At 44.5% G+C, this 57,671-nt stretch carries 50 protein-coding genes (2 of these 50 cut by a window edge); 12 read left to right on the forward strand and 38 right to left on the reverse strand.

What is annotated here, in order from left to right; genetic code table 11:
- From HW560_RS23115 to HW560_RS23130, 4 genes are all read right to left on the reverse strand, one after another.
- Positions 1 to 446, reverse strand: partial view of a helix-turn-helix domain-containing protein gene (locus HW560_RS23115; RefSeq protein WP_090897944.1) — the start only. It extends 463 nt beyond the left edge of the window; only the first 446 of its 909 coding nucleotides appear in the window; its start codon is at positions 444 to 446; its stop codon lies beyond the left edge, outside the window.
- A 16-nt stretch (positions 447 to 462) separates the two neighbouring features.
- Complete coding sequence (locus HW560_RS23120; RefSeq protein ID WP_179264858.1) at positions 463 to 1,464, reverse strand: LacI family DNA-binding transcriptional regulator; 1,002 nt, start codon at positions 1,462 to 1,464, stop codon at positions 463 to 465.
- A 135-nt stretch (positions 1,465 to 1,599) separates the two neighbouring features.
- Positions 1,600 to 2,571: a Gfo/Idh/MocA family protein gene (locus HW560_RS23125; RefSeq protein WP_179264859.1), complete on the reverse strand. Its 972-nt coding sequence runs from the start codon at positions 2,569 to 2,571 to the stop codon at positions 1,600 to 1,602.
- A gap of 1 nt (position 2,572) precedes the next feature.
- Positions 2,573 to 3,592, reverse strand: coding sequence for a Gfo/Idh/MocA family oxidoreductase (locus HW560_RS23130; RefSeq protein WP_179264860.1), 1,020 nt, complete (start codon positions 3,590 to 3,592; stop codon positions 2,573 to 2,575).
- 180 nt (positions 3,593 to 3,772) lie between these two features.
- On the opposite strand from HW560_RS23130, the gene HW560_RS23135 reads away from it, so the two are divergent.
- The gene (locus HW560_RS23135) at positions 3,773 to 4,624 is read left to right on the forward strand and encodes a MurR/RpiR family transcriptional regulator (RefSeq protein ID WP_090897933.1); all 852 of its coding nucleotides are present in this window, start codon (positions 3,773 to 3,775) and stop codon (positions 4,622 to 4,624) included.
- 157 nt (positions 4,625 to 4,781) lie between these two features.
- On the opposite strand, the gene HW560_RS23140 is transcribed toward HW560_RS23135, so the two are convergent.
- The 4 genes from HW560_RS23140 to HW560_RS23155 all read right to left on the reverse strand — a co-directional run bounded on the left by HW560_RS23140 (position 4,782) and on the right by HW560_RS23155 (position 11,663).
- On the reverse strand, positions 4,782 to 5,510 hold the full coding sequence (locus HW560_RS23140; RefSeq protein WP_090897930.1) for an amino acid ABC transporter ATP-binding protein: 729 nt from the start codon (positions 5,508 to 5,510) through the stop codon (positions 4,782 to 4,784).
- Positions 5,503 to 6,948 (reverse strand): amino acid ABC transporter substrate-binding protein/permease, encoded by a 1,446-nt coding sequence (locus HW560_RS23145; RefSeq protein ID WP_090897927.1) that lies wholly within the window; start codon positions 6,946 to 6,948, stop codon positions 5,503 to 5,505. The genes HW560_RS23140 and HW560_RS23145 overlap by 8 nt, the downstream gene beginning before the upstream one ends.
- A gap of 348 nt (positions 6,949 to 7,296) precedes the next feature.
- Positions 7,297 to 9,438: a M1 family metallopeptidase gene (locus HW560_RS23150; RefSeq protein WP_090897925.1), complete on the reverse strand. Its 2,142-nt coding sequence runs from the start codon at positions 9,436 to 9,438 to the stop codon at positions 7,297 to 7,299.
- Positions 9,439 to 9,719: 281 nt separating this feature from the next.
- Complete coding sequence (locus HW560_RS23155) at positions 9,720 to 11,663, reverse strand: glycoside hydrolase family 127 protein (RefSeq protein WP_179264861.1); 1,944 nt, start codon at positions 11,661 to 11,663, stop codon at positions 9,720 to 9,722.
- Between the two features lie 126 nt (positions 11,664 to 11,789).
- On the opposite strand from HW560_RS23155, the gene HW560_RS23160 reads away from it, so the two are divergent.
- The gene (locus tag HW560_RS23160; protein ID WP_256222054.1) at positions 11,790 to 12,653 is read left to right on the forward strand and encodes a helix-turn-helix domain-containing protein; all 864 of its coding nucleotides are present in this window, start codon (positions 11,790 to 11,792) and stop codon (positions 12,651 to 12,653) included.
- A 24-nt stretch (positions 12,654 to 12,677) separates the two neighbouring features.
- Here the strand turns inward: HW560_RS23160 and HW560_RS23165 are convergent, their stop codons facing one another.
- Positions 12,678 to 14,063, reverse strand: a complete 1,386-nt coding sequence (locus HW560_RS23165) for an MFS transporter (protein ID WP_090897922.1) — start codon at positions 14,061 to 14,063, stop codon at positions 12,678 to 12,680.
- A gap of 111 nt (positions 14,064 to 14,174) precedes the next feature.
- Between HW560_RS23165 and HW560_RS23170 the strand changes: the two genes are divergently transcribed.
- Positions 14,175 to 15,065 (forward strand): LysR family transcriptional regulator, encoded by an 891-nt coding sequence (locus tag HW560_RS23170; RefSeq protein WP_179264862.1) that lies wholly within the window; start codon positions 14,175 to 14,177, stop codon positions 15,063 to 15,065.
- Between the two features lie 70 nt (positions 15,066 to 15,135).
- Here the strand turns inward: HW560_RS23170 and HW560_RS23175 are convergent, their stop codons facing one another.
- From HW560_RS23175 to HW560_RS23190, 4 genes are all read right to left on the reverse strand, one after another.
- Entirely contained in the window at positions 15,136 to 15,507 is a 372-nt protein-coding gene (locus HW560_RS23175; RefSeq protein WP_063565000.1) for an iron chaperone, read from the reverse strand.
- A 123-nt stretch (positions 15,508 to 15,630) separates the two neighbouring features.
- Positions 15,631 to 16,659, reverse strand: a complete 1,029-nt coding sequence (locus tag HW560_RS23180) for an ABC transporter substrate-binding protein (RefSeq protein ID WP_179264863.1) — start codon at positions 16,657 to 16,659, stop codon at positions 15,631 to 15,633.
- A 185-nt stretch (positions 16,660 to 16,844) separates the two neighbouring features.
- The gene (locus HW560_RS23185) at positions 16,845 to 17,438 is read right to left on the reverse strand and encodes a YdeI/OmpD-associated family protein (protein WP_179264864.1); all 594 of its coding nucleotides are present in this window, start codon (positions 17,436 to 17,438) and stop codon (positions 16,845 to 16,847) included.
- A 245-nt stretch (positions 17,439 to 17,683) separates the two neighbouring features.
- Positions 17,684 to 18,310 (reverse strand): hypothetical protein, encoded by a 627-nt coding sequence (locus tag HW560_RS23190; protein ID WP_179264865.1) that lies wholly within the window; start codon positions 18,308 to 18,310, stop codon positions 17,684 to 17,686.
- 236 nt (positions 18,311 to 18,546) lie between these two features.
- Between HW560_RS23190 and HW560_RS23195 the strand changes: the two genes are divergently transcribed.
- Together HW560_RS23195 and HW560_RS23200 are read left to right on the forward strand one after the other, a co-directional pair.
- On the forward strand, positions 18,547 to 18,921 hold the full coding sequence (locus HW560_RS23195; RefSeq protein WP_090897911.1) for a BlaI/MecI/CopY family transcriptional regulator: 375 nt from the start codon (positions 18,547 to 18,549) through the stop codon (positions 18,919 to 18,921).
- A gap of 9 nt (positions 18,922 to 18,930) precedes the next feature.
- Positions 18,931 to 20,358 (forward strand): M56 family metallopeptidase, encoded by a 1,428-nt coding sequence (locus HW560_RS23200; protein WP_179264866.1) that lies wholly within the window; start codon positions 18,931 to 18,933, stop codon positions 20,356 to 20,358.
- A gap of 262 nt (positions 20,359 to 20,620) precedes the next feature.
- Here HW560_RS23200 and HW560_RS23205 read toward each other — a convergent pair whose 3' ends face one another.
- From HW560_RS23205 to HW560_RS23220, 4 genes are all read right to left on the reverse strand, one after another.
- The gene (locus tag HW560_RS23205; RefSeq protein ID WP_257031415.1) at positions 20,621 to 22,669 is read right to left on the reverse strand and encodes a glycoside hydrolase family 16 protein; all 2,049 of its coding nucleotides are present in this window, start codon (positions 22,667 to 22,669) and stop codon (positions 20,621 to 20,623) included.
- 157 nt (positions 22,670 to 22,826) lie between these two features.
- Positions 22,827 to 24,398, reverse strand: coding sequence for a response regulator (locus HW560_RS23210; RefSeq protein WP_179264867.1), 1,572 nt, complete (start codon positions 24,396 to 24,398; stop codon positions 22,827 to 22,829).
- A 2-nt stretch (positions 24,399 to 24,400) separates the two neighbouring features.
- The gene (locus HW560_RS23215; RefSeq protein WP_179264868.1) at positions 24,401 to 26,236 is read right to left on the reverse strand and encodes a sensor histidine kinase; all 1,836 of its coding nucleotides are present in this window, start codon (positions 26,234 to 26,236) and stop codon (positions 24,401 to 24,403) included.
- A gap of 75 nt (positions 26,237 to 26,311) precedes the next feature.
- On the reverse strand, positions 26,312 to 27,973 hold the full coding sequence (locus HW560_RS23220; RefSeq protein WP_179264869.1) for an extracellular solute-binding protein: 1,662 nt from the start codon (positions 27,971 to 27,973) through the stop codon (positions 26,312 to 26,314).
- A 199-nt stretch (positions 27,974 to 28,172) separates the two neighbouring features.
- Here HW560_RS23220 and HW560_RS23225 point away from each other — a divergent pair, with 199 nt between their 5' ends.
- Positions 28,173 to 28,430 (forward strand): GlsB/YeaQ/YmgE family stress response membrane protein, encoded by a 258-nt coding sequence (locus HW560_RS23225; protein WP_090897897.1) that lies wholly within the window; start codon positions 28,173 to 28,175, stop codon positions 28,428 to 28,430.
- Positions 28,431 to 28,581: 151 nt separating this feature from the next.
- On the opposite strand, the gene HW560_RS23230 is transcribed toward HW560_RS23225, so the two are convergent.
- The 5 genes from HW560_RS23230 to HW560_RS23250 form a co-directional block, all read right to left on the reverse strand.
- Positions 28,582 to 31,233 carry an ABC transporter permease gene (locus tag HW560_RS23230; protein WP_090897894.1) on the reverse strand — a complete coding sequence of 884 codons (2,652 nt, stop codon included), beginning with the start codon at positions 31,231 to 31,233 and terminating at the stop codon, positions 28,582 to 28,584.
- A complete protein-coding gene (locus HW560_RS23235) occupies positions 31,226 to 31,915 on the reverse strand; it encodes an ABC transporter ATP-binding protein (RefSeq protein WP_090897891.1) in 690 nt (229 codons plus the stop codon). The genes HW560_RS23230 and HW560_RS23235 overlap by 8 nt, the downstream gene beginning before the upstream one ends.
- A gap of 98 nt (positions 31,916 to 32,013) precedes the next feature.
- The gene (locus HW560_RS23240; RefSeq protein ID WP_179264870.1) at positions 32,014 to 33,273 is read right to left on the reverse strand and encodes a HAMP domain-containing sensor histidine kinase; all 1,260 of its coding nucleotides are present in this window, start codon (positions 33,271 to 33,273) and stop codon (positions 32,014 to 32,016) included.
- Complete coding sequence (locus HW560_RS23245; protein ID WP_090897885.1) at positions 33,273 to 33,974, reverse strand: response regulator transcription factor; 702 nt, start codon at positions 33,972 to 33,974, stop codon at positions 33,273 to 33,275. The genes HW560_RS23240 and HW560_RS23245 overlap by 1 nt, the downstream gene beginning before the upstream one ends.
- A 460-nt stretch (positions 33,975 to 34,434) precedes the next feature.
- Entirely contained in the window at positions 34,435 to 35,073 is a 639-nt protein-coding gene (locus tag HW560_RS23250) for a class I SAM-dependent methyltransferase (RefSeq protein ID WP_179264871.1), read from the reverse strand.
- Between the two features lie 113 nt (positions 35,074 to 35,186).
- On the opposite strand from HW560_RS23250, the gene HW560_RS23255 reads away from it, so the two are divergent.
- Positions 35,187 to 36,389: an MFS transporter gene (locus HW560_RS23255; protein ID WP_110000101.1), complete on the forward strand. Its 1,203-nt coding sequence runs from the start codon at positions 35,187 to 35,189 to the stop codon at positions 36,387 to 36,389.
- Positions 36,382 to 37,023, forward strand: coding sequence for a TetR/AcrR family transcriptional regulator (locus HW560_RS23260; protein WP_179264872.1), 642 nt, complete (start codon positions 36,382 to 36,384; stop codon positions 37,021 to 37,023). Before HW560_RS23255 ends, HW560_RS23260 begins: the two co-directional genes overlap by 8 nt.
- Positions 37,024 to 37,221: 198 nt before the next feature.
- On the opposite strand, the gene HW560_RS23265 is transcribed toward HW560_RS23260, so the two are convergent.
- The 10 genes from HW560_RS23265 to fba all read right to left on the reverse strand — a co-directional run bounded on the left by HW560_RS23265 (position 37,222) and on the right by fba (position 48,000).
- Complete coding sequence (locus HW560_RS23265; RefSeq protein WP_090897873.1) at positions 37,222 to 37,851, reverse strand: hypothetical protein; 630 nt, start codon at positions 37,849 to 37,851, stop codon at positions 37,222 to 37,224.
- Between the two features lie 339 nt (positions 37,852 to 38,190).
- Positions 38,191 to 39,738 carry a right-handed parallel beta-helix repeat-containing protein gene (locus HW560_RS23270; protein WP_179264873.1) on the reverse strand — a complete coding sequence of 516 codons (1,548 nt, stop codon included), beginning with the start codon at positions 39,736 to 39,738 and terminating at the stop codon, positions 38,191 to 38,193.
- 50 nt (positions 39,739 to 39,788) lie between these two features.
- On the reverse strand, positions 39,789 to 40,745 hold the full coding sequence (locus HW560_RS23275; RefSeq protein WP_090897867.1) for a carbohydrate kinase family protein: 957 nt from the start codon (positions 40,743 to 40,745) through the stop codon (positions 39,789 to 39,791).
- Positions 40,742 to 42,043 carry an alpha-galactosidase gene (gene melA / locus HW560_RS23280; protein ID WP_090897864.1) on the reverse strand — a complete coding sequence of 434 codons (1,302 nt, stop codon included), beginning with the start codon at positions 42,041 to 42,043 and terminating at the stop codon, positions 40,742 to 40,744. Before melA ends, HW560_RS23275 begins: the two co-directional genes overlap by 4 nt.
- An 18-nt stretch (positions 42,044 to 42,061) precedes the next feature.
- Positions 42,062 to 42,886: a carbohydrate ABC transporter permease gene (locus HW560_RS23285; RefSeq protein WP_179264874.1), complete on the reverse strand. Its 825-nt coding sequence runs from the start codon at positions 42,884 to 42,886 to the stop codon at positions 42,062 to 42,064.
- A gap of 22 nt (positions 42,887 to 42,908) precedes the next feature.
- The gene (locus HW560_RS23290; RefSeq protein ID WP_179264875.1) at positions 42,909 to 43,844 is read right to left on the reverse strand and encodes a carbohydrate ABC transporter permease; all 936 of its coding nucleotides are present in this window, start codon (positions 43,842 to 43,844) and stop codon (positions 42,909 to 42,911) included.
- Positions 43,845 to 43,859: 15 nt separating this feature from the next.
- On the reverse strand, positions 43,860 to 45,152 hold the full coding sequence (locus HW560_RS23295) for an ABC transporter substrate-binding protein (protein ID WP_179264876.1): 1,293 nt from the start codon (positions 45,150 to 45,152) through the stop codon (positions 43,860 to 43,862).
- Positions 45,153 to 45,222: 70 nt separating this feature from the next.
- Complete coding sequence (locus HW560_RS23300) at positions 45,223 to 46,023, reverse strand: DeoR/GlpR family DNA-binding transcription regulator (RefSeq protein ID WP_110000093.1); 801 nt, start codon at positions 46,021 to 46,023, stop codon at positions 45,223 to 45,225.
- Positions 46,024 to 46,207: 184 nt separating this feature from the next.
- Positions 46,208 to 47,170, reverse strand: a complete 963-nt coding sequence (locus HW560_RS23305; protein ID WP_179264877.1) for a 1-phosphofructokinase family hexose kinase — start codon at positions 47,168 to 47,170, stop codon at positions 46,208 to 46,210.
- A complete protein-coding gene (gene fba / locus HW560_RS23310; RefSeq protein ID WP_179264878.1) occupies positions 47,134 to 48,000 on the reverse strand; it encodes a class II fructose-1,6-bisphosphate aldolase in 867 nt (288 codons plus the stop codon). The genes HW560_RS23305 and fba overlap by 37 nt, the downstream gene beginning before the upstream one ends.
- A 280-nt stretch (positions 48,001 to 48,280) precedes the next feature.
- On the opposite strand from fba, the gene HW560_RS23315 reads away from it, so the two are divergent.
- Positions 48,281 to 49,324, forward strand: coding sequence for an SIS domain-containing protein (locus tag HW560_RS23315; RefSeq protein ID WP_179264879.1), 1,044 nt, complete (start codon positions 48,281 to 48,283; stop codon positions 49,322 to 49,324).
- Between the two features lie 224 nt (positions 49,325 to 49,548).
- Positions 49,549 to 50,400, forward strand: a complete 852-nt coding sequence (locus HW560_RS23320; RefSeq protein ID WP_179264880.1) for an aldo/keto reductase — start codon at positions 49,549 to 49,551, stop codon at positions 50,398 to 50,400.
- Positions 50,401 to 50,469: 69 nt separating this feature from the next.
- Here the strand turns inward: HW560_RS23320 and HW560_RS23325 are convergent, their stop codons facing one another.
- Together HW560_RS23325 and HW560_RS23330 are read right to left on the reverse strand one after the other, a co-directional pair.
- Entirely contained in the window at positions 50,470 to 50,925 is a 456-nt protein-coding gene (locus tag HW560_RS23325; RefSeq protein ID WP_306459212.1) for a hypothetical protein, read from the reverse strand.
- Positions 50,926 to 51,189: 264 nt separating this feature from the next.
- Positions 51,190 to 52,104 (reverse strand): arginase family protein, encoded by a 915-nt coding sequence (locus tag HW560_RS23330; protein WP_179264881.1) that lies wholly within the window; start codon positions 52,102 to 52,104, stop codon positions 51,190 to 51,192.
- Between the two features lie 105 nt (positions 52,105 to 52,209).
- Between HW560_RS23330 and HW560_RS23335 the strand changes: the two genes are divergently transcribed.
- Together HW560_RS23335 and HW560_RS23340 are read left to right on the forward strand one after the other, a co-directional pair.
- A complete protein-coding gene (locus tag HW560_RS23335) occupies positions 52,210 to 52,572 on the forward strand; it encodes a winged helix-turn-helix transcriptional regulator (RefSeq protein WP_090897839.1) in 363 nt (120 codons plus the stop codon).
- Positions 52,565 to 52,948 (forward strand): winged helix-turn-helix transcriptional regulator, encoded by a 384-nt coding sequence (locus HW560_RS23340; protein ID WP_090897836.1) that lies wholly within the window; start codon positions 52,565 to 52,567, stop codon positions 52,946 to 52,948. The genes HW560_RS23335 and HW560_RS23340 overlap by 8 nt, the downstream gene beginning before the upstream one ends.
- A gap of 81 nt (positions 52,949 to 53,029) precedes the next feature.
- Here HW560_RS23340 and HW560_RS23345 read toward each other — a convergent pair whose 3' ends face one another.
- The 4 genes from HW560_RS23345 to HW560_RS23360 form a co-directional block, all read right to left on the reverse strand.
- Complete coding sequence (locus HW560_RS23345; protein ID WP_090897833.1) at positions 53,030 to 54,460, reverse strand: hypothetical protein; 1,431 nt, start codon at positions 54,458 to 54,460, stop codon at positions 53,030 to 53,032.
- Between the two features lie 345 nt (positions 54,461 to 54,805).
- Positions 54,806 to 55,648, reverse strand: a complete 843-nt coding sequence (locus HW560_RS23350; RefSeq protein WP_090897831.1) for a formylglycine-generating enzyme family protein — start codon at positions 55,646 to 55,648, stop codon at positions 54,806 to 54,808.
- Positions 55,649 to 55,851: 203 nt separating this feature from the next.
- Positions 55,852 to 56,484, reverse strand: a complete 633-nt coding sequence (locus HW560_RS23355; protein ID WP_090897828.1) for a glycoside hydrolase family 11 protein — start codon at positions 56,482 to 56,484, stop codon at positions 55,852 to 55,854.
- Between the two features lie 284 nt (positions 56,485 to 56,768).
- A protein-coding gene (locus tag HW560_RS23360) for a hypothetical protein (RefSeq protein ID WP_090897825.1) crosses the window boundary here: on the reverse strand, positions 56,769 to 57,671 show its 3' portion. The gene runs 15 nt beyond the window's last position; 903 of the gene's 918 nt are visible here — the last part of the coding sequence; the start codon falls outside the window, past its right edge; it ends in the stop codon at positions 56,769 to 56,771.

Raw genomic sequence — 57,671 nt, forward strand, 5'->3', positions numbered from 1 at the left:
AATGATGCTATATATGAGCGGGTGAGTTCATTGACCGGTATAATTGACACCGGCACGATTTCATTCACGGTATCCGTCGGTTTGAATCCAGAAAACTGAACAAACTCCGCAAGCATATTTTCGTTAAGGAAAAACATCATATAGTCCAGCATGAACTCAGATCCAGGTTCACCCGACTTTATGTAATCAATACGAATCGATTGGTGAAGAAACACCATTTCATTACTTCGCACAGTGTACTCCTGATCCTTGAAGCGAACCGTGTATACGCCCGATATAACGAACAACAACATGTGATCTTTCAGAAAATAGGAGCCTGTTGTCCCCTGTGTATGCAAACAAAATTGAATGACGGATAACCCATTCTGCTTTAAACTTCCTTGTTTGTCTGGAGCACGTTCCAGTCCTTGTGGTGCTTTGATGATCTTTCCGTTTCTCATGGACATGAACAGTCCCGCCTTTTTAGCTTTTAATAATAGAATAACAGGAAACGGAGTCACGCTCGACACACTGTATATTGATCTTATAAGTAGACTCAACAGTCTCTCCTTTTAACATCTGAATGAGTACATGTCCAGCAAAGGAGCCTGCATCTGTTTTGGGTTGGCGAAAAGTCGTAAGAGGTGGATTTAAGTATTCAGTTACATGTATGTTATCAAATCCAATAATAGATAGATCTTCGGGTATGGAAACCTGGTGTTCTTTGAATGCCTCTAAACCTCCAATGGCCATTTCATCATTCGCAAAAAAGACTGCCGTTGGAAGCTCTCCCTCCATTAGCAACTTGGCTGCGTCGTAGCCACCTGTTTTCAGAAATTGGCCGCCAAGTCTCCAATTCTCATTCTCTTCCACCCCAGCTTCATGCATAGCTCTCAGATAACCCTGATATCGCATCAGATTACAATCCGAACTTAAAGGTCCACTAATATAGGCGATTGCGCGGTGACCTTTATCCAGAAGGAAACGGGTTGCCATATAACCACCCTGCTCATCATCCATCAGAACATTTACAATATGCTTACTATGAAGTTCCCGGTCCATCACAACAATTGGAAACCCCGTTTCGGCAGCCTGCAACAACAACTCATCTTCAATATTTTCAGCGATTACAATCACACCGTCCAGCCTTCTCTCTCGGATAAAGCGTGCGGCTGTCGATCGCTCCCCGCCTAAAGAACTGCATACGATGAGGTCATATCCCTGACTTATGGCGCTGGATTCAATTCCACTCACCAAGTCGGAAAAATAGGGGACAGACATATCATGAACGATAACTCCGATCGTTTGTGTGTGTTTTCGCTTTAATTCGGATGCGGCTCCGTGCTTGATGTAATTAAGCTCACTTGCTACTGCAAGTACTTTCTGTCTTGTATGCTCACTTACATGTTTTTTGCCGTTGAGTACATAGGATACAGTTGAACTCGCGACACCCGCTAACTTTGCTACATCTTTAATCGTTATCATTAAATACTCCCCAAGAAGACTGTTATTGGTTCACTGACATATGAATTTTTTATATCTTTCACCGCATTTTAACACAGTCATCTTGGGAAATGCACAAAAAGATACAATACAATCATTCTGGAATTTCAGAATATATTATCGATCAGGTCCAAATACAAGATTGGCGGATTGTTTGGCTTGTTCAATAACCTCCATCACCTTCTCGCTATGCTCTAACATAGCTGTGACTTTCTCCAGATCATGTTCACGAATCATACGCTCGAATTCAACAAACTCGTCATACATACGATGAGGATGATCCTTAATATCTATTCGAATCGGCGTTTCCTTATGAAGCGCAAGATCAAAGGATTCACATTTGTTGGCCGAACTGGTCATGTGGATATATCCTTTATTGCCCTGGATGTTCGTGCTGTCTTTAGAGCCTATGCAAACACACTTGAACTCACGGTAGTCCAAAAGCAACATGCCTGAAGTGTCAATCCCGCGTTCCATGTTGGCCCAGTATTCCACCTTCTTCGGGCTTCCGAAAAGCCCTACGACCAGATGAATATTATACAAATTAATATCCATCAAGGCTCCACCAGACATTTCCGGATTAAATGCCGGCAACACTTCTCCAGCCTGAAAAGCCGCATAGCGGGATGAATATTGGGAATAGTTACACTCCACAATTTTGATGTCACCCAGTTTGCGCAGATTCTCCTTCATGGACAAATAATTCTTCAAATATTGGTTTGTGATGGCTTCAACCAACACCAGCTGTTTTTGCCGTGCAATCTCTTTAAGTTCAAGAAATTCTTGAAAATTGGAAGTGAACGGCTTCTCACAGATCACATGTTTGCCGCCCAATAACGCTTCTTTGGCATATGCATAATGAAGATGATTTGGTAGTCCGATATAGATCGTATCCACTTCATCATTTGCAATCATATCGCTGTACTCCGAATATATTTGTGCAATTCCATACTGCTCTTGCAGAGTCAGCATTTTATCCAGATGACCAGGTCTGGAACAAATGGCCTCCAACGTAATCGCAGGAATTTCATGAATAAAGCTCAATAGATCCTTTACAATCATTCCAGCTCCGACAATTCCCAGTTTCATATTAGTTACACTCCTCCATACCTTTTTCTAATATTTCCATAACCGCGATCGTTTCTTGGTCTTGAATCACTTTTTCTTTGCCATGGTTGATGGCTTCATAGATATCGTCGTACACTCTTGCATAATCGCCTTGTTCAGAAGTTACTTTTTCTTCATGATAGATTCCTTCGTCATCCAGATACGTCAGTACGCCATAGTGCTGAGGCAAATCCTTACCAAAATCGGGATGTCCTTTGGGAAGGTAAAATAACTTCAGATGTTCCTCTTGACGATCCTCCGTTTGTTTTACGAATACCCCCTTTTTGCCGTATACTACAAAACTCGGGCGTGGCTTTAAGCGGAAAAAGCTGGATTTGACTGATACTTTCAGCGAAGCGTAATAAAAGTCCAGATCGAAATAATCATTCATTCTGCCAGGCCCCAGCAATTGACGAACATCGTAATGTATTTTGTCCGGTTGCCCGAAATAGGATAATACCTGATCAATGGTGTGAACACCGTGCCCGTATAAATAACTTTTGTATTTGGAAAAATGGGTGGTAGCATTCGGGATCTCCGGTCGATAATAATCGTAATGCATTTCCACTTCCAGCAAATCGCCAAGCTTTCCTGATTCAATCACTTTCTTGGTCGTCAGAAAATCCGAATCATATCGTCGGTTCTGATAACATTGAATCAAGAGATTTTTTTCTTTGGCGTACTGGAAAATGGATTCGGCTTCTTCTTTGGTCAGCATAAAAGGTTTCTCCACAAGTACATGTTTTCCATGAACGAGTGCCATCTTTGCATACTCATAATGGGATTCGGTATGTGTACAGACCACGACCAACTGAATGTCATCGTCATTCATTAAAGCTGCAAGATCATCTGTATACAGAACACCAGGCGCTTTCTCCCACTCCGTTTTCTCTGGATGACGGGCGTATATCGTTTTTACTTTCAAATGATCCCGATTCAATGAAAAAGGAAGATGATAACGATTTGTACTTTTGCCATTGCCAATGTAACCGATGGTCAACATATGAATTCCCCCTCAGGCTCTTTTTCATTTATTATAGAAGAAGAAAATCCGCCGGAGGGGCTTTGAAGAAATTACGGTACATTTGACCAATATTTTGTATTTCTCATGCCCTCTTTTTAAACAAAATGTTTACTGAACGCTCTACATCAACATTATTTCAATGATTCCGGGGTGAACCTGTTGAAAATATTGACCCAACTAACAGACATGAACCACTTTACACCAAATGAAAAAAGCATCGCTTCTTATATTCTGACTCATAAGGAATTAATGCTTCACTTGAATATTCAAGAGCTTGCCAAAGCTACATACACGTCACATTCTGCCATCAACCGCTTGACTCATAAGCTTGGACTTTCGGGGTTTAAGGAGTTCAGCATAAAGCTTGCTCGAGAGTTTCAGCAGGATGCTCAGAACATCTCCAATATCGATCCCAATTATCCGTTCGCTCTTGGTGAATCTTCACTCCAGGTGGCAAAAGATATAGCTGAACTAATGAAAGAAACGATTGAGAAAAACTTTGCTTTTATGGATGAAGCCTCTCTAACAGAAGCAGCCCATTTGCTGGATCAGGCAAAACGAATCTTCATCTATGCGTTGGGGGATTCTCAAATCCGCGCGAAGAGTTTTCAGAATAAATTGATTAAAATCAATAAATACGTCGTGATTACAACAGAGCTATCTGAATGGGCTTACCATACCATCAATCTTACGGCGCAGGATTGCGCCATTTTTCTGACCTATCATGAAAAATCGCCCATTTTCCTAAAGGCAGCTCAACATTTCTCGCGTGAAAAAATCCCATTTATTACGATTACCGCGAATCATCAAAGTGAGTTGGCCAAGATGAGTACGATCTGTATCCAGGTGCCGAATGACGAAACAAAACATGCAAAGATCGGTACGTTTTCATCACAAATTGCCTTTGATTACGTGTTAAACGTGATTTATTCCTGTATTTTTCAAATCGACTACGCCAAAAACATGCAAATGACTACATATTCGTTGAAGAATTTCCAGTTGGATGAGTAATATGAGAGGGGGCCCTATTCTTGCGTCTTCCCTGCTAACAGAGGTTGCTGCCGCTGTCAAAGTGATGGAGAGACATCAGACCGGGTGTAAAAGCAGGAAATTACAACATACCAAAAAACCTTCAAGAACGAATTCTTGAAGGTTTTTTGGTATGGTTTTAGAGTACTTTCTCGAGGAAGCTGATCGTCCGTTCATTTTTTGGATTTCCGAATATTTCATCAGGAGTGCCCTGCTCTACAACATATCCACCGTCCATGAAGACAACCCGATCCGCAACTTCACGGGCAAAGCCCATTTCATGGGTCACGATAATCATCGTCATACCTTCGCTCGCAAGATCCTTCATTACACCAAGGACTTCGCCTACCATTTCGGGGTCAAGTGCCGAAGTTGGTTCATCGAATAACATAACGTCCGGATTCATGGCAAGCGCACGAGCGATCGCTACGCGTTGTTTTTGTCCGCCCGAAAGTTGGTTGGGATAGCTGTCTGCTTTATCCGACAAACCAACCCGATCCAGTAAACGGAGTGCCGTATCGCGTGCTTCCTGTTCTTTTAAAATCCCAAGTTCTCTGGGGGCAAACATAATATTTTTGAGCACGCTAAAATGAGGAAACAGGTTAAAGTGCTGAAATACCATACCTATGTTCTCGCGAGCTTTGTTAATGTTCGTTTTGGGATCATTTAAATCCCGATCATCTACGATAACCCGTCCAGCTGTGATCTCATCTAACTGGTTAATGCAGCGTAAAAACGTACTTTTACCTGAACCTGAAGGTCCAATGACACAGACAACTTCACCTTCGTTGACCGATATATCGATGCCCTTCAACACATGATTCGTGCCAAAACTTTTCTTTAATCCTTCTACTTTAATTTTACCCACGACGAACCCTCACCTCCAGGTAGTCAGCAATTTTAGTCAATGTGATGATAACAATCAGGTACATAATCGCAACAGTCAACCAAATGTCGAAAGAGGCGAATGTTCTTGCGATGACAATCTTACCGGATTGCGTCAACTCCACCAGACCAATGACGGACAAGATCGACGTATCTTTCAATGTAATAACCATCTGATTAATAAATGAAGGAATCATAACCCGTATGGCCTGAGGGATTACAATCTTTATCATCGCTTTGCGATAAGGAAGTCCCAATGAACGGGCTGCTTCCATCTGTCCACGATCAATCGATTGAATACCCCCACGAATAATTTCCGTCACGTACGCCCCTGCATTCAGACTCAACGTCAGAATGGCGGCCAGGAACAGTGGCATGGTGAAGCCCATCGCCTGAGGAATTCCGAAATAAATAAAGAATGCCAGGACAATCAACGGTATCCCGCGGAAAATATCCACAAATACAGTAGCAACAATTCGAAGGAACTTATTCTGACCCACTTTCATAAAAGCAAAAATCAAGCCGATGATAAAGGCGAAAAACAGCGAAATAATCGTATACAAGAGTGTTTTCCCCATACCTTTGAACAGCACAGGTAGAGATTTTTGAACTAATTCCCAACGACCCTGGTTTGCGACAGTGGCATTCTCGCCAACATATTCCTCGGTAATGCGCTTAAATTCACCGTTAGCCTTGATATTCACTAATCCTTCATTAAACATCTTTAGGAGTTCTTGATTCTGTCCCTTGCTTACCGCAAATCCATAGGAAGCGCCGTCTTCTCTATCGGTAACGGTTTTCAAACCGTTATTCTGTTTTATCCCAAATCTTAGGACAGGTTCATCTTCAAAACATGCAACCGAGTTTCCAGTTTTCACATCATCATACATTTGCGAAGAATCATCGAATGGAACAATGGTAAAGCCGTATTTTGAGGCGATGGATTCAGCAAAGCTGTACCCTTCTGTGCCCGTTTTCACAGCGACCTTTTTACCGCGGAGATCTTCGTAGCTTTTTACGGTATCATTATTTACGCTAACACCCATTACGACGCCTGATTGATAATAAGGTTCTGAGAAATCAAACTTTTGTTTTCGTTCATCTGTAATACTCATCCCGGCAATGACGCCATCCACCTGATTGGACTCAAGAGCTTGCACAGCCGCATTAAATCCCAGCGCTTTGATTTGATAATTGAAGTTCTGATCTTTGGCGATCGCATCCAGCAAATCCATGTCGATGCCTACATAATCCCCATTTTCATCTTGATATTCAAACGGTGCAAATGTGATGTCTGTGCCGATCACATAGGTTTTACCTGAATTGGAGTTTGCATTGGCATCCCCCGACCATCCGGATAACCCCGCCACTAGGAGCAGAATTATTGATAGTACATAAAATGAGACCTTGGTTGTTTTCATATGTCCTCCTCATCTCGGTGTTCTCCGAATTCTGATCATTTTCTTGTCATTGATGTTACTGTCGTACAGTTTTAGGTGTCTTTGCACATTATATTGTTATTATTTGCAGTATATTAACAATCAATGCTTTCCCTAACATTCTTCACTTTCCTCCGCAACGTTTTATTTGACAATCCACTTAAAGATCCACGTTATATTTACCCTTCAGGACAGGTTTTAAAAACCTAAATTGAACTTAAATAAAAAAGCCGCCATATAGGCGACTCTGTAACAGACAATATGATGATCATCCAATGACAATTGCAAAAGGAAATTTTAATCTTTCTTTATAAGAATGAACACTTCGAGTTATTCCTCAACAAATAATTTTGAAAGTGGATTTTCCACTTTTTTATCCAATGTTACCTTGCCCGTCTTGTTCAACATATAGTACTGATAATAAGCGCTGCTGAATCCAGTGGATTCCTGCATCTTCATCATAAAGGGTTCAAGACTCCCACTGCTCAGATGATCTTCATTCCAGAAATAGTGCAGCATCAAACGATTTTGATTATAAGGGTGTTTGATCACATAGGCTCCAGCAACTGACGGTTGGTTCATAGTCGTTTTCCATTGAAAACCGATATGGTTAGCACGGTCCATAATGCTGGATTTTAAAGCTTGTACAAAACCATTTGATTTAGCACTACCAAGTACTATTAGGTTGCTGGTAGCCAATTCTTTTTTCATTTTTTGCTTCAAATCCTGCCGGTCCCGGATCACGTCATACTTCACTCCGCTTAAATCCAGAAGAGTTGTTAGTTGGTTTACCATGGCTTCCTGTTGTTTGTTCGCTGACTTGCTCACCTGATCACTGACCACAATGGCTAATGGCTCACCTTGAAGGGCTTTATCCATCACACGGCTCATCGTTTCAAAAGGTACATTCGGAACCTGAGTTAATGCTGATTCATATAGCGATTGAAACTGATCATGCAGATATGCCGTTTTTTCCTCATTCGACAGTTGATATTCGGGCTTCAGCACAAAATTGGGATCATATAAGGCTTTATTCATATCATTTCGCGTCTCTTTCCCCAGTACATCTTCTATCGTTTGCAGAAGTCCGTCAATCGTAGCATTTTGATACACATAGCGTTTAAAATACTCTTTCATAAAGGCATCGAATTTTTCTTCCCCGACGGAACGGTACAATTGGTATATTGCTTGGCGGCCTTTATCGTAATAAACTGGGCTTGCCCAATCTCCCACCTCGTCATTGGTTGAAGCAATGGCCTTATCCACAGTGGAATCGTCAAATTGGATAGACTTAAAGCCATTCATCGTGTCCCCCTGCTTCTCAGAGAAATACACTTTAGAGAAATCTGCAAAGCCTTCGTCCAGGAAAGACTCTGTCTCCGAATTATTCCCGATTAACGCATGAAACCACTGGTGGGCGATTTCATGCACAAATACGGTGTCTTGTTCTGGAGCAGAATTTATTCCGATTTGCCCCATTTGGATAAGTCTTGAATACTCGATAGCTACACCTTCTACATACGATTCAACAATCCGGAATTCAGGATAAGGATATTTACCGTATTTATCACTAAAAAAATCAATGGCTTTGAATGCTTGATCAATATATCCATCAACGATTTTTTTCTTACCTGGCTGGTTGTCAAAATAATAATACTCTACGGTGAGGCCATTCCGGGTTACGCTGTCCACTTTGAAGTTCGGGCTGGCAAAGAAAGCAAACTCCCTCGTATTCTCGGCTACGGTGGATACCACTTTGCGTCCAGTCTCTGCATCATCCCGTGTGGTTATCGTACCAGGCATCACTACCTGATATTGATCGGGAACATTGAACTGAACTTCATAATCCGCGGAAGTATAATAATCCGTTTCGAATGTTTTACTATAAGGTTTGGTATCCCATTCATGCTTGGCCTCATCATAGACTGACATTACAGGGAACCCATGAGCCCCATTGATAATATCTTTGTAATACGATAACCGCTGAGAGCCATAGGGAATCTTCAGATTAAAGTGGACTTGAACCGACACGGATTCACCAGGCTGAAGGGGTTGCTCCAATTTCACCGACATAGCTTGGTCTTTATTACTGAAATCAAGGGCTTGCCCACCGGTCGTCACCTTCTCAATATCAATTCCTCCAAGAAAGTCTTCCGGTTTCTTATCAGGGTTATTTTTGCTAATCTCTTCATTGGAATGTTTAAACATGGTCGTCTGTGTCGATTCCGAAAGGTTGGCATCAGCATAAGTATGAAAAACCAGTTGCTTCAATGTATCTTTGCTTGTATTGCGGTAAGTAATGGATTCACTCCCCTCGATCATCATCTTCTTCTCATCCAGCCGGGCTTGAATTCGATATTGGATAGGCGCTTGAGCCTTAATATCTTTATTGGCTTGTGAAATAGCTGATACAGGAGCTGCATTAGCGGCAGCACTACCCGTACTTATGATCGGGCATGCGGTCAGAATCATAGCGAGTGCGCTGATAGCTGTTATTCTGATTCGATTTGATGTGTATGAACGTGAATGATAGATATAAATCTCTCCCTCGAATGATTTTTGAAGCTCAGAGGCAAGTATAGAAGATCAACCTTACATTGGTTTAATGCGTATCTTAAATTTCGTTTAAAAAAAGAAGCTGTTTGTATTAAACGAGCATGACCATAAAGCAAAAAGTCGCCATTTAGGCGACTTTTAGTAATTGTGTCTCTTTACCGATTTTCAATGAAAGGTGTCACAAACGAATTATAGAATCAGGTACGAAGCCAAACATTCATTTCTCCGGCTTGTCGATTGCCCCATAAATAATAAGGGATTGCTGTGAGTTGTACTGGTTTGACGTTTTTGTTTAACGGCTGGTAAGGTTGATTATCCAACCACACGGATTCATCCACAAGTAGCCCATCAACTTCTACAGTAATGCAGCCACCAAGCAGTTCAGGCGTTTCGTGTTCTCTCAACTCTGGCTCCTCTGCGAATGAGAGTGAAGACAGTGAAGATCCATTATCCACTTGCTCCAGGCAATAAACGAGTGGGCCGCGTTGGATGGCAGCTTTCCCAGCATCTGGCCGGATCAGAGGATGAGCAGCGATCAATTGGGTCTCTAGTGGCAATATCCACTCTACTGTATCACCATCGGACCAAGCACGTTCCATTTTTGCATAACCATTATGCTTACGATAATGTTGAGGTTCTCCGTTGATCTTTAATATTGGATCCTGACTTTGAAACCACTGAGGAATGCGGACTGCAATCTCAAATGGAGCAGCTTTAGCATCATTACCAGCCAAAGAAATCGAGAACTCCACCTTTCCATACCAGGGTAATTCAGATCGTTGATGTACTGTTACTTGCAGACCGTCTCCTGTCACCCATTGAAGCTCGCTACCGATAAACAAGTGCACATACACCGTTTTTCCGTCATTAGATATGTCATAAATATAATCATGAAGTGAACTCAATAAACGTGCCACATTAGGCGGACAGCATGAACAACCAAACCATTTCTGCCGTACGGGCTTCACATGATGTTTGTCTGGATTTTTTTCACTTGCGTCCGGGTATACCTCTAGTGGATTTACATAGAAGAAATGTTGTCCATCTTTGGACATGCTGCCAAGTACATTATTGTATAGTGCTCTTTCCATGACGTCAGCATAGTCACTTTTGGCTTCCAATTGCAGCATCCGACGTGCCCAGAAAATTAGTCCAATGGAAGCACAGGTCTCTGCATAAACCGTATCGTTAGGCAGATCATAGTCAAACGTAAATGCTTCCCCCAGATGTGTTGCACCTATGCCGCCGGTAATATACATTTGCTTGCGCGTTGTATTGATCCAGAGCCGCTCACAGGCTTCTCGCAAACTTGAATCATTCGTGAGGCGTGCCAAATCGGCCATGGCGGTGTACATATAGACTGCACGAACAGAGTGACCCACAGCGACCGTTTGTTCTCTCACTGGCAGATGAGACTGATATACCTCAAGATTGGGAGTCCCCTGTGACCAAATATTTTTCCTTCCCCGGCGTTCCCACTCTTCCACGAAATAACTTGGCTTGTTACCGCGCTCATTAATGAAATAACTGCTCAGATTCAAATAACGTTGTTCTCCTGTAACGTTGTATAGTTTAACCAGAGCTAATTCAATTTCCTGGTGCCCACAATACGCCTGAATTTTACCTTGCTCGGTTCCAAACAAGCTATCAATGAGATCAGCGAACCGACATGCGATGTCGAGAAAAATGCGTTTCCCTGTCGCATGATAATATGCAACTGCTGCCTCTATCATATGTCCAGCACAATATAGCTCGTGAGCTTCATACAGATTGGTCCATTGTCTTCCAGGCTCTTTAATGGTGAAGTAGGTATTTACATATCCATTTTCATGTTGAGCTTGACCAATCAGATCAATCACTTCATCAGCGATGCTCTCCAGCTTGGGATCAGGATGGTTACCGATCGAATAAGCAACCGCTTCCAACCATTTGTAGAGATCACTATCCTGAAATACCCATCCCCCGAATTCACCTTTCTCCAAGCCAGCTGCAATTCGGAAATTACGGATGGCATAGCTCGGCTCCGCGCCTTCGATTCGGTCATTTAGCGCTTCCCATTGATAAGGAATGACAGTCTGACGGACTAATTCGGAGTATTCTTTCCAGAAGGTGTCTTGAATGGCTACTTTGGCTTTTCGCATTATGGAATTCCTCCTATAAAATTGACTCTTGTGGTTTTCAATTATAAGCTGTGATTACATGGGAAAATAGAATTGAATTGAACTTTTTTCTATAAAATTTAACACTAATAGGGAGGGTTATCTGTTTTGAATGGAGATGGAATCATAGAGCTTAACGTCCCCCAACTCCCCTATTATCTAGGAGCAGGACGTTCTGAATATGAAATCGGAGATCAACATCCGAACCGGAAAAAGCTTGGTATCTACGATGTACTGATTGTGGTCAAGGGAGAATTATATATTGGAGAGAATGATCAGCAATGGACTTTGGTAAAAGGAGACTCACTAATCCTGCTGCCAGAAGGAGAACACTATTCGGTCAGGCCGTGTTCACAGAAAACGGTATTTTACTGGCTGCATTTCGAGCATGTTGAAAGATATGAAAGCTTGCTGACCTCTTCTGATTATGAACCGGAGTTGCAAGATTCCTCCAGACCGTTTGGCAATCCTTATACGTTAAGGCTTCCTAAACATTCGAAATTAGCCAATCCACAAGCGGCTTTCAATCTTCTGGAGCAATTATTGACACTAGAAATGGATAGCTCCTTTTGGCAGGAGCAGCGCTTGCTAGGTGAATTGCTTTCCATACTGGAAGAAGGCAGCTTGCGGGTTATGGATTCCGTGCAGACACGATTAGCAGAACAAGCAGCAATATATATTCAACAGAATTATAAGACAAAGGTCACGAATGAAACGTTGGCAGCAGCTCTCCATTTTCATCCCAACTATGTTATCCGCTGCATGAAGATGAAGTATGGTAAAACACCAATTGAATATTTAAATGAACTTCGTTTAGAACGTGCAAAGCGATTACTGGTTACTACAGACTGGTTGATTGATCGCATTGCAGAAGAAGTGGGCTTTCGTTATGCTCCATACTTCTCATCCTGTTTCAAACGGTATATCGGGTTGTCTCCGCTTCAATTTCGAAAGCAATATATGACTACGTAATGATATGAATTATGAGATTCGGCACTATAACGTCTGCGTTGCGGATGATTTCTGGCGTCGTAAGGTCATGATGATTAAAGATGCAGCTAATACTGTCAGGATGATTCCAAGCGTTTGAAATCCTATAAAACTGAATGTGTCTCCCATGACAATTCCAATCAACAACGATGACAAAATGGTCCCCAGATATCTCGATGTATTAAAAATACCTGATGCGACACCGATCATATCTTTGGGTGTGCTTTTAAACAAAGCCGCCTGCATACCAACACTGTTGAGCCCATTACTTATACCAAATACAGCTAAGGGCAAAATGACATTCACCACTGGTGAGTCTTTATCCAATGCCACAATCAAGATGGACCCGCACGTCATTAACACCGCTGAAACGATCAAAGCTGGCCGCGTACCTGATTTGTCAATCCAGCGTCCGGCGAGAGGAGAACTGATGAGTGAACATAAACCAAGGGTTAGCATCAATAGTCCTGTATGAACTTCGTTCAGATGGCGTACCTGCTGTAAATAAGATGGCACACCAAAAAACAGAGCGTAAAACAGAGTGTTAACCAGCATAAATTGTACATTCACCCAGGTCATTTCGGGATATTTGGCAAATACCCTCAGCGGAATAAAGGGGGACGCTGTTTTCAATTCATGTCGGATAAAACTTGCTAATGCAAGCAATCCGATCCCTCCTGCCATAAGGTGCCAAGTTAAAAGATGTCCGATTGATTTAACGGAAAGCACGCTCATTAGCAGAGTCACCAATGCGACGGTGAACAAAAGTATGCCGGGCGCATCAATCAGCAGGAACCATTTTCTGATGGACATGTCGCCATAGTTGGATTTGAGGGTCGCTTCTTTGGGAATGGTTTTCCAGGCGAATATAAAGCTTGCGATTACCAATGGAATATTCACTAGAAAAATACTTTGCCAGTCCCACCAATGAATCAATACACCGCCAATAAAAGGGCCTACCGCGGCTGCACCAGACAGGAACATCGCAAGGATAGACAGGGCAGCAGCCTGTTTCTCAGTAACGTGGATTCTTACAATCGCCATTCCGACGGCTACCATCATGCTTGTGCCAACAGATTGAATGATCCGGAATACGATAAGCCAAGAAAAGTCTGGAGATAACGGAGCTAACATGGAGGAACCAAAGACAACAACCAGACCGATAAGGAATATCTTTCGGCGGCCGAACAGATCACTGCACTTGCCCATGACCGGTTGAGCCACAGCACTTGCAATGTAAAAGGAAAAAATAATCCATGACACGGTCGTAACATCAAGTATAAACTCCTGTTGTAGTCTTGCAATTGCTATAGATATCATGGAGGAATTGAGCGGATTCAGCATGATTCCCAAGCCCACAGATATCATTAACCATATATTTCGAGCGTTCATTATGTATATCCCTCCTTCTTCTGTTGTCATCTTAATGGAATCCCTTTATTTATTCCAACGCATTTTATGTTATGATTTGATGAACTAAAAGGAATAAGAGAGTGGTGCGAAATGGAACTTCTTCAGCTACGCTATTTTCTGACGTTAGCCCGATGTGAACATGTTACAGAAGCTGCGGGTAAGCTGCATGTCACTCAATCCTCACTGAGCAAGACGATACAACGTTTGGAGGATGACTTGGGTGCACCGTTATTTGATCGATTGGGCAGAAAACTGCGGTTAAACGAATTCGGAAGAACATTCCTTCGACGGACCGAAAAAGCCTTATTCGAATTGGAACAGGGAAAACAGGAAATGGCTGATCTCTCCAACCCGGATCACGGTACACTTCAATTGGCAGTGACTACAGCAAGCACATTACCAGGAATCCTGCGGGAATTCCGAAAAAATAAGCCGAATGTTCAGTTTCATGTACAAATGGTTACGTTGGAAGACATGTGCACGCTTCTCCACCGAGGCGAAATTGATTTTTGTCTGTCTTCCCCTCCAATCCAGGGAGATGATATCGAATGTCAGATGCTGTTCCAGGACCCAATTGTAGTTGCCGTGCCTCTCGGTCATCAATATGCGGATCGAAGCAGCATCACATTAGAAGAGCTTAAGGATGAGTGGTTTGTGGGGGTGAAAAAAGGATATGGTATTCGTGATCTGGTGGACTCCAAATGTCAATCCGTCGGATTCGTACCGAAGTATGTTTATGAAGGAGATGAGCCTGCAAGATTAACTGCACTTGTGGAGGCGGAGATCGGGATTGCCTTTATACCCAATACAGCAAGAAACCCGCAGGAACGAATTGTATATCTCCGGATCGAGGATCAGAACCTAGTGAGGGAAATTGCTTTATTGTCGCATAAAAACAGATATATCTCGAAAGCAGCTATCGCGTTTCGCAGCGTAGTCATAGATTATTTTGGTGCAATGTCCAAACCAATTGCTGAATAACCCATTACAAAGACCCCGCTCACCGACGTAAGTGAGAGCGAGGTCTTTTGTTGTAGGCTATCGATCATGCCTATTTCCGCCAAAAGGTTGAACAGTCTGCTTTTTCCGTAATGTTGAAATCAATCATTCGTTCCAGTAATGAAAAATCAACCGGTCCATCCCACCGGATACGCACCAACTCCTTGGTGTGCTCATAGCCGGCCTTCACAATTTCATCGGAAAAATGATTAATCCCTGCCTTCTCAGGCGCCACAGCCAAATGATGTTTGGATACACTAAATCCAATAATAAATGTGCCATGATCGGTAAACATGGGCTGATTCCACGCTATTTTAGGTACTAAATTTGGGTACTTCTTGATAATCCATTCTAAAACTTCTTCCGTACGGTCCCGATGTCCCAGGTTATCAATTCGTGCTAGATATTCTGCAAAAACGTCCATATTATCTTCTCCTAACCAAGATTTATTTCGCATACTTCATCTCATATTATCATGAAAATGAAATTGAAAAACCCTTTGGTCCAGATTCGCCAAAGGGTTGAAAAAATATATATTACTCAAAGACTACTTCACCGAAAGCAGGCTGTCTGATATAAACTTCAGCTGACCTTCAAGCGATACAGGGTCGTTGTATGTATCAGAGGTCGGATCAAGCTGGAACACATGGCCCTCTTTGACCGCAGTTAGGTTTTTCCACACCGTATTATCGTAAACAATCTTCGGATCGGTTGTATCTCCTGACCACGGGCTAGTGAAGATGATGTCGCCTGCATATTCCGGTAACACTTCCATCGAGATTGAAGCCCAGCCTGTGCCACTATCAATTGCCTCTGTCTGAGCCCTTTTTGGTGCCTTGAGACCAAATTCGTCATAGAGTATTTCACCACCACGACCGTAATTATGACCAAATACAAATAATCCTTTGGCGTATGGATTCAAAATGGAGACTGTACGATCTCCTACAGCGGCAAGCACTTTTGGCTTCAACCCATTGATCTTCGCTTCCCATTGTGTGATCCAGTCTTTTGCTTCGGCTTCTCTATTGGTCAGCTTGCCCATCTCCAACATGAGATCCTTGAAATTGCGCTTACCATATTGTAACTGTACCACTGGTGCAATCTGCGACAACTTGTCGAGACCCTCTGTACCTGTGTATGCGATGATCAGATCAGGCTTTAGGCTGATCAGCTGCTCCGCTGTTGGCTGCTCTCCCAGATCTGTTGTCCCCTGACTTTTGAGTTGGTCCTTAATGTACTTGTTGTTTATTGCACCTGACGTTGCACCGACGACTGGAGCATCGAGTGCAACAAAGTACCCTGTTGAAAATGCGGTCAGATCGACAATCCGCTTCGGATTTGCAGGTACTTCCACTTCACCTGCATCCGATTGATATGTAACAGTCTCTCCTTCGGCACCTGTTGTTGTATCGGCGTCAGAAGCAGAAGTGGAGTCAGTTGATGATTCCGTGTCCGCGGCTTCGGTTGTGGTGGTCTCCGTTGTATTGCTTTTCGTTGCGGCCTGACCGCATGCACTTAGTACAAGTAATATAAAGAGAGCAGACAAAAGCCATATCGAGTTTCTTCGTTTCAGCAAAATAAACCCACCTTTTTCAAATGATATTGATAATCGTTATCAACGATACCATGCTATAGTACATTTGACAAGATGATTTCATATTCGACAAATGAAAAAACAAAAAAACACCCACTAAGGCAGGTGCTTCGATGCATATAAATTAATTTCAAAACAAAACAGGCTGTTTCCTGTACATTAAAGGTTTAATCATTCAACCCTTTTCCATCCAGAATTTGCTGCGTACATTTCTCCACCCTGGACACACGGGTTTTGGATTGCTTCGGTTGGGAAAAATAAAAAAGGTATGCCCGTTGACGTCCAGGCGTCAATGCTTCAAATGCGGTTTTCAACGCAGGATTTTCATCCAGTTTAGTTTGAAACTCTTCTGGAACAGCATACTCTATATTCTTTTTGAGTTCCACTTTCAATCCGGCCTTTTCAACCTCAATGGCTTCAAGAATATACTCTTTCAGGATAGCTTCCATGTCAACGATTTGTTGAAGATTAGTGAACCGGATTTGGCGAGCAGCTTGTACATTTTCTGTTTGTTGGATTAGAATACCTTGCTTATCTTTTAACAAGGCTCCTTTATGGAAAAGAAGCGCACAATATTCCTTAAATCCATGAATGATAACGATGTTCTTATTCTCCAACGTGTAACAAGGATGCATCCACTTAAAGTCTTCAGTCAGGTCGCAGGAAAGAACGATCTCTCTTAGCTTCTCTGATTCTTCCTTCCACTTCTTTGCTTTGTTTAAATATCCATCCACCTTGGGATTTGTTTTATTAGTTGTCATCAGGGACCATCCTTCATCATGCTAGTCATATTGTTGCATTTCTAAAATGATTCTTCTTTTACATATGATTGCCAAGAAAAAGCAGTTAATTTCATTCAAAACCATGTGTGTCGCTTAAATATTATGACACCATTTGGCGTCTGGTCAATACTAACTATTATTCAACTCATATACATATGTCCTTTGTCCCACCTCTTATCCCTAACTAGGAAGCCGATATTAAAAGAACCAAAGTGAGAAAGCCCCTAGGATTTGGCGTATTGTAAAATTGCCGCCGCTGCGCGGATTCGCAGGCCCTCTTCTTCGCTATGCAATGCCTTTTTTAGAACATTGAGTGCTTCTTGAATAGTAGCTTCATCTACTCTAACTGAGGAATGATTATCTCCTTCAGTAGCTACAGAGGTGATCGAAACCCAGGGCTCCAGTTGAGCCTGCGTAATTGAGTGTTCGAATTTCGCAATGATTGAGTAATGACTCACAAGTGCAAGTACTTTATCATTTAACTCTGCTAAGGGAATGCGCCCCAGCCAGGTAACTCCCCGTCGATGGCATATGTATTCCTCTCCGGTTCCGTTGGAATCATCGTAAAAATAATCGCCCAAATCCCCTACATATGCCCATTCATCATCGTTTATCAAGACATAGTCCCCATCCTGCATCACGTAGACAAAAGTATGGAGCGTATCCAGGACATCACGAAGCTCCGTCTTTCCTATCCTGTAGTGTTGAACTAATTGCTCTGTCCATTCTTCTGCAGGCTCGTGCTCCAAATCTCCTGTCGCAGGCCAACCAATGCCGATAAAGTTATTCTCCAGAAACGACTCCGTCCAATCGATCTCTTGCAGTGTGGCTCGTATATGAAACAGATTCATGTGGTTCCTTCCCAATAGTGATTTCAGGATTTAAGACTAAGTATATACTCCAGACATTCGTCGCTGCATTAAAATTAATCAAAGATTAAGCTTATAGCAGTACAGACCTGACTCTGTTTTTGCAATATCCATGCAACACTTGACTACCTACTACACGTTGTAGTAACTTGTATGTACTACGTAGTGTAGTAATAACCTTCGATATGGACGCATAACGAAGTTAAGGAGTGTTCACCGTGAACCATCTGCAAAAATTATCGGATACTGAAATGGAACTGATGGAAGTGATCTGGGAGTGTGAGCCACCTGTCACCTCCACCGAACTGCTGACCATGTTTTCCCAAAGGGGTAAAGCTTGGAAGGCGCAAACGATCTCTACCTTTCTCTCTCGGCTGGTAGACAAAGGGGCCCTTACAGCTACAAGGGATGGACGGACCAACAAATATGTGCCCCGTATTTCACCCGAAGACTACAAGCTATTGGAGGCACAACAAGTTCTGGATGGATTATATCAAGGCTCTGTAAAAAATTTGATTTCAGCTTTGTATGATGGCGACAAGCTCTCAGATCAAGACATTGCAGAGCTGAGACAATGGTTTTCAGAAAAGTAAGTGTAATCTATGAATACCATTCTTGTATTACTGTCTACGCTGACTGTTGCCGGAAGTGTCGTTGTTGCTTTCATTCTGTTATTGCGCCTCGTTCCCTTTCAAGTCTTCCCTGCAAAATGGCGTTTTGGAATTGGGAAAATGGCTTTAGGTTTGTATCTATTGCCCATTTTTCTGGCCTTTAATTGGATGTTTTCATTGTTCCCATCCAGTAATACAGTAAACGAGTTACCTATAAATGCTCAACATGTGATACCTGGATCATTTAATCCGACTCCAGCCATTCAGGTACAGACCATTTCAGCAAACGTAGCTCTCGTTTTTATATGCTTATGGGTAATCGGGGCTATAGCTTTTGCAGCATGGCAAACATATTGTTACCACAGGTTTATCAAGACATTAAAACTTACGCGAACCAGTGTTCCGATGACCAGCGAAATTGCTATGCTGCTCCTTGTAATCAAGGAGAATCTGGGTCTTAAGAGCGAGGTTCGGCTCGCTTACAGCGCTATGATTCGCAGTCCTTTTCTAATTGGGCTGAGGAAACCTACTATTTATCTGCCTCTGAAGAATTCTGCAAACGTGGATATAAGTATGGTGTTCCATCATGAACTGATACACCTGAAAAGGAAAGACTTATGGATCAAGGCGCTCATATTAGTAGCCCGTGCATTGCATTGGTTCAATCCCTTGGTTCATATGCTTTCCAAAGATATTCATACGTGGAGTGAACTGTCCTGCGATGAAGAAGTTGTAAAGGGAATGACCCTTGCGGATCGTAAACGCTATGGGGAAACCATCCTGAACGTAGTGGCAGGATCAAGGAATCTACCTATACAATTTTGCTCCTCTTTATCCGGGGACGGTAAACAACTAAAAAGGAGATTAACTTTTATGCTTAACGTAAAGAATGTGAATAAGAAAACCTTTGTTGTAGCGATATCGACGCTATTCGTCGTTGCTGCAATTAGTACAGTGACAACCGCTTGGGCTTCGAGCAATACTCCGAGGGTGGTTGCGAGTGAAGAAGTTTCTGCAGTAACGCGCCCATCGCAGCAAACGGATGGCCGCGAAGATGCTCCTACAGTAACACGTCCTTCTGCTCAAGCCGCAGTCCGTGATGAAGCTTCTGTAGTATCACGCCCAGCAGCTCAAACGACACCTCGTGATGAAGTTTCTGTGGTACCACGTTCGGATGACCAAGTAGTAGCTCGGGAAGAAGTTCCTGCAGTAACGCGTCCATCGGCTCAAGAGGTAGTTCGTAAAGAAGCTTCTGTGGTAACTCGTCCAGCAGCTCAAGAGGCAGTTCCTAAAGAATCTCCTGTAGTAACACGTCCGGCAGTTCGTGAAGAAGCTTCTGTGGTAACTCGTCCGGCAGCTCAAGCCACAGTTCGTGAAGAAGCTTCTGTGGTACCAGCGCAAGCAGCTTCCCGTCATTAAGAGCAATTTCATGAAATTACAAAATAAATAGGCTTGATATAAAGACTCCAAGCAGCATGCTTCGTTCAACAATTGGACGAAGGATGCCTCATTATTGTAGAGAAGAGAGTTTTCGCTTGAGACTAACCGGCTACCTGCTCAAACAAGAAAGACCAACAACATTTTTGTTGTTGGTCTTCCCTGTATTTTCTCTCCGTTCATCTTGCTCATCACCGAAAACTATGGTGAGTCGCCTAGACACGACCCCAAAACAGCTGTTTTCTTACTGTTCTTTATACACACGTACATAATCCACTTGCATGGTTGCCGGGATATCGGACGCGTTCGGAGTACGACCGCCGTCAAAGTTTCCACCGATTGCCAAATTCATAATGAGATAGAACGGCTCATCAAATGGTGCATTCGGATTATTCGGTGCAGCTGCGGAATACCACTGCTCGTTAGTCACTTTATAGAAAAACTTGCCGTCGACATACCATTTAATGTTATCCTCTTCCCAGACTACCGAGTATACATGATAATCATTGGCAAAAGTTTGCCCTTCCGGGAAGTGATAATCTCCGCCCGAATACTGGTTCCCGGGCCATTGACCACCAAAGTGTATGGTACCGCTTACTGATCCAGGCAGACGGCCTCTCGCTTCCATAACATCAATTTCACCTGATGCAGCCCAAGTGCCGTATACAGAATCTTGTGGAAGCATCCACAGTGCTGGCCATACACCATCACCTGTAGGAAGTTTGGCACGAAAATCGACTCTGCCGTACTTCAAGGACAGTTTATCCTTGGTGTTAATCTTTCCTGAAGAATACTGTGCATACCGATTCGGGTCTTGCGGAAAAGATTTACTGTCGTTCATGGCTTTGATATTCAGCTTTCCGTCCTGTACATAAATATTTTGAGTGCTGTTTGTGTAGTGCTGCAGTTCTGCATTTCCCCATCCCCAAGTAGCGGGATCGTTATTGAGATAATATCCTGTTTCATAGTTCCATTTACTTGTATCCAGTGCAGTTCCGTTAAACTCATCCTGCCAGATGAGGTTCATGCCCGCGATTGCCGGGTCGGTTGGTGTTCCGATCGCGATATCCTCTTGATCGGATACATCTGGACGCGGAGCATTTGGATTGCCGATAAAAGTATAGTTGACGAAGTTGTTGCCAATATTTCCACCCGCCTGTCCGTTCAGCGGATAGCCGATACGAATCTGCATGTTCTCTTGGATTGGCTGGAACCAAAGACCATAGATATAATCGGCCCAGTATCCCCACTGGTTGGCATCCGACATATTGTTGTAGCCATTAGCGGAGTATGCAAATTTGCTCTGACTGGAGTTACTCAAATCCACCCATTGGCCATTGATGTTAATCTGGTATACGAAATTACCAAGTTCTTTGGCGATAGGCGCACCCCCATCAATTTTGGGAAGCGGAAGTCCAATGGAACCATTCGCATCTGCCGTGAAGGTTGTTCCTTCGTATGGCGTAATGACATATGAATTTCTAGTAGGTTCATTAAAGGTAATTGTATAAACAAGGTTAGCTGAGGAAGTCTTTGATTCCAATTTGACGTTGATCGATTCCGTTACGTTAAACCAGTAGCCTCCTCCACCGTCGGTAAATTGGCCGAAGTTGTGATCATAAATCCAGCCGCTGGCTGCATTATTGTCAATATCAATCCATGTGCTGCTGTTTACAGGTTTTACATACACCTTCAAATCATCTGCTACGGCTTCATACGTTACCGCAGAATCATTGTTGAACGTTGGATATGTAAAGCCTGCACCGCCTGTGAAACTTGCTGTAATTTGCGGGCCTTGTGTTGGATTCATCGCTGTGATGGTTGTTTTGTTAATGTTTTGGAATACAAGTTGATATTCAAGCTTGACGCCATTCGCTTTGGAGTACAGTTGAATTTCGGTTGTTGCGGAAAGGGTGAACCAATAACCATTGAAACCGCCATCGCTCCAGTGCCCCCAGTTCTGGTTATAGATATAACCTCCGGCTTGATCAATATCAACCCAGTTGTTACCCACTTTCACATTAACACCCACGTCACTGTAAACATCATTCCAGGTAGCGGACCCCCCATTGAACTTAGGCATAACAAATCCGTAGCTGGCTTTGCCAACGCCGGATTTTGAAATAACAGGTCCATCTGCCGGTGAGAAGTACTCCATTGAGGTAACGGTCGTTCCAGCTGCTTGAACTTTCGATGCTGGCAGCACGCCAACACTAGCCAGCATCACAACCGCTAGGAACAAGCCAAGTACCTTTTTCATAACCCGTTTCTCCGTAAAGTGAGATGGTTTCATAATTGCCCTCCTTTGATAGGATCATAGTTTCTCCCAATCTATGCGCATAAAGGTAATCGCTTACATCGGGGAATATCTTTATTCTATCGAATGGCATAATCCGCTGAAAGGTACAATTATTTTTGTTGTATCCCATTTTTTTGGGTTTTGATTCAATTTATAGATAGGTACTGTGGTATTGCACTTCACGTTCTCCCTTTTGGCGCATCATTTGTCGATACTCTGTGGGTTGGATATGCATCGCAAGGCGGAACGCCCGCGTAAAGCTTTTATAGTTTTCATAACCAACCATAGCAGCAACTTCAACAATCTTATGATCGGTTTCGGCTAGGAGTCGCCGCGCTTTATCCAAACGTACATCTCGCAGGTATTCGGCAAAACCTTTGCCAATATTCTTCTTGAACAGATTTGAGAAATAAGCGTAATTAAGCGACACATGATTGGATACCATCGCGAGATCCAGCGGCTTATGATAGCTTTCGTGTATAAAACGGATGGCTTCATTTAACTCCTGCGAATTGCGATAGCTGCACTTATATTCAAAATAGAACTGATTCAGCCGAAGCAGTTGCTGTTGCAGCGCTTGAATATAATCCCGCATCCCAGGATAATCAAAGAGATTACGCAAAGATTCAAGATCCAGCGCTTCTTCCCCCATGTAGGGGCGAATAACTTGTTCATACTCCTCCATCATCTGCACTGTTGCGCCGCAGAGCTGCTGGGTGTAGCGAATATGATAGCGCTGCAGCACATTTTTGTGAAATATTGCGGAAATGCCCTGAGCTATTCTACCACTGTTGTCGGTCCCCACAGACTGGAACAGATCATACAGCTCTTCATAGGGAAGTTGCCACTGCTGCTCCATATGCTCAATATGTGCTGGCAGAATGATACATAGATCCGGAAACAGGTAACTATGACGGTATAGCTCAAGCAATTGTGCATAGCTGCCAGGCAGCGTTTTTAATCCTTGCTGCGGGTCAGTCATAACGGTTATCGCGTCGATCATTCCTTCCTTGAGCGCCGCTGGCAAAGCATCCGGATCTATCGCTGCATTCACTGCAAGAATTAGGTACGGGCTGTGCTGCAGACAAATACAACCTTGTCTACCAAACACACCATAAGCAATAGCTTCCATGCTATGGACACTGCTCGCCCCCGGCTGGTTAATCCAGCATTTCTCCCGCAGCAAGCATAAGCGATAATGATGCCACAGCGCAGGAGTTTGTTCCTGAATTTGGAGAATCCAGGCTTCATCGTTTAACGCACCCTGCATAAACATTTGTAGCCCTTTACGATCTGTCTCTCGTGCGAGACGGGAGACATGCTGCATATTGTGCGTAAGGGCCTGCCGTGTCTGGATTTCTTGCCATACATGCTCCAGTGAAGTTTGCAGATCCTCTCGCTTCAGAGGCTTTAACAAGTATCCCTTTGCCCCAAATTCGATGGCTTTTTGGGCATATGTAAAATCACTATAACCGCTAATAATGAGGTATTCCACCTCAATACGCTCCTCTTTGGTCTGTGCCATCAGTGCCAGCCCGTCCATGTCCGGCATCCTAATGTCAGTAAGAACGATATGAATGTTATGTTTGCGCAAAAGAATTAGCGCCTCCATCCCGCTTGCGGCACAGTAAATGTTGTTCAGCTCCAGAGGAAATTGATGCAGCATCGCCTGCAGACCGTCACGTATGTGCTTTTGGTCGTCCACAACCAGAATATTGATCACTCCTACCACCCTCCAAGATTTACATTTTCCCAAGGTAAACGTATCGTTACACAGGTATAAGCGCCTTGAACACTATCAATCCAAAGACCGCAGTCCTCGCCATAATGAAGCTGCAGCCGTTTATTCACATTTTCCAAACCGAGTCCATTCTTGCTGGTAACCATCGGCGAATCCGAGTCTCCTCGCAGTGCCGCTTGCAGTCGAACTAACCTCTCCGGGTCTACGCCCTCTCCATCATCTTGTATGTTAATGAGCAATCGGTCATTCTGCACTGAAACGGTGATCTGGATACACACACTCCCGCCTGACGGTGCAGCGTGATGCACTGCATTTTCCACGATGGGCTGCAAGCACATTTTAGGAATCGCATAGCGGAGCACCTCCTGCGGGAGATCTGCCGTCAACATGATGCTGCCGCCTTCCATCAAATTAATAAATTGAATGTAGCTTTGAATGTTGGCAAGTTCCTCACGAAGGGCAACGGTATCGCTCCGCCACTGCATGCTGTAGCGAAGTTGCGAACCTAACGATACCAATGAATTCGCAATAGCGGGTTGCCGTTGAACCTCCGCGAGCATTCGAATAGATTCCAGTGCGTTATATAAAAAATGAGAGTTGATTTGCGAATGCAGGGAATGCAGCTGTGCGTTTTTGGCGATCAATTGTTTGTCCACGACCTGCGTCATCAAATGTCTGACCTCATGCAACATTTTGTTGTAGCTCACAGCCACCTCATCGATCTCATCCCCTCTTTCGTTCTCATCAAGGCCGGTATCAATCATTGCATCCAATTGCCCTTTTCGTACTTGACGCATTGAAGCCAGTACGCTGTCCAGCCGACGGAAAATTCGCCGAGTTGTATGTGATACGATCAGCATGATGAGCAGCAATACACATAATGTAATCGATACCACAAATGCGTACCAGCTTCGTGGCCCCTTCATCAATGCCTGATGAGAGGCGATATCGACCACATACGTGTTTAGCGGAGCGATGTAGCGATATAGGGCATAGTAGCTCTGATCTCCTAACTTAATCTTAACGGGATTCTCCTGTGGCAGTACATCCAACTGACGATGAATACCGCCAAGGATATCGTTCAGTCCTTCTCCGGCTTGTCGAGAAAACTCATGCTGGGGATTATACACATATTGGGGAGGATCGCTTTCGTTCATCAAAACAGAAAAAAAGTTTCCCTTGCTCTCCTGGAGCAGATCACTGAAAAACATACGATGCGGGACGCGAATTTCCATAATACTAGGTCGTTTTTTCTCCTGACCCTGAAGGCGAACCAGCCGGTAGTAGGATAGTGTATGTTCACCATTCTTAAAAGAAAATAAGCGGTAAGCCGCACCACCTTCATCCCGAAGCTTTGTCCAGTAATCCTGCGGCCAAAATTTCTGATAATGATAGATTTCAGGCCAGATTTCATACAAGTTTGGGTTATCCACGTAAAAGCTGAGCTCACTAATCATCGCATTGCTTTGAATGATGTTTTGCATTTGCTCAAATTGGTTTTGCTTAAATTTCACCAGTCGCAGTCCATCCACAAGCATATTGGAATGAATAAAATCCACAAATGACTTTTGAGTGAGCGCAGTGTTGGAAGCGTTCTCAATGATATCCATTCTACTGCGCAATTGTTCGTTTAACCATGAAACGTGACTGTTGCCTGCTGCCATAGCGTCCTTGTATAGCTGGGTTTCCTGCATCCGAATATATAAAAAGGATACCAAAATAACAGGTATGGCAATCATCAGGCTAAATGCCAGAAACAGCTTTTGGGAAATACGGGCATTGCGATAAAGCTTCCTCAATCTCGTTAGTAGGTATTTCATTCTGATGTATTCACCACCTTTGTTATACCATATATTACCTGTTATCTGATAGAGAGCGAGGATGTCAGGGAATGGTTATTCAGCCATCTTGGCTTTTCGCGCCTCCAGCTCTGTCTGACGGTATTCCATCACTTGATTAAAACCGTAATTCACACGGCGGGTTAAGAAATTTTCGAAAATTTTATCAAAAGCAGCTTCATCTTTGGCCGTAATCAGTTCAGGCAGCACCTCTTCCCAATTCTGAGAAATACGCAACCAGGATAAGGCTATATCGGAATCTCCTACAGGATCAATTCCCTTGTAGATCCCGCTGTCCATATCCGCCTGTTTGTTGGCGAAATCCTCCATTTGCTTAACGGATGGCGCCTTCTCCGGTCTCCACTGGTTAACGAAGGCAGGGTTTCGCAGCATCCAGTAAGTATCCATGATGCCGTATTCCTTTTCCAACCGCTCCCTATTCGTGTCAAGCAACTGGACCATTTCCGCCTTCAACTGCGGTTTCCCATTCACCATCGCCCATGTTTCGCCTTCTTTGCCGAGAAATACATCCCTTTGGCCTTCTTCGCTGGCCAGATAGGTCAAGAAGCGGATGGCTCGTTCAGGATGCTTGGTGGATTTGCTAATCATCGTAACCATCCAGCCATCCATGCTGCCGGGGAACAGTTTGGCGGATTCTCCCCTGCTGTTCCGAGGTCCATCTACTGCAATATAGTATGAACTCTGATTCGTACGGGCTGCCAGCTTCGAATTGGGGTCTGCTATGTCTGTCCATTCCCGAATCATCATAAAATATTGGGCATAGTTGGTTTTTTCCTGCACCTGTGCGCTGGAGTCCACCAGGAAATCAACATTAATCAGGCCCCGCTCGTAAGCGGTACGGAAGGTTTTCAGCCACTGAATATAATCGGGATCTGTCATTCGGTCGTATACTTTACCGTTCTGTTCATGGGGGATCGCGAGCAGATTTTGCAAATATTCGGTCATCCCGTAGGATGCATTCCCCTGTGCCCAAAACGGACTGATCAGTTGGCCTTTATAAACAGGATATTGATTCTTCAGCAATTGCAGTGCATTTAGAAAACCTTTCGGCGTGCTAAGGTCCGGTTTGCCCATCGCCTCATACAGATCTTTACGTACGAGAAAGGTTTGGTTCGCTCCCGTCAAACCGGTTGCACGCATCTGTTCGGGACTGTACGCATCATTGGGAATGACATAGGTATGGCCATCTTCCTGCCGATACCATTGTAGAGCACCATCACCTGCTACCTTGTAAAAGTACGGATCATACTGCTTGGCTAGCTCCTCCAGAGGATAGATGAGATTGCTCTCCCGAAGCTTGTTAACCGCACTTTCCCAGGAGCCGATGGTTATTAAATCCGGCAGAATACCGGTCGTCAACATCCGTGATAACATCTCGCTTGGTTCACCAGTTGATACTTCAAATTCGATATTGACCCCTGTTTTTTGGGTGACATATTCGGAAGTCAGGCTTTCACCCCAAGTGTGTCCGTACCATTCGGCTCCAACGAACCACGTTAGATTCACGGGTGTGGTATCCAGCTTCCATGCCGGTTCTTCCGGATCCATACTGAGGCTCTGCACAAGCTCCGTTGAGTCAGCCTCTGTCATTGCAGCACCCTTATCTTCCGATTGTTCTGACTCGGAACAAGCCGCCAAGCCTGACATCAGAAACATCATCAACAAGGCTAAACTAAAAGGCCTTCGAAATATGAACATTCGAGCTCCTCCTTTCTATACCGGCCAACTCCAATCCCAATCTGCATCTGCACCAGCATTCATACGAGTGGTGGTACAACCGATTTTACTACCCTTGGATTAAAATGGAAATGATTTCATGGTTGATTCTCAGATGATCCGCAACATTCCGCCTGACGAAACATAACTTGTAATAAACCAATGGAAGGGAGACCAATTCTTGTATCTAATCTGGATACTCATTGTCGGTGGGCTTATTGGCTGGTTAAGCGGCAATCTGATTGGGCGGGACGTGCCGGGAGGCGTGCTTGGAAATATCATTGCTGGCTTTATTGGATCATGGTTAGGGTATGAACTGTTGGGACCGAGGGGGCCGGTAGTGGGTGGATTTCATATCATACCCGCGATCGTCGGGTCGGTCATTGCTCTCTTGATTTTCTATGCTCTGGCGCGAGGTGGAGCGTTCCGAAGACGTTAACAGACGTAAGACGTAAACCTGTTGTATATTGGATAATCCTGATCAGAGACGCTGTGACATTAGCGACTTTCACCGGGGTTATTTTTTTTGAAGCACCGCCCAGTGAATGATCGCCAATGACATGCTCTAGCAGACAGGTTTTCAACAAGGTCTAGTTTTCCCCGCGTAACCCGTCAGTAATTTTAACACGGCCTAGTCGTCTCAATGGCCAGTAGGACGCCATCAGCGTGGCGGCGATGGCACCCAAGCTGGCCATGCCGATGCTGCTCCAGGGTATGACCCATTCCAGCTGTACAGCATTTCTCATCAGATAGGCCACCCCATAGCTCAAACCTGTTCCCAGGAGGCTTCCATAAACTGCTGCGAAGACACCGTAAAACACTCCTTCCAGGAGAACCATCTTACCAATCTCCCTTTGAGTCATACCAATTGCCTTCAATACGGCAAATTCTTTTGTTCTAAGAATAAGATTGGTGCTGACGGTATTTAAAATGTTCAGAAAGGCAATCGCGACTATTACACCGATAAAGCCATACAGGAATATATCCAAGGTCTTGGCGTCGTTTTGGTCTTGTTTCATTTCTTCTACCCGATCACGATAACTATAGGCTGCATCCTTCTGGACAAGGCTTTTGAGATAACTGGTAATGGGCTTGTTGTCTGCCTCCGGATTAGCCTGAATTAATATTCTGCCATAGGAATTATCACCAGTGATGTTCTCTATCACCTGGGGTGTCGTTATCCATTCAAGAACTGCACTTTCCCCATATCCCTTGGAGAGCGGCTCTTTATCTGCTATTCCCACAACGGTAAGCATCTTGTATTCCCGATCTCCTTCCAGAGATCGTACTGGAATCCGGTCCCCTACCTTGAAGCGGGTTTGATCAATGATCATACGCTTTCCTTGTTCTGTTGTCATGCTGATTTTTTGGATTACGATGACACCATTTTCATCGTTCATTTGGCTTACATTAATGCTTCCCGAAGTCAATTTAGTTCGAAGTTCATGAAGTCCGTTAATGCCGTAAGACACCAGATAGTTGTTGTCTGTCCGATATCCGTTCTCCTTTTCAACCGTGTACATCCCCTTCCGATCCTTGTAATACTCAGGGTTCACCTTTTCTTTTGGAATGATCGCCTGAACCTGATGATTATAAAATGTATAGGCTTGGTCAACCGCATCAAGTGTGGTCATATTGGTGTACACAGCGTTCGGGATGCGTTTGGACGCCCCCTCATACTCCAGCGAATAGGAGTAATCAATGCCGGATGCGGATGTTGTCTCCAGATAACTCGCCAGCCCACTGAATACGATATACAACACGATGCTAATGATCATGGAGAATGCCGTGATCCGAAATCTTTTTTTGTTACGCCGTATATTTCTGCTGGCGAAGCGTCCTTCGAAACCCAGCCATCGGCTGCTCATATAAGATTGGCGCTTGAAGCTACCCGGTTCTATTACCGTACTACCCGAGGCTTTCAGGGCTTCAAGTGGTGAAACGCTGGAAGCCATCTTGGCGGGTCCAAGGGCTGACACATAAACAGTCAATAATCCTAACCCCGCTGCAGCAACCATAACGGGTAGTGAAACAATCATATGCATATCGTTCAAGAAGCCTAACGTCAGCAGGCTGATATTATAAAACAACACTTTCATGAGAATCGTTCCTGTAAATAAACCGATGGGAATCGCAACTAAACTAAGAATGGCTGCTTCCTTCAATACGATCTTGCGAATCTGATCTGGTGTTGCACCAATACACCGAAGCATCCCGAATTGTGATATGCGCTCCAGCACCGAAATATGGAACGTATTATATATGACTGCGCTCGTGCATCCCATAATAATGAGAACAATTGCTGAAAATGCGAGAAGCGAGCTTTGGTTAACATTTTTATAGGTACTCTTTCCATACAGCTTCAGCAACTCATTATTAAATTCGATGCTTGCATTCTTGCTGACCGCTTCCCGATTCAATGCCTGGGCAGCACCCTGATCAACTTTTCCCCAAGCCAGGGATGAAAGAATGGCCTCACTCTTCTCGCGAATGTTGTCCATTGATTTCATGGTGGCATAGATAAAATACGTTTTGGACGGATCTGTCTTTTGATGATCGTCATACGTAATGGCTGAATAGATAAAGGTTGACGACCATGTCACATTTTTGGCAGGCTTCATAATCCCTACAACGGTATACTTCTGTTTGGTTCGTGGCTGGAACTTCTCATCCAGATCCCAACCGTAATCACCGATTGTATTAGCACTCTTCACCTTTCCAGTGGAAGCCACAAGCCGATCACCGAGGTTCAGCGTGATGTTGTCGCCGATTGTCGGCTTGGAAGCAAAATACTCCAGACTCCAGGATGACAATATAATTTCATTATCTTTTTGAGGCAAACGGCCGCTCTCCAGCTGAATCTGCAGCTTATTCATCGCCTCTGAATCGTATCCTTTGACATTTAAATAGCGATAAGGCGCAGAAAACGGATTTTCCTTTTTCTCTTTTTCACTTGTAGAACTAATCGCTGCATAACCGACGCGGTGAAGGACGCCTGCACTGCCTATAACAGCGTGGTTGATAATACGGGAAACGTCCTTCCCAGGAACTCCCTTGAATGAAACCTCATAATCCCCGTATTCCTGTGTTGTCTGTCGTATCAGCTTGTCCTGATAACTAATGGCGAGTGTTCCGACAGCGGTGAGAAGCGTTACCGATAAAATGATTCCGACAATGGTAAGTATGGAACGTTTTTTCTGACCGAGCAGATATTTCTCCGTAAGTCTCGTATACTTATGCATCGTGCTTGCCCCCGGATTGCTGCATCAGAACTCCATCTTTAATGTTTACGATTCGATCGGCTCTTTGGGCGACATTGGAATCGTGCGTAATCATGATCAGCGTTTGATTATATTTCCGGACTGAGAAGGTGAGCAAATCGACGATCTCTTTACTGTTTTTGCTGTCCAGATTACCTGTAGGTTCATCAGCCAGAATGATGGATGGTTTGTTAATCAAGGCTCGACCAATAGCTGTACGTTGCTGCTGCCCGCCAGACAACTGGTTTGGCAGATGAAGTTTTCTGTCACTCAGACCGAGTACGTTCATTAATTCGTCTGCGTAGCTTTCGTCCGTTTTTTTGTTGTCGAGCAGCATCGGCAGCTTGATGTTTTCTTCAGCACTCAATACCGGAATCAGGTTATAGGCCTGAAAAATAAATCCAATTTTGCGTCTTCTGAATATAGCCAGATCTTTCTCACCAAGAGAATACAAATCTGTGTTATCAATGATCACTTGACCACCAGTTGGGCGATCCACACCACCAAGCAGGTGCAGTAAAGAACTTTTCCCCGAACCACTGGCACCAACAATGGCGACAAATTCCCCCCGTTCAACCGTTAAGTTGATATTCTTCAATGCTTCGACCCTTGCATCGTTGCTTCCGTATGTTTTGCATAAATCATGGGTCTTTAAAATTTCCAAGACATGTGCCTCCTTTAGAGTTGTGAATGTTTGCTGTAACTTATATTAGTTATTATAGGCACGGAAGCTTACGTTAAAGTGAAGAGGAAGCTTACGTTTTAGTAAGCTTCCTCTTCATGCACAGTTTTAATGAATGTAATTCTGAATTCGGAACCCTTCCCGGGTTCACTCGATACCGAGATGGTGCCTCCCAGACCTTCAATAATTGATTTGGTCAGGGATAGACCGACTCCTGTACTATGCGGCTTGGCGTTGCTCCTCCCTCGGTAAAATCTGGTGAATACATTGGGTATCTCCTCCGGTTTGATGCCTTCCCCTTCATCCCGAATGACGATTGAATCAAACAATGAATCCTCTTCCAGTGTAATATACACCTTGCCCGACACCGGGGAGTGTTCAAGCGCATTTTTGGTCAGATTGATGATGGCCTCGGTTAACCATTCTTCATCCGCGTGCAGGAACATCTCTTCCCCGCCCCGAATGAGAATGGTCTGTTCCTTTTGTTCTGCCAAGGCATGCAAAGATAACGCCGTTGACTCGACAATGTCTTTTGGTCTGACCTTTTGCTTGTGAAAAACAATTGCACCCGCTTCCACCCTTGCCAGCTTCAACAAGCTGATGATCAGCCACTCCATGCGCTCAATCTGTTGCCTGCTTCGCTCCAGAAAAATTTTTCTTGTCTCCAATTTCATTTCGGAATTATCCAGCATGTTTTCATTAAAAATAAGCAGGGATGCCAAAGGTGTTTTGAGTTGATGCGATATATCCGTGAGCAGATGGCTTAGAAATGTTTTCTCCTGTTTAAGCTGCTCCACACTATGACTCAGTCTGCCTGCCATCAGATTGAAGCTGTGGCCAAGCGCACTGAGATCCCCCTCCATGCTTTCCGGTAAGGAAGTATCAAAGCGACCTTCAACGACCTGCTCTGCTGCAAACGCAACATTGCGAATTTTGCAAAAAAGTTTGCGGTACTCCCAAAATAAAAGCAACAATACAGGGATACCAAACAGAAAACAGATCACTGCAGCATTCACAGGCAATCTTGTGCCAGAGAGTGCAGGCTGATCTTGAATCGTCATCTGTTCCGTATACCCGTATTGGGACAATATCCGTTTACCCAGTGCAATGTCCTTTTCATTCGCACCCTGAGTAACATGATGAATGAGCTGTGGTTCCAGCTGGGGCTCCTTGCTCAGGACTTGTCCAACGAAGGCTGCCTGTTGATGAACAATGGCATCATTGATTTTTTGAAGCTGAACGTTCATCAGAAGATATACGCATAATGCCAAAAAAAGCTGCAATATGATCAACTTGGCGGCGACAGACTTCCATTCCGGATTACGGATCACTTCATGCATCAGCTGTATACTCCTGTCGTTTCAGCATTCCATTTGTATCCAACGCCGCGAATCGTAACAATATATTGAGGTGCAGCGGGAGTCTGCTCCACTTTTTCCCTAAGTCTTCGAATGTGCACCGACAACGTATTGTCGTCAATGAATTCGCCGGAGACATCCCATAATTTTTCAAGGATTGAGGTTCTGCTGCAGATTTGCTTTGGGTTGGACATCAGCATCAGGAGCAGCCGAAACTCCATGCTGGTCAGCAAAACTTCCTTTTTATTTTTGAGAACGGCCCCTTCAAGGACCCGAACTTCAAATTCACCGGACCTCCATATATTCGACTTCTGTTCAGGGTGAGGATGACGCCGCAAAACCGCTTTGATTCTGGAAAGCAATTCCTTGGTGCGGATCGGCTTGGTCATGTAATCGTCTGCACCCAGATCGAGTCCCGCGACCACGTTGGTTTCTTCGTCCAGTGCAGTCAGAAAAATAATAGGAACCTGAGAATCCATGCGAATATCCCTGCACAATTCATATCCTGTTCCATCAGGCAAATTAATGTCCAGCAGAATAATATCCACTTCCGTCTGTGCGAGCGCAGCTCTGGCTTCCTTCAGGCTTCCGGCATGAACGACCTCATAACCTTCATTCGTCAAGGTATACTCTATCCCGAATACAAAATTTTCGTCATCTTCTACAAGTAAGATGCGTTTCATCCAAACACCCCCATTATAGCGTAACCTTATCTATCCAAGCGTATGTGCTCAATCATTCTACTAAATGGACATATTGAATTTCAAGAGACGGAATGTCTACGTGCTTTTGAAATACATACATTGGTGTTCAACACAAAAAGACAACCGATGCGATGCCACGCATGGATTGTCTGACAGGAAGAATTATAGAATGAGCAGTCCAGACCTATCGTATACACACGTTCAGAAACAAGTGACAATTTTTCATTCACGGGCCGCAAATTTATGAAATCCATCGCTTCAACAAACGAGATACAACCGCATTTTTATATTGTCATGTCAAACCTTTCCCTTTCTTCTTATGTAATCTCAATTCAACTTTATACTTTCCTGCATACGCTGATCACTAGCGGACTTGATGGTTCAAAAGGTGCTTTATCCCAGTTCGCATATTGATGTTCTACGATAAATCCATGGCTTGTCAGCAGATGCTGAAGGGCCTTGTTATCTGTAAAGCGGCAGGCAATTCGAGATATGGTTTTGCGGTGTCCCCAATCCCGAATCGTAACCCAGTGCATGATCTGCTTCCCCGCATCATAGGTTTGGGTTCCGGATACCTTGACAGTGACGCCATCCGTATCCACAAACGTGCCCCAACTCTCTTCTTCTTCGTCAGATAAATCATTGCCGTCCGGGTTTCTCGTCTCAAAAACAAATATGCCGCCAGGCTCCGATGGGCATAAACGGTTTGCAGCAAAGCAATCTGATCCTCATCGCTCAGAAATGCCTGAAATGCGTTTCCTGTCAAATAAATCATGGAAAAGCGCTGATCAGATTCAAAGGTACGAGCATCTGCTTCGATAAATTCAACCGGCAGATCCTTCGCTTTGTGCCGCGCATAAGCCAGCATGGGCTCTACGATATCCACACCGGTTATCTGAATGCCCGCTTCGGCTAAATAAATGGTGGTTAATCCGGTTCCGCAAGCAAGCTCAAGCACGTTCCCCGGATGGCTCTTTGCCAACTCAAGGAAAAAGTCATACTTGCCGGTCTCACCGCCAAATTCCAGATCATAGTTCATGGGCTCCTGGTATTCTTCCAGATTGTTGTGGTCAATCAATAAGTTTCACCCTTCTTCCAAAAAAATGTATTTACAACTGGGATTATAGCATATTATGATGGTTTACAGATTGTAAAGGTTAACACTGTGTAAACAAAGGAGAATGCTTCATCATGAGTTCACTACCCAAGTCCGTCCGATTCCCGCTTTTTATTCTCATGTTAAATCTGTTCATTGCCTTATTGGGGCAAGGCATGTTGATCCCCATATTGCCTGAGTACCTTAAGCTTTTTCATGCAGGAGGTACGGTTGCCGGATTTTTGGTAGCTGCATTCGGAGCTGCTCAATTCCTCTTCTCTCCACTCGGAGGACAATGGGCTGATCGCTTTGGACGAAAAAAATTGATTATGGCCGGCATGTTTCTTGTTGTTGTGTCGGATATCATATTTGCATTGTCCACCTCCCTGCCTCTCCTCTATATCGCACGTTTCATCGGCGGAATCAGTCTGGGTTTGATGGTTCCGGCCAATCTGGCCTATGTTGCCGACATTACAACACCGGAGACCCGGGCAAAGGGCATGGGTTATTTCGGTGCCGCCATGAACCTCGGTATGGTGCTTGGACCCGGTCTTGGCGGCTTGATTGCGGAGATGGGTGTGCGCATGCCCTATTTCTTTGCTGCCGGATTGGGACTTGTTGCAGCCTTGCTCACGCTGCTGCTTCCTGAGACACTTCCGCCTGAGAAAAGGACGAGCGCTCATTCGAAAGGGAAAGGGTTCGCTATCGGAAAACAATTCTGGAGTTCATTCCAGGTTCCCTATTTTGGCTACTTGTTGATTATTCTGGTGATGACCTTTGGTCTGATGAGCTACGAGACGGTCTTCTCTCTTTTTGCCGAGCATAAATACGGCTTTAATGCTTCAACCATCTCCATCATCATTACGATGGGAGCGATCATTGGTATTGTAGTGCAAATTTGGCTGCTGGACTTCTTTGTGAAAAGAATGGGAGAGATCAAGCTCATTCGCCTGTCCTTAATCATTACACCCATTGCGCTCTTGCTGATGTTAATTAAGGTCAACCTGCTGTTCCTGTTATTCGCATCAGCACTGTATTTTGCTTTTAATGCTTTTTTGCGGCCGACAGTCAGCTCGCTTATTTCCAAAAACGCAGGCGATCGACAAGGATATGCGTCCGGATTAAATACAACCTATTCCAGTCTTGGTACGGTGTTCGGCCCTCTGGTAGCCGGTCTGCTGTTTGACAAAAACGTGAACTTCCCGTATATTTTTGGTGCCATTATGCTTTTGGCCGCATGTTCCCTTACGTTAAAAGCACATCGTTCCAGGAAAGGACTGCCCTATACAAGTGAATGAAAACTGGCATCAGCAGATAAAGAACCAACATCGTGATGATCTGATTGAAGCAGGCAAGGAGCTCTTTTTGAAGTACGGATTGCTTCAGGTGAAAATCAAGGACGTATGTACCAAGGCGGAGCTTAGCCGAGTGACGTTCTACAAACATTTTCAATCGATGGATGAGCTGCTGCTTACGGTACAGATGCAGCTGGTTGAGAAATTAACGGATCATGTCAGGCATGCCGCTATCCCGAATGAGAGTGGTCGTGAGCAGCTTGCAGCTATGTTGAACGCGTGGGTCCATTTTGCACAGAATCATCCCGACCATATACGCTTTATTCAATTATTTGATATTAATTATGAGGTTTATGATTTTCATCCGGAGTTAAGAGAAGTGTATGACCGTTTCACCCAGAACGGTAAGGAAAATCACTTCCTGCTGGGGGCACTAACTACAGGGATTGCTGATAGCAGCATCCAAAATCCCTCCCCTCCGCTCAAGCTTGCACAGTTTATTTTCACGGTGATGATGGGCATGCTTCAGAAAATGGTTACAAGCCGCTCCAATGACCTTTACCCTCCGGATGATCAGATGACTGAGCAATTGGTGAATATGCTGCTGCATTATGCGTGTAACGAGGACCAGAGATAAGAATGACAGGAAGATACCGAATCAAAATGATTCACAGAAAGAATAGTCAGGTAAACTGCACTAAATTAGATTGTACAAAAGAAGCCCTTCACGAAATGGTTGCATGACACGTCCATGCTACAAAGGAAGGGCTTCTTTCAATTGTTGAGAGCGCAACTGTACTAGACTCTTCATAATGCAGTTCATTGATGGTACGTGTTATTCTTCTGCATAACATCTTTCATACTCTTTAACCAGCATATAACGCTGGGCACCGTTGGTGGCACTCACTGCTTCCTCAGCGTGCTGAATGGCCATCTCACGATGACCTAATTTACGTTCAATTTCGGCCAGCAGTGCAGATTGCATCCATCGTCTTCTAATGGATTTCAGGTGCTCCCTGGCTTGCTCACCCATCCCTTCTTCTATAAGTAGACATGTTTCGTAATATGTACGATAATCGGATCTGCGCATATTGGGTACGGCTTGCCGAACAATGAACATATCCTTGCGATAAACACCGTAAGCTGCCTGATATATCGCTTGCATTGATTTATTCGTTGAGTTGTTTCTGAGTTTCTCCATCGTGATTTCGACTTCTTCATCAAGTCTGTTGGCAGTCACATAATAAAAATAGATATAGGGCTTATAATGATTTCTTCGTAAAAAATTCTCTACACGATCCATCCTTTTTTCCCAAGCCATGGGATACCAAACGTAAATGGTAAAAGCAATAAGAGTGGTAGCAAGCATCATGCCTGCGACCAGAAAAATCGATTGTCCATTCCACAGCATCACAAGGCCAAAGACAAATAAAGCAGCATAATACACAACTTCCCGCCTATCCATTTCTATCTTCACCTCCCTCCAACATCCATATTAAATAAGCATCTAGTATATCAGAATAAACTCCGCAATTGTATAAATTTAGGTGGCCCATGTATTAGCATCAATCACAGGGACAAATATGATCGTTGCACCATTAAAAATGAGTTGGATTTGGTTAGGTTCCAACCCATTTGTTTCTCCGTTGCACAAAAAAACGAGCAGGCCACATAGGTGACCTGCCCGTTAACTTATTGAATCAGCGGACAAAAATGGATCCGTTCGTTAAATGAGACAGTCGTAATCGAACAGGGTTTGTCCACCATGGATACTTGTATCTTTCCATTCGTTCGATTATAAGTCTCACTCGTAAGCACCGATATTCACGGCAGCTCCCTGTACTCTCGGTTTCCCCTCAATATCCAGTGTTCCGATAATGGCATTGTCCGTGTTCCCGGCATCAATCGCTGGAGATGAAGATTGAAGATGGAAATCGTATGCTGAAGCATTCACAAATTTGGGATCAATGAACAAGGAATGCGCGTCATTGCCAGTTCCCGTTTTATAAGCGGAGAATCCTGTATAATCTTTATTTTTCCATGTCCAGCTCGCTCCATTACTGCCGCCAGGGGCGAAATAAAGATTATAATCCACAACGTTTCCGGAATTCTTGGTGTATTCATTGTAAATCAATACATCTGTGGAGCTGGCTACGAAAATGTTGTTCTTAATTACGTTGTTTTGCGTGTCATACTGAACGAAAAGCTGGCCGCTGCCATCGCCAAGCGTGTCATTTTTGTATACGGTATTGTTAACGATCTTACAGTTTACTGTGGAGCCGCGTTTGGTATCATAGCCGCCCATCGCAATGCCGGTGAGTCGGTTGTTGTAGACTGCGTTGCTGCGAACAGTAATATTGCTGGTAGATTTACCGGCATGCTCGGACGCAATCTCGATACCGATATCATTGTTGTAGCTGTAGTTCTGTTCAATAATACTGTCCTTACCACCATCGACATAAATGCCATCGGCCGCATTACTGTTATTCGGAAGTGACTTTCCATAGGAAGGATTATTATTGGAAGAGATATTGTAGACCTTGTTCCCCTTCACGAGTCCGTTCCGTACCTGATCGTAAGCCGTATTCGGTGCTTTCCCCTCAAAACCGATGAGATCAATACCGATGTTGTCATTATCGTGAATGACATTATTCGTCACCGAGAAGGTGTCCACGTTCCCGTTGAGAACCAGCGATTCGCTGGAGCCGAGCACGAGATTGTACAGTTCATTACCATTAATCGTAATATCGTGAATGGAGTCCGGTGCCTTTGTACCATATACGGCGATCCCATGTGCGTCACGACCCAGCAGATCACTGCCAGTTGGAGTGGCTGTGTTCTTGATATCATGGACTTTGTTGCCCGACAAATTGATGAAGCTGCCTGATCCGTGAACATAAATGCCTACGGGCATGACGTCCTTGGTAGCTGTAGTATAATTGCGAATTTCAAATCCCTGAAGGGTAACGTAATTTACATCGGTCAGGTCAATCAACCCTTCAATCCCACTAACCGAAAGTCCTGTGCCATCAATAATCGGAGTCTCCGTGCCATCGTTAGTGAATACAATCGGTCCCTGTGAAGCGGAGCCTGAGCGGGTGATCTTCAGCTTCTGGTTGTACACGCCGCCACGAACATGCACTGTACTGCCTGCTGGAACAGCATCCGCTGCGTGCTGAAGGGTCTTCCATGGCGCGCTGCTTGTTCCCGCATTGGAGTCATTTCCGTTTGTCGCCACGTAGTAATCCGTACCTGCTGCACCAGCAGATGAGGACCATTCAATTCCTGAAACCAAACCTATCCCTACTGCCATACTTAATCCCACCAGCAATGTTTTACCGAATTTCAACATATCCTCAGCTCCCTTTGATCCATTTGGTTGTGTTAGATTAAAATCAGGATTTATTGTTCATGTTCAGCCTGCAAAAGAAGCACAGATTCCATCGTCGGCAGGCTTCCTGTGCCACCAATGCCAAGTGTGGACAATGCTCCACATGCATTGGCAAATTGCAGCAGTTCACCGCTTCGCATCCCAAGCAAGTATCCATATATGATGCCTGCGTTGAAACAGTCGCCTGCTCCAGTCGTATCGACTGGGGTCAACGTGTAAGATCTGGCCGATATTGTACTTTCGTCCAGTTCGCGTAGTGTAGCACCTTTTGACCCTTGTTTGACCGCTACAATTCCTGCCACAGCAGGAAGCATGGAATCAAGCACATGGCTTACCCCGTCGGCAGGGAAAATGTGCAGCAGTTCATCCTCACTGGGAATAAACAAATCCGTCACGGTCAGCAGTGAACTTATCCCTTCTCGGTCCCATTGATTGGATACATCCCAGCCGGTATCAAAAGACGTGCTGATTCCATCTGCCCGCAATCTTGTAAAGAGCTCTCTCCAATGAGGTCTCATTCCATCCTGCAAATAATAGGAACCAAAATGAAGATGCGTGGCCTGCTGCAACAGCGAGTCTGGAATATAATCCGGTTTCAACAACGGGATGCTTCCAGCGTATGTTAGCAACCCGCGGTCGTCAGGTGTGGAGAGCGAGAGGGTTACCCCTGTCTTGATGCCAGACAATCGCGTTACATGCTCTGTATTCACGCCCATACGCTGCAGCTCAGCTATACAGAATTTGCCGAAATCGTCATCTCCCACTACGCTAACGAATCTCACATCCGCTCCCAGGCTTGCCAGCGCACAGGCCGTTATTGCTGAAGAGGAACCAAGTACTATCTCGAAGCCATCAACCATTTTCTCCCGATTCCATTCCGGCATGACATCCGTTCCCGATACAATAACGTCTACATTTAGCTCGCCAGCGATGACAACAACGGGACTTGTTTGCTGTCTCTGCATCATTTCAATACCGGAACAAATCCCTGTTCCGCCTCATACAGTTCATCGAACATACTTCCGATCTCCTCCAGGGAGCATACGGCAGCAGTTAGCGGGTCGAGCATCAGTGCATGACGAGCCATTTCCCTGTCGCCCCTCCGCACAGATTCCACAGCCAGATCAAAAAAAGCCATGTTCGAGCGGCACAATGCGGCCAAATGCTCGGGCAATCTTCCAAAGCGACAAGGTTGAATGCCTTTCCCATCAACGAGACAGGCCACTTCCACCACACCATCAGCCTGTAGATTTTCAATCAACCCCCGGTTGGGAACATTACCATAAATGACCTTCGGCTCATTCTTCAATACTGCTTCGATGATCGTGGCTGCATATTCATTGCTGGATTTCAGCTCAAGCGGTGCCGTTCCTTCAAGCTGTGAAACGATCTGCTCATCATTCTCTCTCCGCCAGATCGGCCAGTTGTCAGCGTAGAACCCCGTAGCTCCGTTATAACCTGTATTGCAGTGCTTGTCGATAAGCGATTGGCGTTTGCGGTAATACGGGATATATTCCGAGAAATGGCCGCTGGATTCCGAGACGAAAGCACCCAGGTATTTCATCGCATCGAAGCGGACCGGGTCCTGCCGCAGCAGCTCAGGAGTTTGAATGTTCTCCAGCAGTACAGGATACAGATCCCTCCCGGCGTGCGACAGTTCCACAAACCAGGACATGTGGTTAATGCCTCCGGCTTTCCATGACATCTCTTCATAAGGAACTCCGGCATATTCGGCCAGTTGAGCCGACGTATTCTGAATGGAGTGGCATAGTCCCACTACCGGGATATCCGTAATGCGGGAAGTCAGGAGTGTAACCGCGGACATCGGGTTGGTATAGTTCAGAATGATGCAGTCTGGGCAGAGCGCTTCGATATCCCGTACGATCTCCATCCAGCTGGGAAGGGTACGGAGTGTCTTGAACAGTCCTCCAGGTCCCAGCGTATCACCAATGCACTGCTTTACCCCGTATTTCAGCGGAATTTCATATTCATAACGAACCGTCTTCAGCCCGCCTACTTCAATTTGGTTAATCACGAACTGTGAACCGCCGATGACCTCTCTGCGATCCGTAGAGGCAATCACCTCCCACGTCTTCCCTGTCCGTTCCACGATCTGAAGCACCAGCCTGCGTGCCAACTCAAGCCGCCGCTCGTCAATATCAACCAGGGCAATGGTGCCACCCTCCAAGCCTTCAATCAGCAGGATATCCATAGCGATCTCTCGCGTAAATGCACTGCCTGCTCCGATAATTGAGATTTTAGTCATAACTCTTCTCCTCACCCGTTATTTCATGCCCGTCATAGCTAGGCCTTTGATAAATTGCTTCTGGAAGATCAGGAACATTATAATAACCGGTATTGTAATCAGTACCGCAGCTGACATGACGACGTTGTAATTTACCTGGTGCGTTCCGTTAAAATAGACCAATGCCAGCGGAACGGTCATCTTGCTCTCATCATTTAATACAATCAGTGGCCACAGGTAGTTATTCCAGGAGTTCATAAACGTGAATATCCCCAACGCTGACAGCATCGGCAGAATAAGCGGCATAACGATGCGAAGCATCAGCCTGAATTCACCAGAACCGTCCATCCTCGCTGCCTCCAGCAGCTCCTGTGGAATCTCTTCTATGAATTGTTTAGCCAGAAATACACCGTAAGAACTGACCAGATTGGGCAAAATAATCGCCAGCAAATGGTTAACCAGTCCAAGCTCAGCAGTGATCAGATACGTGGGAATCATAATAACCTGAAAGGGAATCATCATGGTTGCCAGGATCAGAATGAACAGCAGTTTCTTGCCTTTAAACTGATGCTTGGCAAATACATATCCGGCTAGAGCGCTGGTAAACAGGGTGACCACCGTTATGATGACGGAAGTCACCAGACTGTTCAGCAGCCACGTAACAAACGGCGCCTCGCTAAAAACCGTTCGGTATCCGTCCAGACTGGGCTTAGTTGGAAAAAAACCGCCGGAACCCGAGACGATGTCCATGTTACTTTTCAGCGATGACAGCACCATCCAGACATAAGGCAAAAGCATAACAGAAGCTATAACTGCCAGAACTGCGATAGTAAACCCTTCCCACAGGCTGAATTTACGCGGCATCGGCTTCTTCTCCCCTCTCCTCTCAATGTTCCCATTGCGTTCGTCCCCATCGAAGTTGCAGCAGCGTCACAAGCAGAATGATCATTAGAAATACGGTTGCCATAGCAGATGCGTACCCCATATTGGAGCTGGAGAATGCCTGTTCATAGATTTGCAGTGACAGCACTCGTGTTTCGTTGAAGGGTCCGCCCTTGGTCATAATCTGAAATTGTGGGAAGGCCTGAAAATAGGAAACAACTGTCGTGATGGATACAAACAGCAACGTTCTGCGCAGCAGTGGCAGTGTGATGTGAAGAAAGACATGCCATCGGCCCGCCCCCTCCAGCGTTGCTGCTTCATAATACATATCGGGGATAGAATCCAGTCCCGCAATGAAAAGAACGATATTATAGCCAATATCAGCCCACAAGGTCATCATAATGACGGAGTAAAGCGCATAATGCGGATCACTGAGCCACTGGATCGGCGCCATATTCAGCTTAGCGAGAATCATGTTGAACAAGCCGTCATTGTAATTGAACATGGTATTCCATACGATGGCCGTTCCCGCCAGCGGAGCGATCGTGGGAAGAAAGAATACGGTCCGAAAGGCATTTTTAAGCCACGGGATGCGGACTCGCTGAATCGCTGAAGCAATTAAAAGCGTAATGACAATGTTGATCAATACAGCGATAAATACAAATTTGAAGGTTACCCACAGTGACTTCAAAAAGATGGAATCCTGGAACATGCGGATATAGTTCTCCGCCCCCACGAATATCGCGTTTGAGCTGAGCGGGTCATACTTGAATGCGGACAAGCCCAGGCTCCATGCGATGGGAAGGAAAGCAAACACCCCGAACAGAAGCAAGATCGGTACGAGTGAGATGATGATGAACCTTCGTTTTGCCCTGTAAGCTGTTGACTTTACCGCTGGGTTAACCTTGTCCGCCTTGTTGGTAGATATAGCAGTACTCATGCCCCAGCACCCCTATCACTTATGTTGATCCTGATTATTGTTGATCGTCTGTTCGATATTCGCCAATCCGTCCTCGACACTCTGCTGTCCACTGGCCATCAGCTGGAAATTGTCGTTAACCTGCTTGAAGAAGAAATCTCGGTCTGCTATAGGCCCGATCCATTGACCCAACGCCAATATGTCCAGCGAAGGCTTTAGATGAGGATTGTTCTTCAGAAACTCCGGGTTTTCGGCAATTTCTTTTTTGGCTGGAACGGTAAAAGTGTCCGTATTCCATGTCGAGAGGTTGTCCTTCTCCGAGATGAATTGGATGAAATCAAGTGCAGCCTCCTGCTGTTTGCTTTTCTTGGACACCGCAAGCCCCCAACCGGATTCGGCAGCAAAAACGGGCGGATTTTCCGTAAAGGAAGGTACCGAAACGTATTCAAAATCATCAACCTTATAGTTGTTCTGTCCCGCAGCAATCGTCCAGGGACCGCGATAGGTCATGGCTGATTTCCCCTGAAAAAAATAGTCAGAGGTATCCAGCTCACCGCCAAAAGTGGTTAAATCCGCAACTTGATCATCGGCGACGAGCGAGACCAGGGTGGACATCGCTTTCTCCGCCTCCGGTGAGTGGAAATTAACATGTCCGTCTTCACCCATAAAAGTTGCGCCTTGCTGCAAAATAAGGGATAAGAAAGTAAATGTAATATTGTCTGCTGATACAAAATCGAAGCCTTTGACTTTGATGACATTGTTCTCGCGGACAGTCAATTTTTTGGCGTAATCCACAAGCTCTGTCCAGTTGGACGGTGCGTGATCGAAGCCTTGGTCTTTGAGCATCTGCGGGTGAATCAGCATTCCACCGTTCTCAATGTTGTATTCAAGTGGCAGCCCGTATAGCTTGTTATCCCGCAAATATCCCCCCAAGGGGGCATCATAGTACTCTTTTTTCACATTTTCACTATCAGGGATTTCGACAAGCAGATCGTTCTTGGAATATTCGGGTACCCACGTGCCGAAAAATTCGGCAATATCGGGTGGTTTTTTCGCGGAGAATGAGGCTTTCAGCTTCTGGCTGTATACATCATATGGAAAGGTCTGATACTCGATCGTTATATCGGGGTGCAAGGTCTGGTATTTGGATATTAATTTCTTGTATGCGCCCACAATGGCGTCTTCCTGATGACTCCAAAAGACCAGCTTCACCTTGCCTTGCGGGTCTGCGGATGTATCGCCGCCGGATGAGGAGGAGCTGGAACAGCCCGCTTCAGCGAATACAACACAAACCATCGCAATGATTAGCATAAACTTGGAAAAATGCATTCGCATATCCTCCCTTGTCCTGCAAATTAGCCAGCATATGAAGGGAAGGGCGTTTGAGTTTTACGCGTATTTATATAGAAGCAATGGGGTCTGTCGTTGTATGTATTGCAATCTGATGCTCCCGGCACGCCTGCTCAAACCATCCCTCCGGCTGTTTATTCGTAATTACCCCTGTCACCTGTGTTAAGGGAGCAATCGTAAACAAAGCACTTTTCTCAATCTTGCTTTGATCGAATACAGCATAAACTTCGCTGGAACGTTCCATTGTTAATTGGGCAATACGAGCTTCAAGCTCGGAATGCATCGTAAAGCCGAAATTTTGCGTTACTCCGTCCACCCCGAGAAACATTTTCGTAATGTTAATTTTGTCGATCACACTTTCTGCCAGCGGACCGCATAACTCGTAGCTTTTCGACCGCATAACGCCGCCAATCACGACGACCTGAATATCTTCGGCATCAGCCAATTCATAAGCAATATTCACCGCGTTGGTGACAATCGTAATATTACGGTGCTTTTTGAGTGCTTTCGCAATAAAGAACGTCGTTGTTCCTCCCGTCAGGCAGATAATGTCTCCCTCTTTAACAAGGGCTGCCGCCGTGGCCGCAATCCGTTCCTTATCCATCCGTCGGAAATCGCGTTTTGCTGCAAAAGGCAGCTCCGATACTCCCGACGTCAGGCCTCCTTCATATATGGCTCCCCCATTTGTTCGAATAATCTCGCCCGCTTTTTCAAGTGCGTCCAAATCTCTTCTTGCAGTTGCTTCCGAGCAGCCAACCGTCTGGACAATCTCTTGCAGCGATATTTTTCCATGCGATTTAATCAGTTCCAATGTTTGTGCTCTGCGCAGTTCACCCTTTGAATATTGCATAAGTCTCTCCTTTAATATGTCTGGGCCTGCATGATATCCGTTAACTTCAGCCCGTGCTAGCTCTATTGTGTAGGATGAAAGGATGGATTGCAATATGTCGACGTGAACTGCATCCCATAAGAAAAGCATCTCTCTAACGGTTATTCATGAGGGATATGAAGCCAATTTTCCAAACCTTCAATCATCATAAAGGTATAATTTGCACCTGATGTTCGTACTCCTCAAAGAGAACATAGTCGATGTCACCTGCTTTGGAAGACATTGCATTCGCAGCAGCAGCAGCGACAGCCGTACGCAGTCTGGATTCGGCCGAATCGCCGCGCTCTCCTGCATATGCCATGCCGGCAACAAAAGAGTCTCCGCAACCTACCGTATTCACAGGCTGAATGGATGGCGGCTTCACCATATATGCTTTTCCGTTTAAAATAGCCAAAGCACCGTCACTGCCGAGTGTTATGCACACCTCGTCAATGCCTTGATCCGCCAACATGTGCGCTGCACGGACCCATTCGTGTACGTCTCTCGGCTTCTGCCCCAGCCACTCGGCCAGTTCCAGCTCATTTGGCTTCACGAAATGGGGCGTTGCACTCAGCCCAATGCTGAAACTTGTTCCACCTGTATCCAGAAAGGCTCTCGCGCCTGCTGAACGGACAATACAAATCAGTTCTGCGTACAATGTGTCCGGTGCACCTGGGGGTAAGCTTCCAGACATAATAACTGCACTAGACTGGATGGCGAGCTCCTGTACTTTTTCCTTGATCGCTTCAACTTCAGCTTCTGACATATTTGGACCCTGCCCAAGCAGCTCGGTAGAGGTACCACTGGAATCATCCACAATGTTAAGGCAGACTCGTGAGTCTCCCGCTGATTGGATAAAAGCAGTCCCTATCCCCCGTTCAGTCAGACTGCTCTCAATAAATACACCGTTATTGCCGGCAATAATGCCTGTGGCTGTAACTTGACCACCGAGCTGCCGAATCACCTTGGCTACGTTATTGCCTTTGCCACCCGGCTCGTTAACCTGTCTTGTCACCCGATGCACTTGGCCTACGCCAAACTTGTCAACGTACAACGTCCGGTCGATGGCCGCATGGAGTGTGACTGTGGTAATCATCGGACTACGCCGGCTTTGCCAGTGCTTCCACACAACCGTATTTTCTCCATGGCAAGCCGTTTGACTGCTTCCTTCGCTGGAGCCATGTATTTACGTGGATCATTCTCTTCCGGATGAATTACAAATACATCCTTAATGGCTTCGGAAAATGCAATACGCAGCTCTGTCGCTATGTTTACCTTGGACATCCCCAGTGCAACCGCTCGATGAATCTGTTCAGCTGGTATACCCGAACCACCGTGCAGTACCAAAGGAACCGATACTCGATTCGCAATGCTTTCAATTCGTTCAAAATCTATGTTCGGCTTTCCTTTATAAATACCGTGTGCGGTTCCGATCGCAGGAGCGAGGGTCGTTACGCCGGTGCGTTCAACAAACTGCATGCAATCTTCCGGATCGGCCAGGGAAGCATGCTGTTCCTCAACGACAATATCATCCTCAACGCCGCCGACCTTGCCAAGCTCCGCCTCCACGTTTACGCCAGATGCCTGGGCAACCTCCATTACTTTACGAGTTAGGTTCACGTTGTCTTCAAAAGGGTACATGGATGCATCGATCATAACCGAGGTATATCCTGCTCGAATGCATCGGATAATCGTCGAAAAATCAGTGCAGTGATCCAAATGTAGTGCAATGGGGATATCCGTTAAGTCCGCTGCGGTTTTAGCCGCATGGGCAATGTAATCCGGACCCAAGTGATTGACTGTGCCCACCGTGGTTTGAATAATGAGTGGTGACTCGGTTTCTACAGCCGCTTCAACGACAGCCTGAAGCATCTCCAGGGTATGAACGTTAAATGCAGCGATGGCGTATTGGTCCCTGCGAGCGGTTTGCAGCATTTCAGTGGACGAGATCAGTGGCATATCCATTCCCCCTTTTAAGGTTTCGTCGCTCGCGACGATTTGAACGATCCTGCACCTCCCTTCACGGGTCAGATGAGACTGGCAAACATTTGATAATTTCTAGCTTGTGATCATAATAATCTTTTTATTTGATTAAATCAATCATTATTTTGGAAAACTATTGCAATTTAGTGGGATATACAGGCATAATTATGATTAACACAATCATTTAAATATATATTTGATCGAAAAGATCACAAACTGAAGTTATCAATCTAAACCATTCCCGGGAGGTATTTTTATGAGTTTGACGTATCGTGAAGTAAAAGAACAATATAAGGCCCTGCAGCAGACCTACAACTATGTACTGGCCAAGCGCACGGAATTTACTGCCTTTGTCCAAGCGCAAGGGATTACCTCTGTAACCCTTGTTGGCGCCGGGTCCAGCTATTGCTTGAGCGAAGCGGCTGCTTTTTCCTTCCGTTTGCGTGCCGGCCTGCCTGCAATGTCACTTGCCGCCGGTGATCTCATGCTCCATGCAGACCGCTATCGTCCCATGCTGGAGGGCAGCCTGATCATAGCGCCGTCACGATCTGGCAGTACGAGTGAGGTCGTTGAAGCGCTGCGTTTACTCCAGTCCGATCAACGTATTCCTTTATTAACGATTTCTTGTGTAACGGACTCGCCGTTATCCAAAAGCGCCGACTTCCCTCTGGAACTGCCCTGGGCTTTTGACCATAGCGTTTGCCAGACCCGCACCGTAACCAATCTGTATGCAGCCAATCTGCTGCTTGCCGCTTTTCTTGCTGGTGATGAGGAGCTGATTATCGATATGCAGGAAGCGATTCATCAAGGTGAAGCCTACATGGCACGTGTAGAGGACGGTATCCGCCGCGTCTCCGACTTCAATTGGACGAACGCAGTCCTGCTCGCAGACGGTGAACTTCAAGGGCTGGCAGCCGAGGGTGCCATCGCTCTGACCGAGATTGCCAAGACACATGCCCACGCATACCATCTTCTTGACGTTCGGCACGGGCCGATGGTCACTGTGGGTTCGGATACTTTAGTGATCGCCGCCTTGTCGGACAGTGGTATGGAGCATCAACGCAATCTGTTGAGAGATATTAAGGAGCGTGGAGCCACCATTATTACGTTTGCCGATCGGGCTATGGGCATCCCGCAGGAGTTCATCGACCTTGAGATCACAACTAGTCATCCGCTTAATACAGCGGTAAGGGGGATCCCATTCATTTTCATCTCGCAAATCGCTGCTTTGGCAAATGCCGAACGCCATGGTATTAACCCAGATCAACCCGATGGGCTGGTGGCCTGGGTCAAGCTGTAAACAGAAAAGTTAGCTCTTTCGATTGGCTTGGTCGGTTGAAAAATGGGAATTTCAGAGGGAGATGCAAAGACTTCTATTCGAGCAGAATAGAAGTCTTTTACTTGAAGGTCAAAAATCAATTTTATACGTCCTGTGAGATAATTAGGCAAACATTTGGTATGAATGATATAACGCTAGAAGTATGATTGGGTACATAATAAACCTATAAGAAGGAGGGCTTTAACATGGAAAAAGTAATACTTAACAATGGTGTAGAGATGCCCATTATGGGTTTTGGTGTTTATCAAATTGCAGATCAAAATGAATGCGAACAAAGCGTTTATGATGCCATTATGGCAGGATATCGCCTGATTGATACAGCTGCCTCGTATCTAAATGAAGAAGCCGTTGGTCGAGCTATTAAACGAAGTGGCGTACCAAGAGAAGAGTTATTTATCACTACGAAACTTTGGGTTCAGGATACCGGATATGAAAATACTAAAAAAGCATTCGAGAAATCTCTGGAACGATTGCAATTGGATGTGCTGGACCTGTATTTAATTCATCAGCCATTTGGGGATGTGCATGGCTCTTGGCGCGCTATGGAGGAATTATATCGTGAAGGAAAGGTCCATGCCATTGGAGTTAGCAACTTCCAGATGGATCGTCTGATCGATCTAATCATTCATAATGAGGTAATTCCTGCGGTAAACCAGGTTGAAACGCACCCTTTCAATCAACAAATCGAGAGTGCTGCATTTATGAAAGAGAATCATGTTCAGATTCAATCCTGGGCGCCTTTTGCTGAAGGCAGAAATGATCTGTTCCAGAATGAAGTGTTAGTATCCATCGCGAAAAAAGTAAATAAATCCGTTGCTCAGGTCGTATTACGCTGGTTGACACAAAGAGAAATCGTGGTCATTCCGAAGTCTGTTCGTAAAGAGAGAATTGTTGAGAACTTCAATATCTTTGACTTTGAATTAAGCCAAAATGATATGGAATCGATTACTGCATTAGATACGAAGCAAAGTCTGTTTTTTTCTCATAACAACCCAGAGATGGTAAAATGGCTTGGTACACGTAAACTTGATATCTGACCCTGTATATTGATAAAAAAGTCGCCATTTCTGGCGACTTTTTGTGTTCATGCCATACACAACGGTCTACTACAACCCAATAAACATATTTCTGCTGAACGGTCCCCAATTTCCACCAGTAAATCCGGATCTCCCCTCCAAATTGACAAAGCATGGAAGCAAAATATAAAGTACTCCCATAGTCGCGTTAACGTTGAAGGTTATAACAAATCTCGTTTTGGAATTATTAATAGGAGTGATCATCCCCCGATCAGCGCGAATCGAATTATCTTTCGTGATGGCTTCTCCCATTCCTACACTGGCTATATCCGATGGACTAGACATGTTACTTCTTATCCAATAGTTCGATATGTTGGTTGCTGATGCTAAATCCGCTGGCTGATCGTACGTCACTACAATCTGATTGGATGCGACTTGCCTAACCTCCACAACTACAGGATGAGGAATCATGGCTTCCCTTTCTCTCCCGCCCGCGTTCTCGATCCAATAAGGATGTGCTGTATTCGAATGATGATTAATTGACATAAGATTAAATACCTCCATGACTGACTTCAATAGTCATTTGTCCTGAGATAATGTATGTAGGTGAATGACCAATGGTGTCTTACAAAGCACCCCAGATCACCAGCCATAGCTTTAAATCCTCAGCACCCCAATGTTATTTAAGGTTTTATCTCACGTACAGTCACCAAAAAATACACTTCACACAATGATAAAGTGTTTAGTGTATTTTGGGGTCAGCCTATTACTCTAATATAATAATTGGGTTGATGAGTATATGAAATCATATTATTTATTTAAAATAGGTATTTCACCCAGCAAGTTTTTCAAGTTAATTGAATCCCATGGCATATGCTCGGTTATACCCAATCCCACGACATCAGCTTCTTCCGATAGTTCTTTGAGCAAGTGAAGGAGCTGAGGGATTTGCAAGCTTCCCGCAGGAGAGAACGTATACGGTCCTTCAGGATTCGCGAATAACAAGGAGCGAAAAGCCTTTGGATCAAGCACATCTAGATCCAGGTGAATAGCCAGATGTTTAATGCCACTCTCTTTGATCCACTTTTTGATGGATGCTGTACTTTTCGTTAATTCTTCGGCTCCGGCAGTTTTTATGCCAAGTCTTTGAATCATTTCAGTATCTGATTCTGCAGTCGTTATACCTAATCGTTCAAACGCTTCTGAGATCACTTCTCCCTCCTGTTCTGTAGGTGTCGCCAACCCTGCGATAAAGACATTTTCAGGTTTCAAAGGGATTTTTACATGTTTTGCAAACTCCTCATCCCCTTCTCCCAAAAGATTCCCCAGAGGTAGCGTATGTCCGTTATCATATCCCTTATAACCAACCAAATCACTGTGCGCATCGATCCAGATCAAGCCTAATTCTCCATGATACCGTTCGTTTAAATAGGCAAACGGAGCTTGTTCGACCAAGCAGTCTCCGCCAAACATAACGATGCGGTCAGGCTTGTGAGCATAAATAATATGCTCGGCTGCTTCCAATTGTTCAATGAGCTGTTTTCTCCCATTTATACCGTTCTCATTTTCCAGTGGAGTTCCATCATATGCTTGTACAGGAACTTGAATCAGGGGTTGATCATTATCAGGAGCCAGCCAGGCAAGCAGTTCCGCCCCAAAAGAGTAGTTAGGATTATTCCCCCCTTGCCATTGGGGCATTAACAGACGTATTGTTTTTTGATTCATGTTTTTCTCTCCTTTACTTCAAAGTAAGGTTAGTATAAACTGAACGCAAATCAAAAAGTAGTACGCACTATTATGACAGGTACTACCCGAAAGGATAGCATAAATATGAGCATGGCTGAATATCACGGCAAGGTTAAACATATTCAAGATACGCCTTTTGGCTATACATTGTCTGTCATTGGCGGCAAATGGAAGATGGTCATTATTTATCTTTTGGCAGAAAACCAACCGGTACGCTTTAATGAACTGAAAAGACAAATTGGAGCAATTACCTTTAAAACACTGAGTTCTCAACTAAAAGAATTGGAAGCGGATGGTATGGTCGAACGGAAAGAGTATCCTCAAGTCCCGCCTAAAGTCGAGTACAGACTGACTGATAAAGCGGAAACGTTATTACCCGTTCTGGAAGGTTTATGTGAGTGGGGAGTACAAAACCAAAGTGAAAGAGATGTGTTGGAGGATGATTAACTTTAGAAATAAAACCTATCGCTGTACCTCGGAAATTGTCATGAGCTTACTTAGCGGCAAGTGGAAAATTTCTATACTCAATCACTTAACTAAAGGTCCCATTCGGTTTAATGAACTACAGCGACTTCTTCCGGACGCAACCCAACGCATGATTACGATGCAGCTCAGAATGCTTGAAAGCGACGGTCTGATTATTCGCAAGGTCTATCCGGTTGCACCAGCAAAAGTAGAATATTATTTGTCCGATCTGGGTGAGGAACTGGCCCCCATGCTGCAGATGTTGTGCAAATTTGGCACGACTTATATCGAGAAATTCCCCGACGAAGTATCCTGCGACAATGATGACTCTCGCCGCGACATCGTTAACGTAAATTAATGTATTCATAAATTTGACGGCAGCAGCTCTGTACGTATACGCTGCCGCCGTCATCTCATCTGTCATGAATGGTTTAAGGCATTACAACACCAGAAATTGCGTTCCATACCCCTTCCCAGAAACCAAAGCTGCTTCCAGCTCCTCTTGATCTCCTTTGTCCAATAACACCACATTTTCGGGATACAGCTTACCTAACAAAGCCCACTGTACAAGTTCATTTCCGCCTGTTGGTATGACATGGACTCCATTATCCGTATTTGTCACCAATCCGGAATACGACAGAATGTCTGCTACCTGATGAATACTGGTCGATGTTCGCTTCACAGCAGCATCCTTGGAATGGTTGTCCTTTTCAGGCCGATATGAAAATCGGTGTCCCCTGAAAAGCTGACCGAGATCCACACTAGATGATGCATGACCTTCTCTCTCCACACTGAAACGCACGGTTGTTCGATCTGACTCTGTATTCGGAAGCAACCGGGCGATGGATGGAAGATCACTTTGATCTTCTGAAATGTCAAGGTGATCCTTGCTGCCAGGTATACCCGTTCTTGCTTCGTTACGTGGTGCTGCATAATAATCGTCATATTCATATTCGAATGAGATGGCAACTATATCTTGTGTCTCTTCAGTCTTAATGGTTTGTACCGGATGCCACTTGAGAAGATAACGTGTAGCCTCGCCAGCCGACTCTCCCAAGCCAGCTGGCAATATGGTCCCCAAAGGATATTGAAAGCCGTAACCAGCAGAGGTCAAACCTGAGCTAAGCACACTCTGTGCATACTGGACAATCCCCTTGTGAGTTAATTCCTTCCCGAGCAATTGAGTTAAAAAGACTTTACGGGCAGGCTCCAGAAAACGTAATCCTTTGAATTGTGTGTGTTCCTTGACTTCAAACGGGACTTGTTCCCAATTGGCAAAGGGAAGTAATGCATCCCGCAGCAATACAAATTGGTGCAAGTATTCATTATATAACTGCATAACTCTTGGTCCCCCAGCAGGTCCCCAAACCTGAGCAATTGCTTCCGGTATTAGGGTATGACCGTAGCAATGACTTCTAAATTCCAGTTCTCCAAGGGTTTCCGGTCCATATTGCGCCAGTGCCCTCTTTTCAGTATTAATCTCTCTTGCCCAGAGGACCAATTGTTCACCAATGCGTGCCGCCTGTGCCGTAATTTCAACACCCGCTTTATCCTTCAAAGCTAAAGGTCCAAGCGGTAGTGATGAAAGATCACCGGAGATCGCCAAATTGGCTTGAAGGCTATCCAATAACACCGAAGGATCACCGCTTATCGGTTCACCCAGCTGAACCAGTATTGCCTCAAGCAGTTTATCCAGCTCTATGACGACCTCTTTTGCTCTATATATGCCGTCAGGCAATTTCCAATCCAAAGCCCCATTCTCGCGTGATCTAATCGAGTCCTGTGAATATGCTCCAATGTGGGACTCAACATCTATTTCATTTCCCCATACGATCCGTTTATCTTTCAAGTGAAGCTGATATGCTGGCATGTTCCCCACCCCTTCAGTACGATTTTATATCGAACGACGATTCAACTTGCCCTTCGAATGTTAGATTATCAGGTGTCCTGATCGTTGAACAGTACGCACTTTTTTGTATGATCCGATAATTTTTGTATCGTAGGATACTTTTTGATCCTGCAAAATAAAGGGTGGATTTGTACGACAAACAATGCATCACATTTCCGATCCTGTGCATTAGAATGAAATACAAGCATTTCAAAAAGAGATGCCCTAGCTAATCTACATTAGCCTGGGCATCTCTTTAAGTTCAACGACCTACTTTGCAGCATATGAGGCCGTCCTAAAATATTTGGTTGCTTTACAACGTTTAGACTATTCTCCGCGAACCACACGAAAACCCTGATCCGGACCAAAACCATTTGCATCGAATTTGCCTCGAAAAGCGATCTCGTTATTGTTGAGACCGCCGATCCAGCCCCCGCCCTTCACAACCCGAAATGAAGCGATTTGACTCTCAGCATCGCTGTACCAGTCCCAGCACCATTCTCTTACATTGCCAGACATATCGTAGATTCCAAGCTCGTTGGGCTTTTGGGTACCAATCGATTTGGTTTTGTTTTTGTTGCTCTCTATGGCAGGCCAGTTCCAGTCTCCAGTTAAGATTTTGTCCCCGGCGTTCTTCCAATACCATGCGACTTCATCGGCGTTGTTGCTGCCGCTGTATGTGTAATTCTTGCTCTCCTGACCTCCGCTTGCGGCATATTCCCATTCCGCTTCTGTAGGCAGTCGGTAACCGTTAGTTCCCTCATTAATGGTCACTGTCCATTTTATATTATCGTTCTCATTCTTATTATTCAGGTCTTGCGTATCCTTATCGATGTTGTAATACGGCTTTAAGCCCTCTTTTATACTTCTTTGATTGCAATACTCTATTGCGTCATACCAACTCACCATTTCTACTGGTAATTGATCTCCTTTGAATCCAGAGGGGTTATTCCCCATGACATCTTCCCACTCTTTTTGAGTTACCTCATATTTCCCGATATAAAAGTTCTGAAAGGTCACACCTTTTCCAGCGTAAAATGACTTGCTGCTCTTAAACGTCCCGCCTTCCACGAATACAAGATTATCTTCTTTTTTAGGTTTATCCTGCTGCGAACAAGCACTGATTACTACCGTTATTGCTATTAAAAAAAACATTAATAGCTTTCTCATTGAAAAATCTCCTTTAAGCTAATGGGAAAATAATAGGCTATGATGCCTGTCATTCGCATCCGGCAACGTCGAAGACCGTTTATTTGACTGAAACGGCCTTCAACATATCCGGACTAATGGTAGAACTGAGGAAAAGGTGTTGAGCCTATCCCTAATGTATAAGAAACTGTTTCACTTTCATAAAATGGCCTAATTTGGATAACTCACCACACCGTTACATTGGCACTTCCGCTACTTTGATATCCTTCTGTCGCCAATACTTGATAGGACCAGCTGCTACCCAGATTCATTCCTTTGCTTTTCCAGGCGTTCACATGGTTGCTGAATGTAATCGCAGAGTTGACCCCAGTCGCTCTCTTCGACTGCCTTACACTCCAGTACTGGGCAAAGGTTTGTGTGCCATCAATAGAAGGTGCGTTGTATCGCATCGTTGTATAAATATCATACGTGCCACCATCACTGTTTACTGTACCTTTGTAAGTTCCGGTTGGTCGATACGTTCCCCAACTATCTACAACGTAATATTCAATGAGTGCATTTCTTGTCCACCCGTAGAGTGTCAAATACCCATTGCCGGATGGTGCAAAGACACCTGCATTATAGTTAACTGTCCGGTTTGGAGATCCCACATTCCAGCCTTTACCAACTACAAAGTTCCCTGTATTTTGCCATGTTACACTGTAATTACCGCCTGATCCATTAACAGCATTAACTGTTCCGCCGCCATCGGTCCAATTTTGCCAATAATCTGTCGCACTTGAGGTTGCCGCAAAGACCCCAAAACTCATGGAAGCTGCCAACACGACCGTCAACATTTTTTTGCCAAATTTAAACATATTATACCTCCCAATATGATTGTATTTGTCCTATCTACTACTTTCGTCTCATTCTCGGTTGAAGTTCTCTTAACAATTGACACTTTTTTCCTTTAACCTCCTTTCTGACTAAATTATAGAATGATAGCGGTTACATAAAAACCTGATAAACTATAGATTAATCTCTAATAAGTTTAGATTTATGTCTGCTTTCCTTCTAAAAATCGACTTGTACCTACAAGAAAACAAATATGTAAAAAGCCGCCCAGAAGGGCGGCTGAGAAAATAAATGCTATGCTTGGAAATTATATAATCCTCTCAACTTCTACTGCGTCATCTGTACCCTCAACCCACATATAATAGCGTGTTTTATCTTTATATATGCGTACTTTCGGATACAACGAATAGGATTGCAGGCTAAAAAAATTCGGCTCAACTTGCTTCCATACTTCACCATTTAAGAGTTGATAACTATTCCTTATACTGTATCCATTAAAATATTCGATCTCAGTATCAACATAATCAGTCACATTGTTTTGGAGATAATCTAAATAAGTGCTAAGAGGCTCCAATCTATTTATTTCTTCATTTAGCTGTGAGAATGGAACCTTTATATCTATGAATCCCTCTGACAATTCTGCAACTTGAGAGGGATAAAATCGAACAATTATACCATTGTCGTAGTAATAAAATGGTGTGGAAGAGTTTATTGGAATATCATATATACTCTTTTCATAAATTGTAATTCCCTTATTATACTTGAGCTGAAGGTTATGAGATAAAATAGACATAAGATTGGCCTTTTTTTGATCAGAATCTACTACATCGTATAATGTAATTTGGTCACCTGTTGCAAGATCAAAATTATAAATAATGGATACATATGTTCCTATATTATCATCGCTGTAATTAAGTCCATCTGTGTAAGCTACAGATAATATTTTATTATTATTGTACGTTGTTTTCACGCTCGTTTTGTACCAAGCTACACTATTATTCTGTTGGAGTGCCTTATTGCCATTAGCTACTTCTACTGTATGTTCCTTTAAAGTATCATTTATTTTTTTTATAACTATTGCATTTCCACCACTAATTTGAACATACGGTTGACCTTTATAGGTATGTACAGCGGTTTTAACTGTTGTTGAAGCTTCCGTTGAATTTGATGAGAATAATACGTAACTCGTTAAGAATAATAGTGTTGCCAA

The organism is Paenibacillus sp. E222, from assembly GCF_013401555.1.
In the GTDB taxonomy this organism is placed as follows: Bacteria; Bacillota; Bacilli; order Paenibacillales; family Paenibacillaceae; genus Paenibacillus.

Coding starts and splice junctions, on each gene's coding strand:
- HW560_RS23145 (WP_090897927.1), bottom strand. CDS start 6,948: ATGAAAACAACCAAGGTCTCATTTTATGTACTATCAATAATTCTGCTC.
- HW560_RS23270 (WP_179264873.1), bottom strand. CDS start 39,738: ATGTTGAAATTCGGTAAAACATTGCTGGTGGGATTAAGTATGGCAGTA.
- HW560_RS23330 (WP_179264881.1), bottom strand. CDS start 52,104: ATGAATCAAAAAACAATACGTCTGTTAATGCCCCAATGGCAAGGGGGG.
- HW560_RS23175 (WP_063565000.1), bottom strand. CDS start 15,507: ATGGACGTTTTTGCAGAATATCTAGCACGAATTGATAACCTGGGACAT.
- HW560_RS23150 (WP_090897925.1), bottom strand. CDS start 9,438: ATGATTCTGACCGCATGCCCGATCATAAGTACGGGTAGTGCTGCCGCT.
- HW560_RS23155 (WP_179264861.1), bottom strand. CDS start 11,663: ATGCGAAAAGCCAAAGTAGCCATTCAAGACACCTTCTGGAAAGAATAC.
- HW560_RS23240 (WP_179264870.1), bottom strand. CDS start 33,273: ATGCATGAAGTGATCCGTAATCCGGAATGGAAGTCTGTCGCCGCCAAG.
- HW560_RS23130 (WP_179264860.1), bottom strand. CDS start 3,592: ATGTTGACCATCGGTTACATTGGCAATGGCAAAAGTACAAATCGTTAT.
- HW560_RS23245 (WP_090897885.1), bottom strand. CDS start 33,974: ATGAAACGCATCTTACTTGTAGAAGATGACGAAAATTTTGTATTCGGG.
- HW560_RS23340 (WP_090897836.1), top strand. CDS start 52,565: ATGATTAACTTTAGAAATAAAACCTATCGCTGTACCTCGGAAATTGTC.
- HW560_RS23265 (WP_090897873.1), bottom strand. CDS start 37,851: ATGGATAGGCGGGAAGTTGTGTATTATGCTGCTTTATTTGTCTTTGGC.
- HW560_RS23230 (WP_090897894.1), bottom strand. CDS start 31,233: ATGCATAAGTATACGAGACTTACGGAGAAATATCTGCTCGGTCAGAAA.
- HW560_RS23200 (WP_179264866.1), top strand. CDS start 18,931: ATGAATACCATTCTTGTATTACTGTCTACGCTGACTGTTGCCGGAAGT.
- HW560_RS23295 (WP_179264876.1), bottom strand. CDS start 45,152: ATGCATTTTTCCAAGTTTATGCTAATCATTGCGATGGTTTGTGTTGTA.
- HW560_RS23350 (WP_090897831.1), bottom strand. CDS start 55,648: ATGAGAAAGCTATTAATGTTTTTTTTAATAGCAATAACGGTAGTAATC.
- HW560_RS23125 (WP_179264859.1), bottom strand. CDS start 2,571: ATGAAACTGGGAATTGTCGGAGCTGGAATGATTGTAAAGGATCTATTG.
- HW560_RS23335 (WP_090897839.1), top strand. CDS start 52,210: ATGAGCATGGCTGAATATCACGGCAAGGTTAAACATATTCAAGATACG.
- HW560_RS23165 (WP_090897922.1), bottom strand. CDS start 14,063: ATGAACGCTCGAAATATATGGTTAATGATATCTGTGGGCTTGGGAATC.
- HW560_RS23170 (WP_179264862.1), top strand. CDS start 14,175: ATGGAACTTCTTCAGCTACGCTATTTTCTGACGTTAGCCCGATGTGAA.
- HW560_RS23255 (WP_110000101.1), top strand. CDS start 35,187: ATGAGTTCACTACCCAAGTCCGTCCGATTCCCGCTTTTTATTCTCATG.
- HW560_RS23205 (WP_257031415.1), bottom strand. CDS start 22,669: ATGAAACCATCTCACTTTACGGAGAAACGGGTTATGAAAAAGGTACTT.
- HW560_RS23290 (WP_179264875.1), bottom strand. CDS start 43,844: ATGAGTACTGCTATATCTACCAACAAGGCGGACAAGGTTAACCCAGCG.
- HW560_RS23285 (WP_179264874.1), bottom strand. CDS start 42,886: ATGCCGCGTAAATTCAGCCTGTGGGAAGGGTTTACTATCGCAGTTCTG.
- HW560_RS23315 (WP_179264879.1), top strand. CDS start 48,281: ATGAGTTTGACGTATCGTGAAGTAAAAGAACAATATAAGGCCCTGCAG.
- HW560_RS23120 (WP_179264858.1), bottom strand. CDS start 1,464: ATGATAACGATTAAAGATGTAGCAAAGTTAGCGGGTGTCGCGAGTTCA.
- HW560_RS23220 (WP_179264869.1), bottom strand. CDS start 27,973: ATGTTCATATTTCGAAGGCCTTTTAGTTTAGCCTTGTTGATGATGTTT.
- melA (WP_090897864.1), bottom strand. CDS start 42,043: ATGACTAAAATCTCAATTATCGGAGCAGGCAGTGCATTTACGCGAGAG.
- HW560_RS23355 (WP_090897828.1), bottom strand. CDS start 56,484: ATGTTTAAATTTGGCAAAAAAATGTTGACGGTCGTGTTGGCAGCTTCC.
- HW560_RS23325 (WP_306459212.1), bottom strand. CDS start 50,925: ATGTCAATTAATCATCATTCGAATACAGCACATCCTTATTGGATCGAG.
- HW560_RS23185 (WP_179264864.1), bottom strand. CDS start 17,438: ATGACAACTAATAAAACAAATCCCAAGGTGGATGGATATTTAAACAAA.
- HW560_RS23215 (WP_179264868.1), bottom strand. CDS start 26,236: ATGAAATACCTACTAACGAGATTGAGGAAGCTTTATCGCAATGCCCGT.
- fba (WP_179264878.1), bottom strand. CDS start 48,000: ATGCCACTGATCTCGTCCACTGAAATGCTGCAAACCGCTCGCAGGGAC.
- HW560_RS23190 (WP_179264865.1), bottom strand. CDS start 18,310: ATGAATCTGTTTCATATACGAGCCACACTGCAAGAGATCGATTGGACG.
- HW560_RS23300 (WP_110000093.1), bottom strand. CDS start 46,023: ATGCAATATTCAAAGGGTGAACTGCGCAGAGCACAAACATTGGAACTG.
- HW560_RS23320 (WP_179264880.1), top strand. CDS start 49,549: ATGGAAAAAGTAATACTTAACAATGGTGTAGAGATGCCCATTATGGGT.
- HW560_RS23345 (WP_090897833.1), bottom strand. CDS start 54,460: ATGCCAGCATATCAGCTTCACTTGAAAGATAAACGGATCGTATGGGGA.
- HW560_RS23275 (WP_090897867.1), bottom strand. CDS start 40,745: ATGATGCAGAGACAGCAAACAAGTCCCGTTGTTGTCATCGCTGGCGAG.